The following is a 57,671-nucleotide window of genomic DNA, read 5'->3' on the forward strand; positions in this document are numbered from 1 at the left end:
CTGGTTTTATAAATCCAATAAAGCATAGAGTGAAGTATTATATGCAAGATATGAATAACACGCCAAAATTAACTATTTAAAAGCCCAAAAACATCATTAAGGGTGTATAAATAAAAGAGTTTTAAATCTATTATTTCTTCTTTAATCACAAATGGTTTACTTATTTAATACGGGGATTATAATCATTATCCTTATTTTCAAGGAGCAGAAATATGCTAGGAATGCTTAATATGTCTGTTATAAAACCAAGTCAAAATATTCATAAAAAGCTATCAAATAACAAAAAAAATAATCCATTACACTCTAATTTTCATTCTTTATATAAGAAGGGCTTCTATGAAATACAGTGATTACTTTAAAGCTGAATATGGATATTATTCATTAATATTTATGGCTGCCTGTCTTTTTCTTTTTGGCTTTAATATTTGGCTTGATAGCAAACGATCAGGAAAAATCCTGACCAAAAGAAGTCAAGAAATGGAACTAAAAAGCATTACGTTAGATGAACAGATTCAGCTTGAAGTCGAAAGATATAAAAGCCATTCAATACGGAATTGGTTTGCTAGTCTTTATGATTTGGTACTAGGGCTATGCTCTTTTTTTATTCCGGGAATTGTAGCTATCTACTGTGTATTAATCTTATTTACGATAGATTATTATGTACTCCATTTTATAGGCTATTCCGTAATATTTTACGTAATCATACATATTGCAACACTTCGAGCAAATGAAGGCGTTTTAGCTTATTCCCCTATATTTTTTTTAGTATTTTTATCATTTATTATTGGTTTTTTCACCATTTTATTCCGGCTAGCCATAGAGCTATATTTCACCTATACATGAATACAATCACTGGTAAAACCTAAACGACAAAAAATGAGGCAGGTTCTGCCCCACTTTTGTAACCACAATTAAATGGTCTTAACTTTGACATGAATTTCCATCTCAACATAACCGTCAACTCTGGCGTCATTCAAATAATGTTCTAACATCGGAAAATTATCAGGTTCAAATCCGCTATTTGGCAGCCAATCAGAGTACAGACTCAGTTGAGCCTTGATCGTGTCTTCAGGCATGCCCTTAAAATAAAGTACCGCATACTTACCTTTGGGGATTTCTGATGTGGTAAACGGAGGATTAACCTTTATGTTGCTACCAATGACTATCGCAGCATCATAACGGCATTTATCCGCTGGTGTTATCGTTGGATTATCATAAGCAAATGCAAAGCGTTGTTGCGCATCTTGCGTTATGCCATTGCTTGAAGCCCAATCAATCAGTTTGTCCCATGCGGTATATATCGACTCAGGTTCATAACCGCGTTTTGAAGCCAAAATACACACACGTCGGCTATCAAAATCTCTCACTTCCACTTTCATATTGGTATCCTCTAAATTAGGGCTCTTCGTCACCTCATTGGTGATACGACTAGGATACAAATCAGCAGGGCAAAACACTTTTCCATACTTGCTGTATATTTTTCCAATCTTGCTATCTTTTATTTTATCTGGGTTTCTTATTTCAGTCGGGCTAAAGCCAAAATAGAGTTTTACCGCTTTAGAAAAATTAGCACTGGATGAAAAACCACAGTCTAACGCCACCTGAGTGATAGGCAGTTGAGTTTTAAAAATCAGTATGTTGACCGCCTTCTCAAGCCTGCGGCGCACAATGTAATCATTAACTGTCTCCCCCATAATGGCAGAGAAAATACGATGAAAATGATAAGGCGAAAAATAGCTGACGTTTGCCACTTCTGTTAGTGAAATCTGGTTAGTGAGATTAGCCTCAATATATTGAAGCACCCGATCGATCCGTACTTGGTATTCTTTATTCATGGGTTCCTAATCATTAAGCAGGCAAGTAGTGAACTAAAACAGTCAGGTAAGAAACCATAACGCAGCGCTATCGTTAATACAAAGCCAGTACTTCGCTTAACGCCCTACCCGTTTTGATGTTTATTGAGGCATTTTACATAAAACCTGGAGACTTGAGTTAATGTTAAAAGTTTACTCTGGCCACGTATTCTAGACAAATGGTTAGGCCGTAAACATGTTTTAATTCAGCCATAGTGGCTTTGCATGATGACACTGATGAACTGAGCACCAAACTAGTATCAACGAGGGGATAAAACACCTAAAACCCAAATAGCACTGAGCCACAGATGATCACTTTGCTGACGGGTCTTTGGGCGCTAATGCTGGTAAATACATGGATATTTTTCTATAGTGGCCACAATAAACACATTCGATTAGCGAGCTGTAGTGCCGGGCATTTATCCTTTTGTATCCAAACAACCACATAAACGGGCGGCTTTTTTTGTCGCCTCATTATTACTGATCTCAGCGCTGATAATTAGCCCTTTTATTTCAATACCTTTGGTTGATATTGCCCCTTTTTTGCCGGTATACAGCACTTCAGTGGTATTGCTTGAAAGTATTACGGCCTATCTACTGCTGTCGCAGTTTGCCAGTAACCGGCAGGTTTTCTCAGGGTTTGTTGCTTTTGCTTATTTATTCCTTATCCCTTTAGTGACGGTGCAACTTTTAGTGTTTCCAGGTGTTTTTTCACCTAGTGGTTTACTGCATGCAGGGGAGCAAAGTGCGGTATGGATTTGGGTATTTTGGCATGCATCGTTTCCGATATTGCTCTTGCTGGCATTAATTGCCCCGAAAAAAATCATTAACCAGAACCCTGCTGATCTCAATATCAAATATTGGCTGATTGCCTTTGTATTTATTTCCCTACTGGTTAGTTTAGGTTTGGCCTTATTCGCCACTTGGGGTAGCCATTTATTACCCGTCTTAATCGATAAAGACAGCTATAAGCAGCTATTAAATAGCCCTTATGCCTTAATGGTGTGGGGATTAAATGTGCTGGCATTATTCTTTATGGTAAGACGGGCACGCAGTAACAATGTGCTTTACACATGGCTGAGTGTGGCGTTGCTGGCCAGCCTGATTGATGTCACGTTAACCCTATTGGCTGGCGCCCGCTTCAGTTTAGGTTGGTATGCTGCAAGAGTGAGCAGCTCGGTTTCTTCTATGGCGTTACTGTTCGCCTTGTTATGGGAGGTCAATCGTCTGTATGTCGCAGCCCACAGGGCCAATGAATCCTTATATCAGCAAAGTGTCAAAGATACATTAACAGGCTTATTTAATCGCCGTTATCTAGAAACACAACTGGCAATAGACATAGACCACGCCAAAAGATACCAAGAGCCGCTGTGTTTGTTGGTTGTCGATGTTGATCACTTTAAAGCGTTTAACGATAAGCACGGTCATTTGAGTGGCGATCGCTGCTTAGTGGCCGTCGCCAAACAATTGCAACTAAGCTTAAATCGACCCGCAGATTTTGTTGCCCGTTATGGTGGCGAAGAGTTTGTGGTGGTGTTGCCCCACACTGAGGCAGAAGGCGGCATGCTGATAGCTGAAAAGTTACGCCAGAAAGTCAGTGAGTTAAGGGTTGAAGATAAGGGCCAATTACTTAGCGTCACCATCAGCATAGGTTATGCAATATTACATCATAATGAAGACACCGCCCAAGGCTTGCTGATAGCTGCCGATACCGCCCTATATCAAGCCAAAGCCGCAGGACGCAATTGCGTTGTCGCTGCGATTCAATAACCCTTGTAGGGAATTAACTGATCAAGATAATACCGTTTCGCACAAGTCATTATTGTGTAATGACTTGTTCAATCTAAACATCTCAAAAACATTAAAAAGTGATTGATAAAGACTGTAAGCGGATTTAAAGCTATTGCTAATGTGATGGCTTTAAGTGAGGGGAAAATGTTCTCCCCCACTCATAGCAAACCCAAGCCGCTATTACTGAGCTATCAAGCTTAAAACCCAGTGTTGTAATCCCTGTGTATCCGTCATTGAACCATTAAACTGATACTGTGGAACAAAACTTTGGTTATGGCCTCTTTTTCGATCTCGATATACTTTTTGCGCCAGTGAAAAAGCGCCAAGTTTGCTAGGTAAATTAATCCCGCGAACATCCATATACACAGTATCGGCAGAGGTTTCTTGGCCAGCATGAATAAGCTGCGGTATTGATAAACTCAAATCGGCGAAATCTAAACACGCACTGCCGCAAGATTTATCGGTAAGTAAAATCGTACGACCTTGATATAGGCTTTTCTCAGTCTGATGGCGATTAACAGCAGTAGCCTGCAAAGCTTGGCTATTTTTAGGTAACGCTTCTTTCACCAATGATTGTTGATTATCTATCGCTTGCCGCATATCTAAAGTGGTTTGTAAAAACGAAGTAGTGATATCGCTGTCAGCGCCAAACTGACGAATTAACATAGGTTTCAAGCTGACAAGATAAGCATGATTATCTTCACTTGCACGCCACATAGCATAACTATTATCTGAGTTATTTTGCATTACTTGCGCGATATAAGCTTTACCATAAAGGCTACTCATTAAATCTTGGCCCCACTGCGAACTGCCGCCACCATTGCCACGCACATCAAACACCACGAGTTCTGCATCACGCAAACCAGCAAGCGCCATTATCATGGCTTGTAATTTGGTTTCATCAGCACCCGATGGATAAAAACTGGGCAACCGGACCCAATAATGCTTAGGTGTAAATTCATCAATACTAAATTCTTTGGGTAACGCCACAGGAGTGAGCGCTTGGTATAAATCATTGCGATCAATTTTTTGCCAATGCAATGAAAAGTCAGTTTGCTCACCCTTTGACTCAAACACACAACTATTTGGTCTAGTAAACTCACCAATTTTATCATCGATGAGTAACTTTTTAGCGTAAGAGACTTTGCGCGCATTCAATTGATTGTTATTGAATCGATATTTAAGAATATGCTCATTCATCATGGTATCGACCGCAATATTGTCACAAGAAATAAGCTTGGCACCAACCGCAGGAAGTCGCCCGCCCCAATCTTCGGCAGTGTAATAGACTTTATAACCCTGAAATTGTTTTTCAATACCTATGCCAGCCCAAGACTGCATATCAGGGTGTTGATTAAACGCAATGCCAAAATGACCATCAGCAAAACCAGCCACAAAATAGCTCAAGCTATTGGTTACATCCTGTAACGATGTCGCTTTTTTTGCCCGTGCTAACCCCTCACGATAACCTTGTTCTAACCACTGTGAAAAATATAAATTTTGATCATCTATGGCGCCGGGATGATTAGCCTTAACCGTTTGGTAGATATAGGTTAAGTCCGTTTGAGCAATCTGAGCCCATGGATTGGCTTCAGCCAACACAGGTTTAATGGGTTCTGCTTGAGCATAAACCGCAGTACTAAACACGCTGATGAGTAGAGTTAAAATAACTAAGCTTTTACCGTGCATCTAAATATAAATCCATTTGTTATCTAAAAGTTAAGGCAAAGTCTACCGTATCTGCACTGATTACACAGCATTTTTTGATATTTCAGCAGTAAGCACCAAAGCGTGACAATACATTATTGATGCTTTCGAATCATAAAATAAAGCAAACAATGGCAGCGCTTAATCTCAGCCATAACCACAAAATACCCGCATATGTTAGCTAGCATCAACTCGTGTAAACGCGTCATCTTCAGTGACAATTAGAGCTGAAGCACAAAAATCACATTTGGGCTACTTTTTATTACATTTTTGTAAAACTGGAGTATATTAATCAAGCCATATAATGGATTTATATTAGCAACCGATTGTATAACCACACTAAATTTCAAGGATGACAATGGCAAACCTGTTCACTAATGTACTCGCCACCATCATCTTGCTTTCGGGTATGTTTTTGATGGTGTTGATTATGCACCTAATGCTTAAATACCGTGACCACACGGTAAAACTGCCTGTCGATCGCGAACAACTTCAGCGAATCCCCGCATATGGCTTACAGCAACAAATTCAAGACTTACAGTTTGATCTCGTCGCTGGCCTAACGATGGCGGTTATGGTAGTGACGTTTCCGTTTGCCTACGAAAGTATCGTCAAGCATATTAGCGACAGCTCATTCCCAATCGCTTTCGCACCCATTGTCATCCTTGGTCTAGGATATTGCGGCCACAAAACGCGGAAAAACTTTTCCAAACTCACCAAATTACGTTTAGGCCACACCGCAGAAATCGCAACTGCCAATGAGCTCATCGGCTTGCAAGCTTTGGGCTATCAAGTGTTTCACGACATCCAAGCCGACGGCTTTAACATCGATCACTTAGCCATAGGTAAAAATGGCGTATTCGCCATAGAAACCAAAGGCCGCCACAAGCGCAAACGCGACAGTAAAACGACTAGCGCGACCCAAGGTAAAGACTACCAACTATTTTATAAAGACGGCCGCTTATGCTTCCCCTCTTGGACTGAAACCAAACCAATCGAACAAGCTGAACGCCAAGCAAAGTGGGTCAGCCAATGGCTCACCAAAGCGACCGGCCAACCAGTGTTCGCCAGCCCAGTACTGGTCTTCCCCGGCTGGTTTGTCAGCAGCCAAACACGGCCACCGTTCCCCATTTTAAATCACAAACAACTGGTCAAAACCTTGCCCTCGATTAGGACTCAAACACTCAGTCAACAACAAGTCGATGCGATTGTGTATCAAGTCGCGCAGAGGTGTTTGAGTAAAGATAATCCCGGTAAGTGATTAATTTAAAATACGTATTTCATGGTCAAATGCATAAAGCAGAAGCAATATTTGAGTTGAATAGGATATATCAAACAGCGTAAGGGTTAAGTTTAATTCAGTGGGATTTATAATTAAAAATCAAAAAGTGTATATAAAAAATTAACGTTAAAACCACATAAATATAAAAGGTTACAAATATGGATAATACAAATTTAATTTCAAACCTATTGGGTGAGCGAAGTAATTTTATATTAATTGGCTTAACAGGAAGAACAGGTTCAGGTTGCACAACAACATCAAAATTATTAAGTAAAGAATTACAATTCCCTTATGAAAATGAAATAAACTATAAAAATAAAAATTATTTTAACGGCATGGATACCAAACGTTACGGAATTGTAAGGAATTATGCAGTAAAACATAATGACCCATTCACCGTAATAAAAGTGAGTGAACTAATCAGTGCCAAAATATTAAACCTTGATTTAAATGATTTTAAATTATTTGTGATGTCAGTAATCAAAGATGATCTACATCTAAATATTGATAGTGTTCTTGTTAAATCGAAATTTGAAATAAGCCAAAATGAATTTAAAGCACTTCCTAAAGAAATAGATTATTTTTTAAATGGTACAAGCACTTTAAATCATAATTTAAAAGAGCTAGATATTAATCGCTGGTTCGAAATTGTAAATGAATTTACTAGAAATCTAAAGGATGTTTTAAAAACTGATTTAGGAAATAGTTACGTTCAAATTTATCAAGGTGCTGGTGACTCGATTAGACGTACAACTAAAATAATCCCTAAATATAGAAGCGAGTTATTTGATCCTCAAGGCTTGTTTGTACTACCAAGGATGATAAATAGGATAATAAAATTTTATCGTTATAAAGATAAAGTTGATGGGAAGAAAACTTATATAGCTATAGATACTATCCGGAATCCTTATGAAGCTAAATATTTTAAAGACCGTTACGCAGCTTTCTATTTGGTATCCATTAATGCACCTACGCATGACAGGAAAAAATTCCTACAAGATAAATATAAATTTACTGTAGACCAAATTATTGATATTGATCGAAGAGAGTCCGGTAAACTTTTAAAGTCTGAAGATAAATGTGGCAATTGCAATCAAAAAATTAATACTAATTCATCACATGATAAATATGATGAATTGATAATATCAAATGTAAAAAGATGTATTGAAATATCGGACATACATATTTTTAACCCGAGAAATGAATCACAAAACCATAATGTTTTAAAGGCTCAGTTGGGCTGGTACTTAAGCTTAATTAAGCATCCTGGACTAGTAACTCCAACATCATTAGAACGTGTTATGCAAATAGCATTTACTGCTAAAATGAACTCTGGTTGCATATCTAGGCAAGTGGGTGCCGTAGTAACTGATAGCAATTATTCAATTAAATCTGTTGGCTGGAATGATGTTGCTAAAGGGCAAGTACCATGTAATTTACGCTCATTGGAGGATTTAAAAAATTTCTCCAGCGATACGACCTACAGTGAATATGAGCGTAACAATGAAAAATTCAGAGAGCAAGCCGTACTGGAGCTAAATAAAATCAATCACTTAGGTGTAGGTGGGCGCAATTTATCCTATTGCTTTAAGTCAATTCAAAACACTATTGACGGTGAAAAAAATCAAGTGCATACAAGGTCATTACATGCCGAAGAAAATGCTTTTCTACAACTTGCTAAATATGGTGGTGTGGGTATAGAAGGTGGGAAGTTATTTACCACAGCTAGCCCGTGTGAGCTATGTGCGAAAAAAGCTTATCAACTAGGAATCAAGGAAATTGTATTTATAGACCCTTATCCTGGTTTGGCTATTCAACATATTATTTCAATTGGTACCAATCCACCTAAACTAATCCAATTCCGTGGCGCTGTAGGTAAGGCATATCACCAATTATATGAACCATTGATGCCTTATAAAGATGAATTAAATTATTTAGCTAAGTAAATATTAATTCCAGATTAGATATTTACTTTTAGGCCTTTTACGAAAACTAACCTGACAGGACTTCAGGCTAGTATTCGTTGGCCTCCTATGTGTCTTCAGAAGTATTTGTAGTGTTTAATGAAATAAATGGGGTCAGAGCCTGAAGGATCCCCCACGAATTTAATAGCATGCTTGTGGATCCTTGATTTACGATAAATAAGTGGGGTCAGACTCTGACCCCAATTATACGGCCCGGCTGGTCGGCTTAAGGCAGCGATAAATCCCCACTAGGCACACTATAGTTAACAGTATCGAGGTAACAATACTGTCTTCGGGCCCACCTATGCCACCGGTCAGCCAGTCACTGGCCTGAGTATCTAGCCCAAAATCCACCAGCAGTGGGCGGATATCTAAGGCTATGCCCGTGGTGGGTAAACCAAAGCCACAGATGAATAGCCAGTTCCAGCCTGCATGCCAGGCGCATGAAAACCAGATGCTACCAGTCTCGATAACTTTCAGGCTTAAATACACTGAAAAGACCAGTGTCATAAAGGCAAAGAGTATTAAGGTGAGCAGGCTGCGGCTGTCAAAATCAAACCCAGGTAAATGTATCAATGTAAAGAGGATGGCGTTAACGGCAACGCCGGTCCACAGGCCATAACGCTCTGTAAAACGGCTGAACAAATAGCCTCTGAAGATAATTTCCTCTGCGAAAGATTGCACGCTGAACGTCAACAACAGCAGCAAAACAGGCAGCAGACTCATGGCCCGGGTCAGCGCCTGGTCTTCCAGCTGATAACCACCTGCAAGATAAATACAACCCACAATAAGCGTTGCCATGCCTATCCCCGTCAGGTAGCCAAGCAACAGGTTTTTAGGCGTATTTTTACTGCAGCTTAAGCCGATACTCGCCAATGAACGCCGCTCGAAAAATTTAACCCACTGTATGACTAAGCAGAGGACGGCGGTAAAAGAAGCCGCTAGGGTATAAAGGATATTGGGGTAGGCTTCGAAGGCGTCGCGGTCAATTAACCCAAGCTCCACCACTGGCACAACCGCGATCATTTGCCCTAGGATGAAACAGGCAAACACCACCAATGGCAACGCCAAGGGCCAGGTGACCCTGTGTTTCTGCGGATATGACTCAAACAGAGGGGCAGATAAACTGGGTCCGCTTAATACTTGCTGCATAATTTGACTTCCTTACGGATAAATTGACTATAGGCCCAAAAGGTATTTTCGGGTTTGTATTAGTAACATTTGCGTTAGGAGCATTGTTCATCAGCGGTTACAAAGTCGATATCAAGATCTTGCGGTTATAATGCTATATTCATTTCTAAGCTTCGATAGGCAGCCTCAAACGTAGATGCTAGAAACGCTAATCAATTGGTGAAAACATGTGCACAAACCTTAGCAGCTCTGGAGCAGCAGATAAGTGATAAAGAGTAAGCAGATTCCAGATGACTGTCATAGCAGCGCCTTCCATCAAGCTGTCACGCCTGTGCTACAGGTTGACGATATTGCCCGAACAGGGATTACTGCTGGACAGTGGCGAGTCAATAAACAAGCTGTTAACTATGAACGCAGTAGCGGGCACACCCTTAGCCTCTACCTAGCAGGGGGCGAAGGCAGTTATCGGCTGGACAGCCGACTGCATAAGGGAGGGCCTGGTTGTGTGTCTATTATGCCCCAAGCGCACAATAGCCAATGGCATATTGAGCAACCAACCGAGTTCATCCATTGTTATATCAGCGATACTGAGTTGAAACAGTTTGCCGCCAGCACGCTCAATGTGGATGTCCGTTGCGTCGAACTGCGGGATTTACTGTACGCCGACGAGCCGCAGCTGCAGCTATTAATGAAAAGTTTTCTGCACCTAAGCCGCGACAGGAGTGCCTATTCCTTGCTGGCACAGGAGCAATGCGGTAACGAAATTTTCAATCGACTCTTGTTACAACACAATGTTTTTCATCTTAAAAAACAGCAGATCAGTGGCGGTCTATCTGTGACTCATATGCGAATTATCAACGAAATGATCCATTGCCGTCTCAGCGGAAAACTAACCCTAGATGAACTAGCCCAGCATATCAATCTCAGCCCCTTTCATTTCGCACGTATGTTTAAAATCAGCTTCGGCATCACTCCAGCGCAGTACATCACCCTAAGTCGCTTGCAACAAGCTAAAATGCTGTTCAATGGCAAAGATAGCCTCGCCGATATCAGTCTTCAGACTGGTTTCAGTCACCAGAGCCATATGACAAGCCAATTCAAACAAGTCTTCGGCATCACCCCAGCCTGCTATCGCAACCAACGCTAAAATAAGTTGGAATAAATGGGGACAGAGTAAACTTAACATGGTTAGCTACACTCTTTTAATTAAGTCTCTTTGCACATGAAACTTGCCCATGCAAAGCAAACCAAGAGTTAGCCCTATCGGAATTTCACAACATATATTCGGCGAGATAATAATTTTACCAAGCCAACTTCACGGCTGAACAAGATTTCAAAACTTATGATGGTTGGCTAAAAAAATTATCCATTTAACTTGCCATGTAGAACCACTCATTCTTTCACTGCCTTGAATCATCATATACCTTGAGGCCGTTGAAGACGCTTTATAAAAGAATGTGTTAGCTAGCCATGGATGCCTTTCGCTGCGGTTTAAGTCATTAAGAACAATTTTGATGTGGCGGTTGGGCCAATTCTTTTATAAAGAATAAACTGGGAACAGCCGTTGGTTTCCTCTTGGTCGGGTATGGGAGAAGCGCCACGACATTAGTGGCCGCAGGCCATAAAAACAATAAGCTAAGAATAAAAGAATAGAGCTGGATTCCGGCTAAAAAGCATTACCGGAATGACGTAAACAAAAAAGCGAACCAACCGGTTCGCTTTTTAATGCTTTAGATATTATATCTCCAGGCCACATGTTCCTTGAGGCCGTTGAAGAAAATAGCGTGAGCCTGACAGGACGTCAGGCTAGCTTTCGCGGTACAGGATGTACCATCGGAAGCGTTAGCATTTTCGAAGAAGGCCGAAGCAGACTGCAAGCGAAATTAAAAGCTGGATCAATCCCCATGGCGACCTTTTCGCAGCTGTTATTTAAATCATAAAGGAAAATGTTGCGGGGCGGCTGGGCTAATTATTTTAAAAAGAGTCAAGAGGGAACAGCCGTTAGTTTCCTCTTGGTCAGGTGTGGGCGAAGCACCACGACGTTAGTGGCCGCAGGCCATAGCTAAGATGAAGACAAAAGAAACAAGCTGGATTCCGGCTAAAAAGCATTACCGGAATGACGTAAAAATGGGAACGACAGGCATAAAAAAAGCGACCTTTCAGTCGCTTTCAAATTGAGGTTCCTATTCAGGAACCACTATCAATAATGATTATTCATAATCACTTAAAGGAACACATGCACACATCAAATTGCGATCCCCATACACATCATCAATACGATTCACCGTTGGCCAAAACTTATTCGCCTTAACCGCAGCGCTTGGGAACACGGCCACTTCACGGCTGTACGGACGTGAATCAAACTCGGTGTCCATAATGTCAGCCAGCGTATGCGGTGCATTGTGCAGTGGGTTATTGTCCACTGGCCACTCGCCTGCTTCTACCTTGGTGATTTCACCGCGAATAGAAATCATCGCTTCGATGAAACGATCCAGCTCAACCTTAGACTCAGATTCAGTAGGCTCAATCATCAAGGTTCCCGCTACTGGGAAGCTCATGGTTGGTGAATGGAAACCGTAGTCGTTTAGACGCTTAGCGATGTCCATTTCGGTTACGCCAGAAGTTTCTTTTAATGGGCGTAAGTCGATAATACATTCATGGGCAACGCGCTCATTACGGCCAGTAAATAATACTGGGTAATGTGGGGCAAGTTTCTTCATGATGTAGTTAGCGTTTAATAGCGCAGTTTGGGTAGATTGCTTAACCCCTTTAGTGCCTAACAACTTAATGTACATCCAGCTGATTGGCAGTATGCTGGCACTACCATACGGTGCAGCAGATACGGCGCCGTTATGGTCGCTTTCGCGCCCTGGCTTAACCACTACGTGACCGGCTACAAATGGCGCAAGGTGTGCTTTAACACCAATTGGGCCCATACCTGGACCGCCGCCGCCGTGCGGGATAGCAAAGGTTTTGTGTAGGTTTAAATGCGATACGTCAGCACCGATAAAGCCTGGTGATGTTAAACCAACCTGTGCGTTCATGTTCGCGCCGTCTAAGTAAACTTGACCGCCATATTGATGGACGATTTCGCATACTTCGCGGATAGATTCTTCATACACACCGTGAGTCGATGGGTAAGTGATCATGATGCACGATAGGTTACCAGCAAGCTCAGATGCCTTAGCACGTAAGTCTTCTAAATCGATGTTGCCTTGCTTGTCACAAGCAGTCACCACCACTTGCATACCAGCCAGTTGCGCTGATGCAGGGTTAGTACCGTGGGCAGATTGCGGGATTAAGCAGATGTTACGATGCGCGTCGCCGCGAGATTCGTGGTATTTCTTAATCGCTAACAGACCAGCATATTCGCCTTGTGCACCTGAGTTTGGTTGAATACACACAGCGTCATAACCGGTGATTTTCACTAAAAACTCAGACAACTCGTTAATTAACTGGGTGTAACCTTGTGCTTGGTCTAGTGGGCAGAATGGGTGCATGTTAGCAAATTCTGGCCAGCTTACTGGTAGCATTTCCACTGCCGCGTTGAGCTTCATGGTGCACGAGCCTAACGAAATCATGGAGTGGTTTAGGGCTAAATCTTTGTTTTCGAGACGCTTGATATAACGCATCATCTCGGTTTCGCTTTGGTAGCGATTAAACGTTGGGTGAGTTAATACGGCATCTTGACGTACTAAGGCTTCAGGGATTGACTGACTGCCATTAGCAATGATGTCTGCATCGAGTGCTGCTACGTCTAAACCATGGCCTGCGCCTAAGATTACGTCAAACAAGACTGCGATGTCGGCACGGATAGTGGTTTCGTCTACGCTGATACCAAATACGCCATCAGCATCGATACGCAAGTTAACTTGTGCCGCTAACGCGCGGGCATTAATGGCAGCAAGGTCGGCACCTTTAACACTGATGGTGTCAAACCAGGTAGTGTTAACCAGTGATACGCCTTTAGCGGTTAAGCCTGCTGCTAAAATGTCGGCAAAACGGTTAATGCGTGAAGCAATTGTTTTTAAGCCTTGTGGGCCGTGGAATACCGCGTAAAACGACGCCATATTGGCTAATAAAATTTGCGCAGTACAAATGTTTGAGTTGGCTTTTTCGCGGCGAATATGTTGCTCGCGCGTTTGCATGGCCATACGTAATGCGCTGTTACCGCGGCTGTCTTTTGACACACCAATAATACGACCAGGCATTGAACGTTTGTGCTCGTCACGGGCAACAAAGAAGGCTGCGTGTGGTCCGCCGTATCCCATTGGTACGCCAAAACGTTGCGCGCTACCAAATACCACGTCTGCACCCATGGCGCCTGGAGATTTAAGTAGCATTAATGACATGATGTCGGCAGCCACAGTCACGATGGCTTTGTTGTCACGTAGCTTGGCAAATAACTCAGTGTAATCGGTAATTTGCCCAATACGGTTGGTGTACTGGAACAAGGCACCAAATAATTCGTAATTAACAGACTCGCTTGCTGGACCAACAACCACTTCAAAACCAAAACATTCAGCGCGAGTTTTAACGACGTCTAATGTTTGTGGAAATACATCATCGGCCACAAAGAAGATGTTTGCTTTTTTAGCTTTAGATACCCGTTTGGCTAATGCCATAGCTTCTGCAGCTGCAGTGGCTTCGTCCAGTAATGAGGCTGACGCAAGGTCAAGACCGGTAAGGTCCATTGACACTTGTTGGAAGTTTAAAATCGCTTCTAAACGGCCTTGGGCGATTTCTGGCTGGTATGGCGTGTAAGCCGTGTACCAACCTGGGTTTTCAAATACATTACGCAAAATGACATTAGGGACTTGCACGCCGTAGTAACCCATACCGATATAGCTTTTAAATACGGTGTTTTTGTCAGCTATGTTACGGATATAGGCGATACCTTCGGCTTCGCCACATGAGTCACCTATGGTGAGATCTTGGGGTAAACGAATTTTGCCAGGAACGGTTTGGGCGGTGAGATCTTCTAGTGACTCTGCACCAATAAAGTTCAACATTTCTTGTTGTTGTGCTTCACTTGGGCCGATGTGGCGAGTCAGGAAAAGTTCGTGCTGTTCTAGTTGTGTCAGGGTTTGCTTGGTCATGTTAAACCTTGTTCCAAATCGACCAGTTATGGCTGTAGGGCACAGAACTGGATTAGGGTGAAAATGGGTAATACGTGAATAACCTGTTTAGGGTTTATTATGTTGCGCGCTCGTCATTGTTTTTAGCTGCACATAACAAAGAAGCTCCCTAGGGAGCTTCCTGTGTCATTGGCGATTATTCTTCGTCAATCACTTCTTGATAGCCTTCGGCATCAAGCAGTCCATCAACTTCTGATTCGTCAGAAGGCATAACGCGGAAGAACCAGCCTTCACCAAAAGCATCGCTGTTAACAAGCTCTGGTGAATCTTCTAGAGCTTCGTTTACCGCAATCACCTCACCAGAAACCGGTGCGTAAATGTCTGATGCTGCCTTAACTGATTCTGCTACGGCGCAATCTTCACCGGCAGTGACTGTGTCGCCGACTTCTGGCAATTCGACAAATACCATGTCGCCTAGTAACTCTTGAGCATGCTCAGTAATACCCACTGTGTAGCTTCCGTCTGTTTCTTTACGGATCCACTCATGTGAAGATGCATATTTCAAGTCTGCTGGAATAGTGCTCATTAATGTTGTTCCTTAATCAGATGTTCTAATACTTAATCAATAAATTCTTTTTGGGTAAACCGCAACTCATTTTATTGAATCTTTAGAAAGCTTGTTTACCGTTACGTACAAAACTTGGGGCGATGACTTTTACGTTAACACGCTTTTTACGCATTTCAACTTCAGCTATCGCACCAATACCATTAGGTACACGGGCCATGGCAATAGAATAGCCTAATGTTGGCGAAAACGACCCGCTGGTGATCACACCTTGATGTTCAACACCCTCAGCGTCGGTAAAAAACACAGCCATATCATGGCGTAATACGCCCTTTTCTTCCATGACTAAACCGACTAATTTGTCAGTGCCAGCCGCTTTAATTGCAGTAAGTGCGTCACGGCCAATAAAGTCACGATCGCTTGGCTCCCACGCTACGGTCCAGCCCATGTTAGCGGCTAATGGATTAATTGACTCGTCCATGTCTTGACCGTATAGGTTCATGCCCGCTTCTAAGCGTAAGGTATCACGCGCACCTAGACCACATGGCTTAACGCCTGTATCTAATAGCGCTTGCCATAAGGCTTCTGCTTCGGCTTCTGGCACTATGATTTCGTAGCCCGCTTCACCTGTGTAACCTGTGGTGGCAATAAATAAGCTGCCAGATTGCACACCAAAGAATGGCTTCATGCCTTCAACGGCAGCATTTTGCTCAGCAGAAAATACGCTAGCCGCTTTGGCTTTAGCATTAGGGCCTTGCACGGCAATCATCGCAAGCTCTGGACGTTCAGTCACCACCACATCAAATGCTGCAGCTTGCTTGTTGATCCAAGCCATGTCTTTGTCGCGGGTTGCGGAGTTAACCACGACACGGTAATGAGTGTCGGTTAAGTAGTAGGTGATAAGGTCGTCGATGATGCCAGCGGTTTCGTCTAGCATTCCGCCGTAAAGGGCTTTACCTGGTACGGTAAGCTTGGCGACATCGTTAGCAAGTAACTTACGTAAAAATGCACAAGCATCGCTGCCGGTAACGTCAACTACCGTCATGTGAGACACGTCGAACATGCCTGCATCTTGACGAACTGCGTGGTGTTCTTCGATTTGAGAGCCGTAATTAATCGGCATGTCCCAACCGTGGAAATCAACCATTTTGGCTTTAGATTCTAAATGCTTGTTAAAAAGTACGGTTTTGCTAGCCATTATTATCCCTTTTTTTGAGGCCTTTCTTATGTAGGTTTTTGATAAAATGCGGCCAAAATTATACTCCGCAGACCTACTTTGTATACAAAAAATTTTTCTAATCCGAGTCCCGTCGCATTAGTTTAGCTAATCTATTGTTGTAATTTATTTACATAATTTTTTACAATAAAAACGCCGACTTAGCTGTATAGACTGATATTAAACAAGTTTCTATATTCGCTACGATGAAATTGGCTCACGACAAAGTTTAGGTAATGTCATTTTGTTACCCATAGCCTGTTTGATGAACACTGTTTTCAGCCCAGCGACATTATCAACTAGGGTTAGACCTATGTCGCGCATGGCTTTTTTAAGCGGATTGCTGCCGGCGAACAATCTTTTAAAGCCTTCCATGGTAGCAATCATCTCCATGGTTTCAGCTTTACGCCAACGTTCAAGGGCGCGCAAATGACTGTATTCGCCTAAATCTTTGCCTTGTTCGTGCAATTGGCTAAAGGTGTCGATAATACTGGCGGCGTCTAAAAAGCCGAGGTTAACCCCTTGGCCAGCAAGCGGGTGAATGGTATGGGCAGCATCACCAGCCAGCACTAATCGATGGCGGGCAAAGTGGCGCGCATAACGCATACGTAATGGGAATGATTGTCGCTCGCTAATCACCTGACACAGGCCTAAACGACCATCGAGTGCAGCGGTTAACGTTTTGCCAAATTCGATATCGTCTAATGCTAATAATTGCTCAGCTTGATCGGGCGATACCGACCAGACGATGGAACATAAATTATCGTCATACAAGGGCAACATGGCTAGCGGACCACCGGGTAAAAAGGCTTGTCTGGCGGTCGCATCGTGGGCTAACTCAGTGCGTACAGTAGCAACTATGGCATGGTGGCCGTAGTCCCAGAATGTCAGCGGAATATTGCATTGTTCACGCACCCAAGAATTGGCTCCGTCGGCTGCTACAACCACTGCGGCGCTGATGTTGTCGCCGCCGGCTAGGGTTAGCCAGGCTTCACGTTCGCCAAAGGCAATGCGTTCAAGGCGTTGACCTTGTAAATGAGTTAAATTGCTGATTTCGCTGGCGCGCTTAGCCAGTGCATAGCTAATGGCATCATTTTCGATAATTGAACCTAAATAGGCTTCGCTAATACTGTGAGCGTCAAATTCAATTTTGCCTAGACCGTCTTTGTCCCATACCGACATTTTTTGGTAAGGGCTAACACGGCTGTCATCAAGGTATTGCCACGCTCCGAGATTTTCGAGCAATTGTTGGCTGGCTTTGTTAATGGCACTAACACGCAATTTGGGCTCGCCACTCACGGCTTGGGTTTCGCCAGCATCAATGACCACCACATTAAGGTCGGCATTCGCTAACCCAATTGCCGTTGCCAGCCCGACCATACCACCACCAACAATGGCAACATCATATGTTTGAGTAGAAAACATGCTCAATCCTTACCTTAAAATGAGTTAACGCCAGCCCATTGCGGTTTGTGCGATGGGACGTTTTAACGGTGGTAGCCAAGACAATAGGCGTAAACCGAGATTGCGACCCGCTACCATCGGCCAATATTGGTTGGAAAAGCCACGAACTAAAAATTCGATATTACTCAGCGTGCTGTCGCGATCCGCTTGGCGTGCGGCTAAATACTGATGCAAGATAGCATTACTGCCGACATCGACCTCAGTTGAGGGATTAGCTAATTGATACGAACTGAAAGCCTGTTTCAGTACATCCAGTAAGCCCACTACATCACGCAGGCCAAGATTAAAACCTTGTCCGGCAATCGGGTGTAGGGTTTGCGCCGCATTACCAATAAAGATGCAGCGATGGTAAATCGGTCTTGGCATGTACGATAACGTCAGTGGATAACTGCTGCGCTGACCAACATCAACGAAGCGACCAACGCGATGGCCAAAGGCTTGTTGTAATGCGGCTAAAAACTCGGCTTTGTCGGCATATTTTAGTTGCTCTGCTTGAGCGGGCGGTAATGCCCACACTACGGAAAAACGCGACTGAGCAGCGCTGGCTGACACGGCAGTATGCGCCGCAGCGGTCATGGGTACTGAACTCATAGGCAGCAGAGCTAATGGTCCTGTTTGGGTAAAGCGTTCGTAAGCCCAATGCTGGTGCGGCTGGTCAGTACTCACATTGGCGACAATGGCCGTTTGATCGAAATTGATTTGTTCTGTGGGTTGGCCAAGATGTTGACGCACCACGGAATTAGCACCATCGGCAGCAACTAATAACTGGCAATGCAATTGCGTACCGTTATCTAAAGTTAATAAGTGACCATTGGTTTGAGTCTGCAACTCAGTCACGGTAGCCGGACAAAACACCTCAACAGATGATTTAGCCAATTGCTCAAACAACACTTTGCCCACTTGGGCTAACTCAACCACCTGCCCTAATGCTCCTAAGCCAAGCGGTTTAGCGTTAAGTTCGGTCATACCAAAGTGGCCGCGATCAGAAACATGAATATTTTCGATCGCCGTGCCTAGATGCTGCAACTTGGGCCAAATACCTAAACGAGTCAGTTCGAAAATAGAACCGTGCGCAATGGCAATAGAGCGAGCATCAAAACCTGGGTGATTATTGCTCGCTAGGTGGGCTTCGATTAAGGCGATGCGCAGCGGACGCGACAAGGTGGCAGATAACTTAGCTAGCCCGAGGGCTAACGTGGCTCCGGCCATGGCGCCACCGACAATGGCAATATCAACATTAAGCTGTGCTGTGATGGTGTGTGCTGTGGTCATACGCTGCGTTGCTGCCTATACCAAAAATGTTAGTGGAAAGTTGAAGACTCATCGGTGTCATTCAATGGCATGTCTAAGCCAAACTCTGAGTAGCATAAAATAGCTGACATTCTGACAAACTCTTGTAGCTCAAAGTAAGCAACTTCTGACTCTTCGTCATCACCAACATCAAATTCTACTTGAGCAATATCGGCCAGATCTTTAATCACTTCACGTACATCTGGCGATGCTTTGGCTAGCTGTGGTTGAATAATGGCAATGCCGGTTAAAAAGCTTTGAGTCCACAGGGCTAACGCTTCGACGCGATCGCTTAATGACGCTTCTTCTTCTGGCAATAAAAGGGTAAAACCAAATTCGAAATCCACTAAACGATTAACCGTATCTTGATACAATTCGCTGATCAGCAGTTGTAAATTAGGCTCTAACGGTTGCCCATCGTTCATTAACTCAACTAACGGTGTTAACCAGGCTAAATTTTCTTGTTTAACGCCACCACAAATAAGCCCAACCAGTGCGCCATGCACTTCTACTGGATGCTGGCCAACTTCTGCGTAATCTAGGGCCTGTTTTAGTTTTTCAATACATAATGAAGGTGGGGTTGCCATGGTTAATTCCTAATAGCGCTATATCTGCATCAATGCTAGCAGAGTTAGGATGATGCTCCAAATGCTAGTGTGTAATGTGGTTAAATTTGTGAGCCATAAAGTGACTATAATAATTGACAATGAGTGTATTTGTTCAGACAACCAGCAAATAGCTAAAAAGGCGCGTTGTTGCCTTGCTCTTTTAAATTCAGCCCTATATAGTTCGCCACATGCTTGAGTTTAACTAAGGATCTGTGGCGACATTATGAGTAACAGTGCTGTTGATATCACCCTATTAGGGCGCACCTACTCTATCGCATGTCCAAAAGGACGCGAAGATGCCTTGCGCACGGTAGCCAGAGAAGTTGAAAACCAACTGACAACCTTAAAATCTCGTACTAACAATTTGAGCCGTGAAGAGCTGGCCATTATGGCAGCATTAAACATTGGTAATGAACTGTACGAAGAAAAGCAAAAGAATAAGCAGTACATGGCGCAAATGGATGAGCGTATTTCGTTATTGCAATCAACCTTGGAAACATCGTTGGTTGAACGAAGCCGCTAGGAAGGCTAGACTAAGATTTAAGAATGAAGCAAAGCTTGATTCAACCAGTTTTGCTCCCTGAGATATTCGCCAGTTGGCTAAGTCCCTGTGCCGATAATTACAAACCCAGGGTGAATGCTTTTGTTGACATTGTGCATGCTCGGCTCGTACCGAGAAGCCTTAGGAAATGAACATTTACCCGCCTTGAACCTACGGTTCAAGGGCTACGCCGGCAGCGGTATTTTGGGGAGCATTCTAATTTTATGACCATCACTCGTTTTATGACTAACACAGAAAATCGTCCGGTTACGTCAACATCTTCGGCACGTATTAGCTACTTTGCCACCCCTTCTGAGTTTCAAGAACCGCTGTTCGATAGCACAGACATGAGCCGCGACAATATTCGCCGCCATGTTCGCCAAGAGCGAAATAGCCTTAGTCCTGAAGAACAAAGCCAATTAGCCTTAATTGCTAGCCGCCACATGCTTGCTGAAATTCAAGCTCAGTCGGCTAAGCATGTGGCCCTGTATTTTACCCAAGACGGTGAATTAGCGACTCAAAAGCTGATTGAAGCATTATGGGATCTCGACATTAACCTGTATTTGCCCCGGCTTCATCCGTTCAGTAAAGGCAACCTACTGTTTATTCGTTATGATCGCGATTCTGTGATGCTTGAAAATCAATACGCTATTAAAGAACCACAATTGAATGTGCAGCATGTTATTACTGTCGATAAACTCGATATGATCATCACCCCTTTGGTGGCATTTGATGAGCACGGTAACCGTATGGGCATGGGCGGCGGATATTACGACCGCACTTTGGCACAAGTGGTCGATAACAAGCCGTTAGCAGTAGGCTTTGCCCACGATTGTCAGCAAGTGAGCCAAGTTCCTACCGAGTTTTGGGATATGCCTTTACCAGTGATTATTACCCCAACGAGACGATTAGCTATTTAAAATAGCTTAATACTATTAAGGTTGTGGCGCTTCGCCCACACCAGACCAAGGAGGGGAAAACTGCTTCCCCTCTTAGATCTCCCCGCCAGCTCCGGCAAAATGTTAGTCCTCATAGCATAATAAAAATCACCTAACGACTCAGATGGTACATCTGATGTGAATAGACTGACGAATGTCGTGATGACATGGATGTCAAAAAACGACCATGCCCCCGAGCCTGTTACATATCTGCAAAACAGAAGTTTACATGCCTTAAAACACAGGCATGTTTGATAAAGGCCATGATGTCACTACGGCATTTTCATCATGCTATTTCGGACACTTTGGACGCAGACACCTTGATACTGCAGGTTCCTCTTATATACCAACTAGACTTTGTAGAAGGTAGGAATTAAACATAACAGAATAGAAAAAGCCCCATCAATAAACGCTATTGATGGGGCTTTTTTCATTATATTGCTTAGGTAAAAATAGGCTTACACAATTGCTTTCTCTAATGCTTGGCTAACATCGGCGATGATGTCGTCTATGTGCTCAATACCCACAGATATCCGCACTAAGTCTTCTGATACACCAGCTTTAGCTAACTCTGCGCCGCTCAGTTGGCGATGAGTGGTACTGGCTGGGTGACAAGCCAGCGATTTAGCGTCACCGATATTGACCAAACGAAGCACCATTTGCAATGCATCAATAAACTTACCACCAGCCACTTTACCCGCTTCAGCATTGGCGGCTTTAATGCCAAAACTAATGATACCAGAGGCTTTACCGCCAGTGATTTTTTGGCAAGTTGCATGGTGTGGGCTGTCAGGTAATGCGGCATAGTTTACCCAACTAATGCTTGGGTGTTGCTGCAAGTATTCCGCTAGTGTGAGCGCATTACTGCAGTGACGTTCCATGCGTAAACTTAGGGTTTCTAAACCTTGTAGTAATAAAAATGAACTGTGTGGCGACAATGCTGCGCCAGTATTGCGCAGTGGCACAACTCGACAGCGACCAATAAATGCCGCGGGGCCAAAGGCGTCGGTATAAACTACGCCGTGATAAGACGGATCAGGCTGATTAAGTATCGCAAAGCGTTTTTTATTGGCGACCCAATCAAATTTACCCGAGTCGATAATTACCCCACCAATAGTGGTGCCGTGGCCGCCAATGTATTTAGTTAATGAGTGAATGACAATGTCGGCGCCATGATCAAATGCGCGGCACAACACTGGCGTGGCCACAGTATTATCGACAATTAACGGCACCCCATGTTTGTGAGCAATATCGGCCAAACGCTGTAAATCGACAATATTGCCGGCAGGGTTACCAATTGATTCACAAAATAATGCTTTAGTGTTGTCATCAATTAACGCATCGAGGCCATCGAAATCATCAAAGGCTGCCATACGCACTTCAACGCCTTGGCGCGGTAATGTATGCGCAAATAAGTTATAAGTACCGCCATACAATTGGCTAGTACTGACAATATTGTCGCCTACTTGAGTTAACGCTTGAATAGCATAAGTAATGGCCGCCATGCCAGAAGCTACAGCCAGTGCACCAATGCCGCCTTCTATCGCCGCTAAGCGCTGTTCCAGTACACTGGTTGTGGGGTTCATTATACGGGTGTAAATATTACCGGCGACTTTTAAGTCGAATAGATCCGCCCCGTGTTGGGTATCGTCAAAGGTGTACGAGGTGGTTTGGTAAATCGGCACTGCAGCAGCTTTAGTGGTTGCTTCTGACTCGTAACCATAATGTAATGCCAGTGATTCCAGTTTCATGTTTGCTGCAGTCATAGTAACTTCCTTCAGGTAATAGGCTGTGTGATATTGCACTGATATCCACACTAGCAATTAGCCATCTAGAAGTCTATATTAAATTATCGCTTCACACTTTTTAATGATGCTGTTGACTGGCTATTTTAATTGTCTGCCGCCATCAACCGCATAACTGCGACCCGTAACATAATGACTCGCATGCAAATAATCGATTAAGGCGATGATTTCATCATTACCCGCTTCTTTTGGCAAAATCGCTTTGGCTAACGCTTTTACTTTATAAGCATCATCGTCATGGTCGTTAAATAAGATCATCGCTGGGGCAATAGAGTTCACTTTAACGTGCGGTGCTAACAAGCTGGCAAATGACAGTGTCATATTATGCAGTGCAGCTTTACTGGCAGCATAAGCAATGTGCTTTTTACTGCCCTTTTCGGCAACATAATCGGTAATATGAATAATGTTACTGGCACCAATACTGTCGTGATTGATTTTAGCCGCGCTAATAAGCAATGGCGCTAAAGCAAGGTTGATTTGATAAGGCGCAGTGACGTGAATTTGCATCATTCTCGCCATGGTGTCACTCGGGCTTAAACCACTGTTGTCGGGCAACCAGTCGGATGCATTATGAATAATGGTATCGAGGCGATCGTGATGCTGATTGATGTGGCTAATTAAGCCATCAATGGCGCCTGCATCGGTTAAATCGCATGAATGTAAACTCGCGCCTAACTTACCCAACTGTTCAATACTGTCGTAGTGAGTGCGATAAGTGCCAATAACATGATGACCTTGAGCCAAATAATACTTAGCCAGTGCATAGCCAATACGCTTACCTACGCCAGTGATCAGTATTGTTCGTTCCATAATGTTGCCTTTATTGGTTGTCGCTCTGATAACGTGTGACTTTATCATAAGCAAAATTAGATGGTTATCTCAAAGTAATGGATAATGAAACATTTACCCTACCGACTAATAATGACAAAAGATAGTCGGTTAAATTATAAAAAAATGACTCCGCTAATGGGAGTCATTCAATCATGATGATACCGCGGTTTACTAAGCTAAAAATTCAGCGCGGCTAGCTGGGTTGGCTTTAAAGCAGCCACCAAGTGCAGTGGTTTGAGTGCTTGATGAGGTATCCATGATGCCACGAGATTTTACGCAATAATGGGTGGCATTAATGCTCACGGCGACATCTTCGGTGGCAAGCAAGGTTTGCAAAGCCACTAAAATTTGCTGAGTTAAGCGCTCTTGAACTTGAGGACGCTGCGCAAAAAAACGCACGATACGGTTAATTTTCGATAGACCGATAATGTTGTCTTTGGGGATATAGGCCACCTTGGCAAGCCCGTCGATAGTAATAAAGTGATGCTCACAGGTACTGACCACACTGATGTTACTGATCTTAACCATCTCTTCAACACCCATTTTATTATCAATTTGGGTGATTTTAGGGAAGTTAGCATAATCAAGACCTGAAAAAATCTCGTTGACGTACATTTTAGCAATGCGATGCGGCGTTTCCGCCAAACTGTCGTCGGTTAAATCGAGCCCTAAAGTAGACACAACCTCAGTCATTAAACCTTTAATACGCTGATACTTTTGCTCGCTAGTCATGTCACTCGGTACCAAAGGGGTTTCCAGTCCGTGAGCAACTAACGCTTGTTGTACTTTTAATGCTTCTGCAGACAACTCTGCACGGGTTATGTCATTAATGGTCGTCATAATAACATCCTTAATATTGGGTTATGCTTGATACTCTAAAGATAACGATACAGAATCTGCGAATCGCAATGCATGCGGCTTATCAATAGTGACCCGAGCTAAAGTAACAGTTGGGTGTTCACGGCAAATATCTAACACGTCAGCAACCAATTTTTCCAGTAACAAGAAACGCCCTTCTTCTACATGCTGAATCACTTTTTTGGTGATGATTTTGTAGTTTAGCGCATCGGCAACGTCGTCGGTTTGAAACGATCGATCGGCTGGGTAATGGATCTCAATGTTGATCACCACATCTTGCTGTTTTTCGCGCTCGTCTTGGTTAAAACCAATAAAAGTGCGTAAACGTAAATTGGTGACCTTAATAATGGCTTGGCTTAATGGCATTATTTAGCCCTTGTGAATTGTTTTGAATAGATACGCGAGGGTGCAATAAAAAGATCATAAATATTGATTTTGATCGGTTGAACCGCCTGTTGCATTAAGGTGAGAACATAAAGGTAAACTAGCTGGGCCTATTGTGCGTACAATGATTTATATACACTTTAGTTCAAACGAGGTTAATGATGGAACTGACGGTTTTTTACGATGGCACTTGCCCGCTTTGCCTCAATGAAATGAAGCAGTTGAAGCGTTACGATAGCTTAGATCGCATCAAGCTTGAAGATATTAATGCCGATGATATTAATGATCGTTTTCCTGATTTAGACGTGGCACATGCTAATACCGTATTACACGGATTGCAGGCTGATGGCAGCTGGCTTTATGGTTTAGATGTTACGGCCAAAGCATGGGGCCTAACCGGTAAACATGGTTGGATAAAACTGTTGCGCTTGCCATTGATAAAACCGCTTGCCGATATTGCTTATTTAGCTTTTGCCCGCAATCGCTACCGGATATCTTATTTACTCACCGGCCAAAAGCGCTGTGATAATGGCAATTGTAAGGTTAAATAAGCGCTTCATTTATGAAAAATAAGGTATGAGATTAGCTATGAGTGAGTCAACTTCAACACAGACCTTGGTAGTTATTGGGGCATCATCGGCTATCGCCCAAGCCTTTATCGACCATGCCATTGCTGCTGCTTTGAAGGGGCTTGCTGACAAGGCAGAACAAACTGATGATTTAGCCTTAAATGTTATTACTGTTAGCAGGCAATCCGAGCTGACATTAGCCAATCTAAGTAACAAGATTACCCACCAGCATTTTTATTGTAATTACCAGCAAGCATCGATTATTGATTGTGTTAACAGTATCGGCAAGGTCGCAGGCAAAATCAGTCGCATTGTGATGTGTAATGGTATTTTGCATTCACAAACAGCTGACGTGCAAATTCAGGCTCAACAACCTAGCTTGATGCCAGAAAAACGCATTGAAGATATTAATGCTAATGCCCTAGAGCAATTATTTTATGCCAACAGCATTGTGCCCATGCTGTGGCTGAGTGCATTGACGCCGCTATTATCGCAAGCCCGTCATAAGGTAGACGCTGACAATAAGTGTGTGATCAGTATATTGAGTGCTCGGGTCGGCAGTATTTCTGACAATCGTTTGGGTGGCTGGTATGGTTATCGCGCCTCAAAAGCGGCGTTAAACATGCTGATTAAAACCACAGCCGTAGAATATGCAAGACGACTTAAGCGAGTTAAGTTAATTGCGTTTCATCCAGGCACCACTGACACACCATTATCAAAACCTTTTCAAGCCAATGTACCTCAAGGTAAATTATTTACCCCAGAGTTTGTCGCCAGCCAGTTGTATCACATTATGGCCAATATTGAGCCAGACGGTGAAGCCAGTTACTTGGATTGGCAAGGGCAACAGATTAGTTGGTAAATGAGTTGCTAGCGGACTCATTAAGGAGTCGGTTAGCCTCTTGCTCATGGCCAGTGTTCAACAACTTCTGCTGTCAATAAGCAAACTGTCATCAACACGATTAACCCACCATCTGTAATAAATGACGTTTCCCTATGGTACTAAGGTGCCAAATAAATAGTGCTGTAATTGCTTTATTCTGAGAGTACTGACTCGGATTGTAGTGAAACCATGTCGTTGACATCACTTTGCTATGAAACATTACACTATGGGCGATCACATATGCTGTCATTGCCGCTATTGAATTGAGGAAACCGATATTATGTCGACGTTACAAACAGGACTACAAGGCAAAGTGGCGCTTATTACTGGCTCAACTAGCGGTATTGGTCTAGCGACTGCACATGTGCTGGCTGAGCAAGGTTGCCATATCGTATTGCATGGCCTGATGGATCATGATGAAGGGCAAACTTTAGCTGCTGAGTTTCGGGCACAATACCAAATCAACACCTTTTTTAGCAATGCTGACTTAAGAGAGGCTAACTGCATACATGAGTTTATCGACAATGCGGTTAATGCCCTAGGCAGTATTGATATTTTAGTGAACAACGCCGGCATTCAGCATACACAAGATGTGGCTCATTTTCCGATAGAAAAGTGGAATGACATCATTGCGATTAACTTGTCTGCTGCTTTTCATACTATTCAACAAGTTATCCCTGCTATGGCTGAAAAAGGCTGGGGCCGGATCATCAATATTGCCTCAGTGCATGGTTTAGTCGCCTCAGCAAATAAAGTGGCTTATTGCGCGGCAAAGCATGGGATTGTGGGCTTAACAAAAGTGGTCGCGATTGAATGTGCCGAACAAGGTATTACCGTTAATGCAATTTGCCCTGGTTGGGTTGATACCCCGCTTATCGGTAAACAAATTGACAGCATTGCAAACGATAAAAGCTTGAGTTATGACGAGGCTAAATACCAACTGGTAACCTCAAAACAGCCATTACCAGAAATGTTAGCTCCTAGACAAATTGGCGAGTTTGTTTTATTTCTTTGTGGTGGTGCAGCAAGAGGCATTACAGGATCTGCGCTGCCGATGGACGGTGCCTGGACGGCGCAATAAGCTTAACTAACCTTAGCTTTAACTATTAGCATTCGGTTTAGCCTTATATAATCACGTCAACCCGCATTCACTGTCTGTGAATGCGGGTTGTTTTTATTAGCAGAGAAGACTTGGCCAACTGAGCCACTAGCCAAGATAATGGTGCAGTTAACAGACTAATATGAGATCAATTAGGCCTTGGCCATAAACGCAGCTATGTGTTGATAGGTTGCCATACATTCCTCTTTGACTAAGTCGTGCAGCAACATATAGGCATGGATCATGCCGTCGAACGCATGGTGCCCAACCTCCACACCCGCAGTAGTTAACGCATTAGCATACGCTATGCCCTCATCCCTAAGCGGATCGCAACCTGCGGTAAAAATCAGTGTTTTCGGTAAGTAAGCGTTAATGGGACCAAGCAAAGGTGAAGCCTGTTTAACTTGCTCGATCTGTTGCTTTGACAATGATTCGGACAGTTGAAAATACTGCTCAAAATACCACTTTATACGAGGCGTTTCGAGTAAGAAGCCGGTGCCATTACTATCAAGTGATGGGCTGCTTAATGTGTAATCGACGCTGGGATAGATCAAAATTTGTTGGTCTATCTTAATCTGTTTATCTTTTAGACTTTTCATGCTTAAGCTAGTGCAAATAGCACCACCAGCACTGTCACCAATAATGGTGACTGAGTCTTGATGGTTAACATCATCGAGTAACTCGGCATAATGGATCAGTGCATATTCACAGTCATCAAGCCCTGCAGGGTATGGGAATTCAGGCGCGAGTCGGTATTCAACCGATATCACCACGCACTGCACAATACTGGCTAGATGACGGCAAATCGGATCGTACAGCGCCACACTGCCACACATATGACCGCCACCATGAAAGTGCACCAACACAGGCAAAGGCTGCTCTGGTGCAGGGCTATACACTCTGACTGGAATAGCTCGGTCGGTTAACGTAAACGCCTTGTCGGCAATATAGCTCACTGAGGGAGAGTCACTCATTAGTGCGCCAAGTTTATTGAGATTTTCGCGTAATATCGCTGGGGTAAATTGGACATTATTTTGTTTAGCCAAGGCAATATTGCTGTTAGCTAACGCTAGAAAATCAGTCAGCTTAGGGGAAACGGTTCCTCGCATTAGATTAACTCCTTTGGTTTGCCTGTTTCTGGTAGAAAATAACTGCCCACAAACACAGTGCCGCTGAGTATGGTAATCATCACAAATGAGCCAAAATAACTGCCATCGCTTAAATCAACCAGCTTACCAAATACCCACAACACGATAGTAGAAACCAGATAACTGATTGACCAAAATAGGCTAAACACCACGGTGATTTTTTGGCCGGTCATCATAGGCAGTTCGTGAGGGATGGACACTAAAGCTGTCACGGGGAAAAAGATAAAAAAGCCCAAGACTATGGCACATAAAACCTGTAACCAAGGCTGAGTACTAAAGGATAAACCCAAAACGGTGATAACAATAATCAAGCCACTCCAGCGAATAATCGGCAGGCGTAACGGATTTTTGCGACTATAAAGCATCCCCGCAATCGTGCCGACAATCCCAAAACCAATCACCCATTTGCTTTGACTTATTCCCGCTTGAGGATAGAAAGTAAATAAGCAGATGTAAAACGACAATAATCCTGAATAAGTAAACGCATAAGCCCAATTAAATTGATCTTTTAATCCCTCAAGGTAACCGTATATTGCGGGCTCTGCACCTGCTGCATGAACAGTGGCTGCTGGAGTATCAAACTTAACCAGTAACCAGAGTATGGCTAATATCAGGCTAGCGGCAGAAAATAACACTAAACTGCTTTGCCAACTGCCCGTAATAGCGTTAATACCTGTCATGCCCCATAAAATAATCGCTGTGCCGACGTTAAATGCCACCGCATTTAGACCATTAATGACTGGGCGATCTTCTGGTGCAAACCACAGCATCACAATGGGGTTAAAGTACACAATCATAAAGGCTCCGCCTAAGCCCATCAAAAAGCGGCTCACCAGCAGTAATTCATAATTGGTCGCAAAAGGAGTCACTATACCGACGACAATTAATAGCGCCGCGAGTAAAAAGGCATACTTTATACCAAACTTTACTGCCACATAAGCGGCGCTAAAGGTGCCGACTATTTTAGCCAAAGTGACGGCACCACTGATAAAACTTGCTGAAGCTAAACTATCTATGTGCATCGATGCCATGATGCTGCCCATACTCGCGGTGCCGCCAACCCATGCCATGGCAAAGAGAACATAACTCGTAAAAACCAGACCTTCGACCAAATATCTATGGGTTATTTTCATAGGCGTAATGTAAACCTTCAATGACACAAATGTAGGTTAATCATGTTATCTGATGGGTATGGATAAATAAGTACTACCTTAGTTCACCGCGATATTAAAAATCTTTATCAAACAGGACGTCTAGTGTAGTTTCGCTAACATATAAGAAAAAATGATTGGGGAATCACTTGCAGGCTTGGTTATCTATTGACACTTGGTTGATCAGTTCCATTTCGATTGCTTATCTTGCAATGCTTTTTGTGGTGGCGCAGTGGGGACAAAATCGCGCCATAAAAAAGTTAAGCCAGAAGCCATGGGTCTATAGCCTATCCTTAGGCGTGTGCTGCACCTCATGGGCATTTTATGGCACTGTGGGTCAAGCAGCAACGACAGGGGCTTGGCTTGCTCCCATTTACATTGGTTCGATCATTTGTTTAGTGCTTGCTTGGCCAATGTTAATGCGCACTTTGCAAATAATTAAAAGCCAAAACCTGACCTCAATTGCTGACTTTATTGCTTGCCGTTTTGACCGTTCACCTAAAATTGCTGCCAGCGTAGCCATAGTGTCACTGCTAGGAACGATTCCTTATATCGCCTTGCAGTTAAGGGCTATCAGTACCAGTTTCGACTTACTGACAGGCACATTCCAGTCGGGCATTAGTACCGCATTTGTGGTCACTATCGTATTAATTATTTTCAGTATTTTATTCGGCACACGTCAATTATCGGCCAGTAAACATAACCAAGGCTTAGTTCTGGCGATCGCGTTTAGCTCTATCGTGAAATTGTTTGCCCTTACCGCTGTCGGTATATTTGCCACGTTTTATGTTTTCGATGGCTTTAGCGACCTACTCAGCCAAAGCCAAAATATTACTGAAACCACCCATGCAGACTCTACTTACCTTGTTATTTCTCAGGTGATTTTAGGCGCGATTACTATCTATGCATTGCCGCAAGAATTCCACATGATGATGATAGAAAATAATCATCACCAGGAGCTTAAATCCGCTCGTTGGATGGTGCCGCTATATCTGTTACTGATCAATATTTTTGTATTACCTATCGCCTTGGCTGGGCAGCTTAGCTTCCCCGGTGGTAGCGTGGGCGCCGATACCTATGTACTCACACTGCCGCTATTTTATCAGCAAGCTTGGTTAGGCATATTGGTGTATATCGGTGGACTTGCCGCCGCAACGGCAATGGTTATTGTGGCCGCTATTGTGCTAAGCACCATGATTTCGACAGAAATCCTCACGCCATTATTATTACGTCTACCGAAGTTTAATTCCCAGCAAAAAACCCCACAACTGGCGGGAATGTTATTAAATTTAAGGCGCATATCTATCGCAGTCATCTTGCTATCAGCCTTTGCATTTGAACGTTTTATTAATCAGCAAAATCATTTAGCCAGTATCGGCTTACTATCGTTTGTATTGTTATCGCAGTTTGCACCAGCCGCAGTTGGCGCCTTGTATTGGCGCAATGCAACCACTCAAGGCGCATTTGTGGGGTTAATTATGGGCAGTATTGTTTGGCTCTATACCCTACTCTTGCCAGTTACGTTCCCTGATGCTCAATGGGTTAACCTTGGCTTATTTGGTATCACTTGGTTAACACCAACAGCATTGTTTGGCTTAACGGATTTAGACAACATCAGCCACGGGGTGTTTTACAGTTTAGCGGCTAACATCGGCTGCTTTGTGATCATTTCACTGGTTAAAGAGCAAAGCATTGGCGAGGTGCTGCAAGCCGATTTATTTGTTAATCGAAAACCCGTTCAGTCAGAGCGTCACTTGTCTGTAGATGATTTAGCCAGTTTGTTAAATCGGTTTATTAATAAAGATGAAGCTGATGCCCTGCTCGCCGAATCCAAAAAACTCGCTGGTAAAGATCAACAGCAACAGCTAGTTGATTACACGCGTTTGAAACTGTCTGGGGTGCTCGGTTCTGCCTCAACACGCATGGTAATGAGCGCCGCATCTCGCACCCAACATGTTCCCTTAGAAGATGTGGTGAGCATTGTCGATGAAGCCAGCCAAATATTTGAGTTTAACCGTGAACTACTGCAATCTGGCGTTGAAAATATTGAGCAAGGCATTAGCGTTGTCGATGCTGATATGCGCTTAGTTGCATGGAATCAACGCTATATTGAACTGCTTAATTACCCTAAACACTTTGTCAAAGCGGGGCTTCATGTTGAACAGCTGATTCGATTTAACATCGACAGAGGCATTATCGTGGGTAACGAAGCCCAGGAACTCATCGAAAAGCGCTTAGAGCATATGCGCGGGGGTAGCCCGCATCATTTCCAGCGAACTATGCTCGATGGAAAAGTATTAGAAATTCGCGGTCAAGCCATGCCTGGCGGTGGATTTGTGAGTACTTTCACGGATATTACCGCGCATATTGAAGCAGAAAAAGCCTTACAGCTGGCGAATGAAACATTAGAAAAACGGGTAGAAAGCCGCACCAAGGAACTGGAAAAAGCCAAAGCAGAAGCCGAAGCGGCCAATAGCAGTAAAACCCGCTTTTTAGCCGCAGCAAGCCACGATTTAATGCAACCTTTTAACGCATTAACCTTGTTTACTGAGATGTTAAAACAAAGAGTTAAGTCGACTGAACTGCATGATTTAGCAACTAATATTGAAGATTCTCTAAACGTAGTTGAAAGTTTGCTATCGGATCTAGTTGAGATTTCACGCTTAGACAGTAATTCGTTAAAAACCGAAAAAAGCCAATTTGCCATTGATGATTTACTGTCCACACTGGTTAATGAATTTAAAGCATTATCGGTGCAACAAGGTATAGATTTTAACTATCAAGTCTCTTCCTGCTTTGTACACAGCGATCAAAGGCTATTACGGCGTATTATTCAGAACTTTTTGTCGAATGCATTTCATTATTCACCTTCAGGTAAAACGCATCATCAAGTCATGCCAGATGATGCTAAACCACACCATAAAACAAAAAATATCCGTAAGCACAGCGAGTTTGTGCCTAAGGTGTTATTAGGTGTGCGGCGGACTGAGAACGCCTTGTTAATACAAGTTTGGGACAATGGTCCGGGGATCCCTGTTGATAAGCGCCAAGCCATTTTTTGTGAGTTTGAACGCTTAGAGCTGACTCGTGAAATGCCGGGATTAGGCCTAGGTTTGGCGATATGTGACCGTATCGCCAAATTACTCAATGTTAAAATATCACTGCATTCAGAAGTGGGAAAAGGGACTTGCTTTAGCGTTGAAATACCGCGAGTATCGCAGCAGAAAAAGCCGGTGCATTTATTAGACATTGCCGAAGAGGAGATCAGTCGCGACAACCTAAATATGACTGTACTGGTTATCGACAATGATGACCTTATGTTGAAAGCGATTTCTTCATTACTCAGTGGCTGGGGATGCCATGTGATTACCGCTAAAGATCAACCCAGTGCAATACAGCAGCTGGCCGATAATCCACAGCCAAAATTAATTATTGCAGATTATCACTTAGAAGATGATAAAAATGGCGTTGATTTGGTGCAGTACTTATTAGCTCAGCATACCGATAGCATTAACAAGCAAACCACCTGTGTTATTTGCTCTGCAGACCCTTCAGAAGCAGTTAGACAACATACTAGCAGCGCTCAATTTAGTTTTGTACGCAAACCGCTTAAGGCGATTGCCTTAAAACGGATTATTAAACAACTTATGCCTTAGATTGATGACATAGAATTGATGACATAGACTTGATGACATTGTATTGATGAAATTGTATCGACAGCATAATGCTCACGACATGTTTAAAGTCGGTTGATTAGATCCTGTCATTGTAGATGCCGCTTAGCTAAAAAACGCCTCAAATTGAGGCGTTTTTTTATGTTGGTATTTGACAATATCAGCATGATATTAAGCATTTAGCTGCTGGTTTTCGCTGGACGTTATCATGAGTTGTTGGAACACCAGTCCTGCCTGAGTGCGGTTGTACACCTCAAGCTTTAGCAAAATAGCCGAGACATGCTTTTTAACCGTGGTTTCTTTAATGTTTAAGTCATAGGCTATTTGCTTGTTTAAGCGACCATTAGCAATATTAGCAAGCACAGTGTATTGCTGAGGAGTTAACTGGGCGAGTTGTTTCGCTAAGCGTTGATGCTCAGCAGCTGTATGCTGATCGGCAGTGATATTAGTGTGTTCTGGTAACCAAATATCTCCTTCAAGCACTGTGGCTATGGCGGTCGATATTTGGGTTAAATTAGCAGACTTGGGAATAAAAGCACTGGCGCCAAAATTGATGGCTTTGCGAATGATTTCTGGTTGATCGTCAGACGACACCATAATAACGACAATATCGGGGAAATGATTTTGTAATAAGGTTAATCCTGTAAATCCATCGTTTCCGGGCATGTGCAAATCGATAAAGATAATTTCGATGTCGGAATGCTGTTCCACTATGCTGATTAGCTCTTGGAAGTTTTCCGCCTCTAACACTTCAGCATCATTGAAATTTTTAAGCACCGCTTGTGTTAAGGCTGCACGAAATAGCGGGTGATCATCTGCAATTGCCACTTTTATTTGAGACATACTCGGCTCCTAAAAAATTGCGCGGGTTTTGTTTATTATTTTTTAAATCGCGCAAACTTCATTCTCTATAAAAAAGAATAACCGGTTCTATAGGGAGCCGGCTATCCTTTAATAGACAATTGATTCATTAATGCTTAGAACTGGTAGCCAACCGTTAACGAAATCGTTTCTGGATCGCCATAATAGCCAATTAAAGTATTATCCCCACCAAGCCCTGGAGTAAAATCTCCGTTGCCTGTCGGCGTCACAAAAGCGTAGTTACCGACTAAATACTCCTCGTCAGTGACGTTTTTCCAATGCAATCCAGCATTCCAATGGCCGTCATTACTATACCAATTGACACCAAAGTTGAGTAACCCGTATCCATCTTGACTCAGTAAGTTATCCACTACCGCTAAGTCATAATCACCACGGTAATAGTAATTACCATTAATGATAAAGCTGCCAATATCAGCTTCAATATTATAGCTGAAACCAAGGTTTGCAGTGGTATCTGGCGTATTAGTAATAGTGTAAGTGTCACTGATATCAATTTTGTTGCCAAGTTCATCATAAGAAATTACTTCATCGAACGTAGCATCTATTAAGCCCAGATTGGCGAACAAGTTAAGTGAATCTGTTGCAGCATATTCAACTTCAAGCTCCAGTCCGCTGGCGGTAGACTTACCTATGTTACCTAAACGCTGATTTAGGTCTGAACTATCTTCACCAGGTAACACGGAGACGAATTGTCGGTCTTTGTGGTTGAGATAAAATAGCGTTGCATTGACGCGAAGATTATCATTCCACTCACTCTTGATACCCACTTCATATGAGTCGACGGTTTCAGGTTCAACAGCAGGTTCAGCGCCGGTCGCCCTAGGATTGAATGTGCCCGATTTGAATCCCTGTGAATAACTGGTAAAGAGCATCATGTCGTCGTTAACTTGATATTCTAAACCCACACGAGGATTGAATTTAGACCATGTTTCTTCATCATCAAGCACTTTAGGGACTTGCGCTTCAATTAACGCTTCATCACGCACAAACCCAGGATACCAACCGGTTTCAGGATAAATACTGTCAAATATAACGCCGTTATAAACCGTAGCGTCTTTCGTTTCTCGAGTATAACGACCGCCTAATGTCATCGATAATTTTTCAGTAAAGTCATAAGAACCTTGCACGTAAGCGGCATAACTTTCGCTATTATTACACCCACTAATCTCACGAGTAAGGCCGCCGAATGCTTTAAAGGCTTCTTCTAAAATAGCATCGAAAAGTCCACAGGAATCACCTTTAAAATAGTAAAGGCCAGAGACTAACGTAAGATTGTCACCAACATAGTTTGCTTGAAACTCTTGGCTAAATTGTTCATCTTCATAAATGGCGGGCACATCAAAAATACGTAAACTGGTGTTATCAAAGTCGATGTTTGTTGGTGAGTAACCTTCACGTTTAGCAGTGACAGACTTTACACTCCAATTTTCATTGAGGTTATACTCAATTGTTGCTCCCCACCCTTCTGTTTCGACCTTATTCCAAGTAGGCATACTGGTATAAGAATCATATTTACTGTCTGGCACTGGGGCATCGGTTAATAAACTAGGCAGTAGGCGGTAGCCCCCCTTTGAATTTGATTCATCTTGAGTTTTGTCATAAGTAAAACGCATAAACAGGTCATCGGTAGGCGTATATTCAACGCTTAAGCGACCGGCCATAACATCCTTATTATAGTTTTCAGTGTCTTGACCATCTAATGCAGAAGTTTTAAATTCACCAAAACCATCGCGATTTAAGCTAGCAAAGGCAAAACCAACATAGAGTTTGTCATCGATAAGCGGTAATTGTCCTGCAACTTTAACATCCTTTTGGCCATAGGTGCCGACAGTACCTTTAAGGCTCAACTCTCCGTCACCAGTCATTTTCTTCGTAACGTATTTAATCGCTCCACCGATAGTATTTTTGCCGTATAAGGTACCTTGTGGCCCGCGCAGCACTTCAATGCGTTGCACATCAAGAATGTCTAATACCGCGCCTTGTGGGCGTGCAATGTAGACATCATCTATGTATATCCCCACACCTGGCTCATAACCCCATAGCGGATCTTCTTGGCCCACGCCGCGAATAAACGCGGTTAGCGTAGAGTTAGTGCCTCGGCTAGATTGTAATGTCGTGTTGGGAGAGAATTGTTGCACTTCAGTCATCACACTGATGCCGTTTTCTGACAGCTCTTTTTCACTGACAGACGTCACTGCAACAGGCACATTTTGTAAACTTTCAACTGTTTTACGTGCGGTTACTTCAATGCGTTCTAAAACTGCGGGCTTATCAGCGCTGCTATTTTCTGCATCTGCGGCATTGGCAAACGAAGCGGTTAACGCAGACGAAATTGCTAGGGCAATACAACTCATTTTAATAGTATTCTGTTTCATACAGATCCCCGTTGTAATATTTATTATTAATGGTTTTTACTGCTTATTTTGGTTTACAACAAACTGTTCACATATTGACTTTATAGTATTTTCAAGTGCATTGAATCGGTACTATAGTAGTATGTGCTTTGGTCTATAGGTGTTGAAAATAAACCTGGTATTACATATTAAAAACAAAAAGTTATGTGAAGACCTTGATTAAAGCCCCCAAAGCTTAATTATCTCAGTGACACTACTTATTGGTGCTTTGAGTAGAAAGTCACTTTCTACTCCGCCATTTTTAATATCTGGATTAACGGCAATTCCATGGCCGAAATTTTTAAGAGTGACTAGCTCTATTACTGTGTTATTTTGAGGGTCTTTCCAGCGCGAAATACTGTAGCCAGACTGAGTATTGACTTCTGGTTTGGCGCCAGATTGAGTCAATATTTGCCATTGAGAAGCAAGCATCTGCGCATTATTCGCGTCGACGACAGTGTCACTGTCACCGGTCCAAATGGACAGTGAAGGCCAACTTTTTTGCTGTGGGTGTATGGCTTGAGCAAATTGAGCTAACTCTTCGGCAGACTGAGCCGGGCCACGCTTCATGCACGATATCGCTTTAATTAAATTATCAGCACATGGATATGGCAACCCAGCAATGACAGCACCGCGTTGAAATAGATCAGGGTAATTGACCAATGCTGCACTGGCCATAGCCCCACCCGCGGATAACCCAATCACGTAGACATGCTTTATCCCAAGCTTTGCTTGAGTGGCTAAGATCATGTTTTTTATTGACAGTATTTCACCGCTATCGAGTTGTGTATCTTGACTAGCAAACCAGTTAAAACACCGTTTTACGTTATTGTCATAACTTTGTTGTGGCACTAATACCGCAAAATGATGCTCTAATGCTAAAGCGGTTAATCCACTCTTGTTAGCCAGTTCGACACCATCTTGAATACAACCATGAAGTAACACAATTAACGACGAATTAGCGCTATCAGAGGTATCTAGGTCTTCCGTTAGCGGAAGATAAAAGCTGGTTAACGCACCAGGATTATCACCAAAATCGGTTAGTGGAAGATAAGGTGTTTCATTAGCTTGAATAGGTTGGATTAAAAAAATCCACCACAGTAAAAGCACGGATTTAATTAAGCTGTATGGTTTATTGCTCATTTCAGCGGTTTCCAAATTTAACATAACCATAACTTGCTCAATTTTACTGCAAACAGCAATGGCACTTTAGATCCACATAGGGCATTTGGGGCGAATATGTCGTCATGGATTGGGATGATAGCGCGGGAAATTCACATAGGTTGACACGGCGGGATGCTGGAAATAAAGGCTAAATTAATTGCGATACTAGTCATGTTAAATAAAAAAAACGCGAAGCCTTGGCTTCGCGTTTTTAGATCATTGAGAGTGTTAATTACTTAACAAATTCAACGCCTAATTTGATATCACCTTTAAGGGTATCTAACATTGCATCACGAGCGTTAGCTTCAAATGCACTGATTTCACCGTAAGGTAATACTTTTTCTACGCCATTCTTGCCAAGTAAAATTGGCTGGGCGAAGAATGTAGCGTGCTCACTGCCGCCGTCAACATAGGCACATTCAACAACGTTAGCTTCACCTTGAAGACCACGTACCAATGATAAACCAAAGCGACATGCCGCTTGGCCCATTGATAATGTTGCGCTACCGCCACCGGCTTTAGCTTCAACAACTTCAGTACCTGCGTTTTGAATGCGAGTCGTCATTGCTGCCACTTCTTCGTCAGTGAAAGTCACGCCTTCAACTTGAGAAAGTAATGGAAGAATGGTCACACCGCTGTGTCCGCCAATAACGTTAACTTTAACGTCAGCAACATTTAAGCCTTTAAGCTCAGCAATGAAGGTTTCGCTACGGATAACGTCAAGTGTTGTGATACCGAATAAACGGTTTTTATCATAAACACCGGCATTCTTTAATACTTCAGCAGCAATCGCAACGGTAGTGTTAACTGGGTTAGTAATAATACCCACTAATGCTTTAGGACAAGTTACTGCCACTTTTTCCATTAGGTTACGTACAATACCTGCGTTGATATTGAATAGATCAGAACGATCCATGCCTGGTTTACGCGCAACACCAGCAGACATTAATACGACATCAGCACCAACCAATGCATCTGTTGGGTCTTGACCAGCAAAACCTTTTACTTCTACGTCTGTTGGGATGTGACTTAAGTCTACCGCAACACCAGGAGTAACAGGTGCGATGTCATACAGAGACAACTTTGAGCCCGCAGGCAGTTGAGTTTTTAACAGTAAAGCTAGCGCCTGGCCGATACCACCAGCAGCACCTAATACAGCAACTTTCATAATTATCTCCATCAATTTATGCAGTTTGTGACATTCATCTAAATTGTCGTGGCGTCACATTACTGCATCGTCACAATAATTTCAATTATACGTTAGTGGACAATCTTAAATAAATCAGCCCTAATCCATGCATAGACTGGCGTGTCGCCGTACATTATGAGTATTAACACACGTAAAAATGGTCCCATGAACAGCTTAAGTGGATTATTTTTCAACATGCCAATGTCGCTATCTTTTTATATTATGGACAATCTCATGTTGCACAAAATTAATTCAGCTGTTTTATTACCGGCCTGTAAACATGCTATCAAGCGGATTGAACAATAGTTGAATGTTTATATTAAGGGTTGAAACCTAGGGCTAATGCAGAGAGATCTCGACGATACCACACTCAAGCATTGACGCTGTAAACATGCGCTAGATATTATGTCACCCGTTATTGGCGTACACATTTACTGACGCAACAGGCCAATACATTTATTAAGTGGAAAGGTATGATATCCACAGAACATCCTATAAAAACGAGAAATTCATGACAATAAGAATAGGCCAACATGCCGACCTACAAGCTCTAGTTCAGTTTAATCAAGCTATGGCAATGGAAACCGAAAACCTTTCATTAGACACAGAGCAATTAACCCGCGGGGTTGAAGGCTTGCTGAACCATCCAGAGCGCGGAGTATATTTAGTCGCTGAAGTTGATGGTGAAATAACTGGTTCTTTGATGGTCACTTACGAGTGGAGCGACTGGCGCGCAAGTAATTATTACTGGATCCAAAGCGTCTATATACGCCCGCAAAATCGTCGTCAGGGTATTTACGCCAAACTGTATCAAGCAGTAAAAGACTTAGCGGCAGAAAATGGCGGCACAGCGAGCTTCCGCCTATATGTTGAACATGACAATGAGATTGCTCAAAAAACCTATGAGTCACTGGGTATGCAGCAAAGCCATTACTTAATGTACGAAGAAAATACTAAGTAACGCTGAGAGATCATAAGATAAATGCAAAAAGCCGGAATTATCCGGCTTTTTTGTTTTTTTTGGTTTCAATAAACCGCTGTTATTGAGAGATTATCGCGACAATCGCTAACCAGTGCGTAACCCTAGAATCTTGCTGATATCCATTGGCGCAGGATATTGGCTAAAGCTTTTATGTTTTTGATCGATAGCATGGATCGACATTCTGTCTGCCAACTCATTCCCTTCAATGCCAATATGGGCAGCAACATGCTGTAATACCAAATCCGCTTTCATTGCATCATATAGCTCATGTGCTTGCTTGATAATCTCAAGGTTCGCTATTTCACCGGTTTTTCGCGTCCAGTTTTTAGCTTTCCAACCATATGCCCACTCACAAACACATTTAATTGAATACTGTGAGTCACTCATAATTTGCACAGTTTCACCCGCAGCTATCACCTTTTTAGCGACAATTAATGCTTGGTGTAACGCATTCAGTTCAGCGGTATTATTGGTACCGTTTGGATTATATAAACCAAACCATAACTCGGCTAACTCGCCTTTGCGATATATCGCCATTCCCGACCCGGCTTTACCTGGGTTAGGTTCACAACCGCCGTCGGTATAAATGACCACATCAAATTGGCTTAACACTGCTTGATTGGCACCTTGAGTTTTGGTTGATACAGATCCAGCAGATGTCACTGTTGCTGAGCCTGCCGCTTTTTTAGCGGGTGCACTCTTACCAATACTGTTTGCCGGTGATTGAGCAAACGCAGTTTTGGCTTCAGCTTCGGTGGCAAAGGATTTGTATTTGGCTTGTGGATATTTATCCACTGCACGCTTAGTGACATCCCAGCTGGTAAAAATGCCCGTTTCTCGGCCGGCCCATACTACATAAAACTTCTTTGCCATGATGAACTCTTACTTATCTAATGCTAATTGACTCATATCGAAGCGACATGATGCCATGATTAAACTTGGCGTTAAAACAAAAATGCACCTGAGCCGGTTTGATTAGCGTTAATGTGAATATCTTGAGCTAAAAACCTTATCTACGCTCATCTCAATTAAATATTAAGGGCGAATTAGTCGAGTATCAATGGGCCACCGATGTCATGATAATTAACACTGCCAGAACCGGCATTATGTATGGTTAAGCCTTTAGCGTTAGCAACATCAATGCTACCGGAACCATCTTTAATTTCAACCTGTCCCAATACTTGATTAACCTTGATTGAACCAGAGCCATCATTGATAGCAACATCGCCAACAACATCACTAATACGAATAGATCCCGAGCCATCTTGCAACCTAATAGCGCCTTTAGCATCGGTAATATCAATTGACCCAGAGCCATCAACTAATATCAATTTACCAATACGGTTGATGACAATACTCCCAGAACCATCGGTTAAATCAATATCGGCACTGATATCATCTATTTGAATGGCACCTGAGCCATCATTTATTTTAAGGGCTAGTGTGGGTGGCACTTTAACTAATAAATCGATAAAAGGTGATTCACCTATAACATGATCACTGTGGATTTCTGATAGCAAATAGGCTTGGTTACCTTTGCGGGTCAAACTGAGTTTAATTTCAACATCATCTTGATCTAATGACGGACTATAAATATCGGCATGCACCACGACTTCGTTTAAACCTTTTACGCCAACAACCGTTAACTTACCCGCTCCCGTGTTGGCTACTAGCTCAGTTAACGACCCAGCATCAAGATTCAATTGTTGCTGTACCAAATTAAGATCAGCATGAGTGACTAGCGACGGTTTTAATGATGAAAATACAGACTCAGCTTCACTTTGCGACGCACCAAAGATTGTTGCCCCTAAAATAAGTCCGGCCGTGACACTAATGGTTGCGATACGTATAGACATATGACTAATTCCTTTTATAAGAATAAAAATAAGCTTGGCCGCTACACAAATGTGATTAACAGAGTTAACAGTTACAGGCATGGCTAGCAGCAATTAGTCATTAATTAGCAGGTTTCATACCAACTAGACAAAACCATTATTTACAATGACTTACAATTATCTGTAATAAAATTCACTCATCCATCAAACCAAAAAGCACGAAAATCCAATACAATGTGGTTAATTTCACTAGCGTGAACATCACGATTAACTCAAAAAAAAGAACTCTCCCTATGCCGATATCACTTGCAGTACCGCAAACGTTAGAGATTATTGTTGGTTCAACCAACCCAGTTAAAATCAGTGCAGCACAACAGGCGATTAAATTATATTTTCCTGATGCTCAAATCCGTTGTCATGGCATGCATGCCCCATCATTAGTAGCAGAACAGCCCATGACCGAAGCAGAAACTAAATTGGGGGCGATTAATCGAGCTAAGTTTTGCCAAGACAACGCCCATATCACCAATCAAAATGCGGACTTTTATGTGGCGATGGAAGGTGGGGTTGATCAGTTTGATCACGGCCCCGCCACTTTTGCATATATGGCCATTATTCATAACGATAAATTATCTGTCGGTCGCAGCGCCAACTTACCGCTACCACAGAATATTTTTAACGCTTTACAAGCGGGTGAAGAACTGGGCAAAGTAATGGACCGAGTATTTAATACCCATAATATTAAGCAAAAAGGTGGCGCGATTGGCTTGTTAACTCGAGGTTTAGCCACCCGAGAAAGCATTTATACCCAAGCTTTAGTGCTGGCAATGGCTCCTTTTATCAATGCGGAATTATTTAATGACTAACAATGACCCAACAAATGCAATCAGTGCCGACGCGCAGCCTCCCATAATTCGCGCGCTACACGCTGACGACAATGCTGCCCTAGCCGCAGTGATCCGTGAAGTATCAGCAGAATATGGTTTAACACCTGATAAAGGCTTTAGCGTAGCAGACAAAACCCTCGACTGTTTAAGCGAGGTTTATGACGCACAAGGCTCACAATACTGGGTGATTGAGTACCAAGGCAAAGTGGTCGGCGGCGCTGGTGTAGCCCCGTTACCTGGCAATGATGGGGTATGTGAATTACAGAAAATGTATTTTGCCCGCACTATTCGCGGCCAAGGTATGGCGAAGGCAATAACAGGCCAATGTATTAAATTTGCTAAACAGCAAGGCTATCAATCAATGTATTTGGAAACCACGGCTGTATTAGTTGAAGCATTGGCCCTGTATGAAAAGCTTGGCTTTAGTCATTGTCAGCATTTAGGCGAAACTGGCCACGATGCCTGTGAAATCGCTATGACAAAACCAATTTAGTGATTTAAAACACTCATATTGCACATTTTTTACTCACTCTTTCTCTCTGCTAAATGATAGCGCTTTGCAAGGACACAAAAGCTTGTTAGCCTCAGATTAAGCACATTCCATAGGAGGATGAAATGGAATATCAACGTATCGCACATTCTAGCCTTGAGGTCAGTAAGATCTGTCTCGGCACCATGACTTGGGGTGAACAAAATACTCAAGCAGAAGCTTTTGCTCAACTCGATTATGCTATTGGACAAGGTATTAACTTTATTGATACCGCAGAAATGTACCCTGTACCGCCTAAAGCTGAAACTCAGGGCGACACTGAACGAATTTTAGGTAACTACCTCAAAGCCCAGGGCAACCGTGATAATTTAGTGATTGCGACTAAAATAGCCGCACCAGGTGGTAAAAGTGATTATATCCGCAGTGATATGGCACTCGATTGGCGCAATATTCATCAAGCTGTTGATGATTCATTATCACGCTTGCAAATCGACACTATCGATTTATATCAACTACATTGGCCGGATAGAAACACTAATTTTTTCGGCGAAATGATGTATGAGCATGACAAAGAAGAACATTACACTCCTATTTTAAACACCCTTGAAGCCTTAGCTGAAATAATTAAGCAAGGTAAAGTGCGTTATATCGGTATTTCAAATGAAACCCCTTGGGGATTTATGAAATACCTAAAATTAGCCGAAAAGCATGATTTACCCCGTATTATCAGCGTGCAAAACCCTTATAACTTGCTTAATCGTAGTTACGAAATCGCGATGTCTGAAATTAGTCATCGTGAAGATGTGCCGTTATTAGCCTATTCACCTTTAGCCTTTGGCGCATTAACCGGTAAATATGAAAATAATCAGTGGCCAGAAGGTGCACGCCTGACTTTATTTAAACGTTTTGCCCGCTATAACAGTACCCCTATGGCGCTAGAAGCCACACAGGCTTATATCGATTTAGCTCGTGAGTTTGGGTTAACACCTACCGAGATGGCCTTGGCATTTGTGAATAGCCGCAAATTTGTCGCCTCTAATATTATTGGCGCCACTGATTTACATCAGCTAAAGCAAAATATCGACAGCCACAAGGTGAGCTTATCGGCAGAGTTGATGGGCAGAATTAATGAACTATCGGCTTTATATCGCTTCCCTTGCCCTTAAGTTTATTAGCCTAAGCGCAAATGCGATATTGAGCTTATTGCCACAAAACCTTGCATTAGGCATCAAGATCACTGAAGATCTTGATGCCTTTTATTTTCAATATAGAAACCCCTATTTATGAAGCTTGCCTCGTCTGTTGTTTTATTTGATCATCAAGCGTTACGCGATCAATTCCCAGCGCTAAAACAGACCATTGGCGATCATCCTTTGTGCTACTTAGACACAGCGGCAACCAGTCAAAAACCCCAAGTGGTGATTGACGCGATGAACGAGTATTACCAATTCAATAATGCCAATGTGCACCGCGCGGCTCATCAATTGTCGGCAAGAGCGACTCAGCAATATGAAGCCGTACGTTTGCAAGTAACCGACTTCATTAATGCATCGCAATCTCAAGAAGTTATTTTCACCCACGGCACCACTGAATCGATCAATATGGTGGCCTTTGGGCTGACGTCACAGATAAAAGCGAATGATGTCATTTTAATTGATACTGCAGCTCACCACGCCAATATCGTGCCTTGGCAAGAACTGGCAAAGCGTACAGGTGCAGTAATTAAACCGATACCACTCACCGCAGATGCCCAACTTGATATAACAGCATTTGAGCAACTATTGCTGCTTAAGCCTAAAGTCGTCGCCATCTGCCATGTATCAAATGCACTAGGCACAGTAAACCCGATCAATGAGCTCGTCGCCAAAGCCAAAGCTGTTGGTGCCTTAACCTTAGTGGATGGTGCTCAGGCAGTTGCCCATTTATCGGTGGATGTACAACAGATTGATTGTGACTTTTATGTGTTTTCTGGCCATAAAATGTATGGTCCAACCGGTGTGGGGATTTTATATGGTCGCTATAAACAACTCGATCAACTAACTCCAATGCTCACTGGTGGCGAAATGATCAAAACAGTGAGCTTTAATCGTACTGTATTTGGTGCACTACCTAATCGCCTTGAAGCTGGCACTCCAGCCATTGCTGAAGTGATAGGTCTCGGGGCCGCCATCAGCTTTTTGCTCCAATTGCCGCGCGAACAACTGCTCGCACATGAACAACAATTGATGCAATACTTACAGCAACAATTACAAAAGCTGGGCGATATTGAATTGTATGGTATTGCCCCTATCAATGTGGGTGCTGTGGCTTTTAATTTACAAGGTGAACACCATCAAGATGTGGGGATTTTACTCGATCAACAAGCTGTTGCGGTCCGCTGTGGTCATCATTGTGCCATGCCGCTAATGGCGAGCCTTAATTTAAATGGATGTTGCCGAGCATCGATTGGCATCTATACTAATAAGCAGGATGTTGATCAATTTATTCATGCACTTAATACTGTAAAAGAGTTATTGTTATAGCCATAAGGCACAACATGCTGCTCCTAACGCATCTTTTATCTACAGCCGAGGTTAATTGAATTACCATGTTAAACCCAAGCACCACACCTTCAGCGCAGTTATTTTTACCATTATCAGATGAATTAGTTGATGCTGTTAACCTCATTGAGCAAGCGAATAACTGGCAAGATAAATATCGCCAAATTATGTTACTCGGTAAATTAATACCGCCATTAGCGGCAGAATTTAAGCACCAAGACGCACAAGTAAAAGGCTGTGAAAGCCAAGCCTGGTTGTACCATTACAGGTTAAACGAGCAGCATTTTTATATCGCCGATAGCGATGCTCGTATCGTAAAAGGCTTAATGGGATTATTACTGGTTGCTTGCCAAGGTAAAACCGCAGAGCAAATACAACAATTTGATGTAAACCAGTATTTTGCCCACCTTGGAATCAGTGGCCAATTAAGTCCATCTCGTACTAATGGTTTAACTGCATTAGCGCAGGCCATCGTGGCCTATACACACGATGTTGGCACCTGAAACACTCGCCAGCACTAAGGAATAATAATGCCTCAAAAAGTCTGTAACCAAGCTCGCCGTCATATCTTAAAAGGCCTTGGAGCAGCCACATTATTAAGCCCTTTAAGCTCCTTTCCAGCATGGGCAGCTAAACCACACCGTTTATACGTAGATGGGTTATCTTTTTTACCTACCGACATCAATGATGTAAAGGCCTCAAAACTCGATGCCTTTATTGCCGATATTTCAGCAGTAGAAACCATTGAACAAGCCGATGGCACTAAAAACTATAAACGCACTTATCAAGCCTGCATCAACAGCATTAAACAAGCGGCAGACTCAGTCATAGCGAATCCCGATGTGTATCTGCAAGGACTTACAGGGACAGATATAAGTAAAGCCAGAACGCAACAAAAAACAGCGGTGTTTTTTCAAATTCAAGGGGCTGATTGTGTTGAAGATGATGGTTTAAGCAATGAATGGCGGCAATTAGACAATTTACATCAACAGGGTTTACGGGTACTGCAACTGACACACCATTATGGTAATCGTTATGCTGGTGGTGCCTTAGATAATAACGGCTTAAATAGTTTAAATATGCCATTAACATCTGCAGGCAAAGAGCTGATAACAGAGCTGAATCGTAAAAATATTCTTATCGATGTCAGTCACTCTAGTGCTCAAACAGCCCTTGATACTGTTAAAGCCAGTCAATCTCCTATTATCCAAAGCCATGGTGCTGCGCGCGCGATTGTAAACAATGCCCGCTGCTCACCTGATGAAGTGATCCGCGCTATTGGCGATAGCGGTGGTGTTTTTGGGGTGTTTATGATGAGCTTTTGGCTGACGAACAAGCCTGTACCCACGATTGAAGACTATATCAATCAACTGGCTTATATTGCTAAAGTTGGCGGATTCGACAGTGTCGCCATTGCCAATGATTTTCCACTTCGCGGCCAAGAAAATTTATTAGCGTTAGACAACGATAACAGCGAAGGAATAAAAGAATACTTAGAATGGTGGCACAGCCTAGAAGACAAAAATGTATTAGGGTTTGATGTTGAGCCAAAGCATGTGGTTATCCCCGAGCTCAATAATATTGACCGCATGAGCCGTATCGACGATGCCTTGAAAAAAGCCCGTTTTAAAGCCACTGATCGCGATCGTTTTATGGGTGGAAACTGGCAAAGAGTATTAAAGCAAGTACTGGTTTAGAGCGGCAAAGCTTAAGGCGTGACTGTTGAGATTAACTGCAACTCAACAATAAAAAGGGCTGAATAATCAGCCCTTTTTTTGTCGATTGATTAGGTTATCAATTTAATTGTCGATTTAGTGCAGTTTAAATGCCAGCACCCGCGATTTGTCTTGCTGGGTTGAGCACTTCAATGGCTTTTAAATAAGCCAACAAACCATTCACTTGTGTGCTTAAATCGCCTTTACTGGTATCTATGGTTAGCTCCGCAGATACTGGTACTTCGTAAGGTGATGAAATACCAGTAAAGTTACTAATTTCCCCCTTACGAGCTTTAGCATATAACCCTTTAGGGTCTCGTGACTCATACACGCTCAACGGAGTAGATACCTATTAAGACAAGTATTAACTATCAATAGAGAAATAATTTGTAGCTTTGTTATAACTTAGATTATTCATTACGTATTGAATATCATCTTTAAGCTGATGTCCCATTACTTATAATCGTATATTCCAGTATACAGAACCCCAAATAACTCATATAAAAATTTAATAGACTCACAATGTAGAGAATAATATATATACAATATCAGAGTAGATCATTCTGATATTTATAAAAAACACTATTTTCAACAATATTTTTTATCTCTGCATTTAATTCTTTATCTGTTGGTTTACGATTTAATGCATCTTGCTGGTCAAAATAGTTAAACAATTCCAACCGAGTGTTGGATGCCCTTTTCTGACAAAAACGCTCCGATTCTACCCAAATAGTTGGGCTGCCTCGGGCAGGAGAATCGTACCAATAACAATGAGTATAACCATTTATTCTAAGATGCGAATCAAGCCAAAAACCATAAACACTGCAAGTTATAACCCAAGAAACTAATCCGATCCCGCCAGCTTTAACCAGCCAAATTTGCGCTTTAATGGTCAATTTATTAACTAACCTTAAGTACATTAAATAAGAAAAAATAATAAAAAAGGGTACCAACCAAAATGCGCCGATAGCAAAACTTCTATGCCCCACATAAATAGCATTTTTGCTAATCTGTTCTAAAATACTATATTCTTCTATGAATCCTAAAAAAGTACCATAAATACCTAAAAAGCATAAAAACATTAAGAATATAGCTAAAACTTTATGTCTTTTTTTATCACTATACTCATCGTGAATAATATCTGGGTTTTGACTCATCTTAAGCTCCCATGGAAATAAGGGACCCCAAATAACTTATATAAAAAACGAATAGGGTCATGGTTATAATCATCGATTAAACGATTAGTCTCAACATCGAACTTATTCCCACTTTCAACAAGGTTTTTCTCAGCTAAAAGCAATGATTGACTGATTTTATCTGACCAATAATTAGTATCAATAAATATACTCGTTACGAAAGCAAGAACGACACCTACGACTACAATTACCAGCATTGAACCAATAGTTAATGTAGCTGCTGTACCCGTAATACCTATAGCTGCCCAGGTAATCAATGAACTGCCAGAGACAATTGCAATATCAACGGCCATCCCACCAACAAAATGATGCCAGGTTTTCGTATCATTCATCATTTGCTCTAAAGAATAAAATGCACCAGAAATCAGTATGGTAAGAATACTGCCTTTGGTTATTGATTTTAAAGCACCCAATTTACCAATACCTAATGAGACTACTTTAGGATTATTAGCTAAATAACGAGTACCTGTTAAATCTCTTCTTAGACGGGCATACCCTTGAAAAACAATGTAAGGCTGACCTGAATATGTTACCGCTTTAAAAGTACTGAAGGCACTCCCACCTCTTTTCATCTCAATAGCTAGAGCACTCAAGGCTACGGCATCAGTCATCAAAGGGATAAATCCACTGCCAGTTTTTTATTTTTGCATTATTTTTATCCCAAAATTGCTTCCCAAGTAGCGATGACTGAGAGATAACTATACCAATATCTTCAACAGCATCAGCTATAGTCATACCTTGTTTTTGTTTATGACTAATATAAAGCTCGATAAATTCAGCCGAGTTCATTTGTACCAGTTAGTATTCATTTTCGGAAAGTACTTTAGTAAGTTTTTTCTTTCTTTGATAATCATTGATAGCACGATTGGCATAAGCAGACATGTAACATCCATATTTTTATCTAATTCCTTTAGAACGATATTATATCGTAGATTAGGTAAAGTTTAATCTACCTCAAATAGCTAGTTAAACTAACCTATACACCTTATGTAATGTGCTGAGAACTATTCCTGAATGAGAATCTATCAATATGACTCTTCATAATGGTTATAGTTGTGATGACATAAATATCAAAAAGGGCTGATATTAAAAATAATCAGCCCTTTTTATTATTGTCGATTGATTAGGTTATCAATTTAATTGTCGATTTAGTGCAGTTTAAATGCCAGCACCCGCAATTTGTCTTGCTGGGTTGAGCACTTCAATGGCTTTTAAATAAGCCAACAAACCATTCACTTGTGTGCTTAAATCGCCTTTACTGGTATCTATGGTTAGCTCCGCAGATACTGGCACTTCGTAGGGTGATGAAATACCAGTAAAGTTACTAATTTCCCCCTTACGAGCTTTAGCATATAACCCTTTAGGGTCTCGTGACTCACACACGCTCAATGGAGTAGATACATGCACTTCAACAAATTGGCCTTGGGGAAATAACGCCCGGACACGATCACGCTCTTCACGGGTAGGCGAGATAAATGCCGATAGCACTACTAGGCCTGAATCCACCATCAATTTAGCGACTTCGCCGACACGACGTAAATTCTCATCGCGATCATCAAGGCTAAAACCTAAGTCTTTACAAAGACCATGACGAACATTATCACCATCGAGCAAATAGGTATGAAAACCGTGTTCAAATAACGCTCGCTCTAATGCGCCTGCAAGGGTTGATTTTCCTGAGCCAGATAATCCAGTAAACCATAATAGCACTGGATTTTGGCCCTTTTGGGCTCCACGGGCAGCTTGGTCAATGGCATGTTGATGCCAAACAATATTGCTCATCACTACTCCTATCGAGTGGTTGTGACACCACACTAAATACTTTTTAAAACGGAAAGAAATATGGGATCGAAAAGATAACCACTAGGGAATATACAATTGATAACGGTAAACCTAAGCGAACAAAATCACTGAATTTATAATTACCAGCATTAAAGACCATAAGATTGGTTTGATAACCATAAGGCGAAATAAAGCTCGCGCTTGCGCCAAATACTACTGCCATAATAAAGGGTCGGGTATCGACACCAAAACTGGTTGCAACAGCAAAGGCGACCGGGAACACGAGTGCTGCGGCGGCATTATTAGTAATTAACTCTGTAACAATTAAGGTGATAAGATAAATGCCCACAAAAGCGGCAAACACACCATAACCATTAAACACACTTAACATCGCTTGCGCCATGACATCTGCTAAGCCTGTGGTAATCATCAAGTTAGCTAAGCCCAAGGCACTGCCTACAATCACCACGAGTTCTAATGGGAAACGACGTTTAAGCTCAGTTAAGGTTATTGCGCCAATCGCCACGTAGCTAAGTAACAATAAGACTAAACCTTTGGCTAAGGGCAATACTTCTAAAATACTCGCCGTAATGGTGAGTGCAAACCCGATCAAGACCCAATTACCGCGCTTACTATCTAAACGGACGCTTAACTCTAAGCCACTGATAGCAGCAAAGTCGGTGGTCAAATTAGGACATTTAGAAAAACGGTCACCAGGGGTTAATAGTAATACATCACCCGGTTGTAACACTATGTCGCCAAGCCCACCTTTTAACGGCAAATGTCCACGACGAATAGCCATTACGGCTGCATCAAACACTTCACGAAAACGCGAATCTTTTAAGGTTGTGCCAACTAGGCTCGATGATGGCGCTAATACGGCTTCAACCAGATTTTGGCCTTTTGCATGCTGCTTACCGAACCATTCTAAACCATCAAACTGATGCAATAACTCAACCGACTCAACCGCACCACTAAAACGTAAAACGTCATCAGCTTGCAGCACCATTTGTGGTGGCACAGGGCAAATACGTATACCGCTACGTTCTAATTCAACTAAATAGAGCTTTTTCAGCGCCCGTAGACGATTTTCGAGTACGCTCTTACCCACTAAACTCGACGTTTTAGCCACATGCGCTTCCAACAGATAAGGCAGAGACTCATCTTCGTTTTCTTCACGTCTGTCAGGTAAAAAGTTGGCCATAATGGTCAGCACTATTAAGCCACTAATGACCACTAATGAGCCGACTTGTGAAAACTCAAAAAAACCTAGAGGCTCAAGGCCAGCATTTTCAACAAAGGAGTTAACAATCAAATTGGTGGAAGTACCAATGAGCGTAAGCGTACCGCCCAAAATGGCTGCGTAGTTTAACGGCAGTAACAACTTAGATGGCGCATGCGCTTGATTACGGCGCACCACACCAATTAACGAGGCGACTACTGCAGTGTTGTTAGTAAACGATGACAACAGGGCTGTCGATACACCTAACTTAGCTAGAGTAGAAAATAACGAACCTTTACCTATCACATGGCTTAATTTACCTAATAATGAGGTTTTTTCCAGTGCTGTAGCGGCAAGCACCAACAGCACTAAAGTGATCAGTCCGTTATTGGTAAAGCTACCCAATGCGACCGTTAAATCAACTAACCCGAGCAGATAACAAAGTAATGAAGCGAAGAAAAACATGGCAGCCGGTTTTGCAAGCCCAGCAAGAAGCCCACCGACCAGTGCTAACAAGATAATCGCTAACAACCACATTTCGCTCATTATTTATTTTCCAAGTACGCTAATATCGCGCGCGTTCCAATGTGGATAATGCTTACGTACTAACGCATTAAATTCGACTTCAAATGCACTAAACTCAGTATGACTTTGCTTGTCACCTTGATGACCACTCACAACCATAGCGGCGGCTACAGTGGCATTAGATAGGCGATCAATTAAAATCATGCCACCTGTATCACGCACTAGGCTATAAGCATCTAACACTATTGATTCAGTTAGATCTAACTTAACTCGTGCAATGGTGTTTAAGCTTAATGTCGATGCTGCACTGCGTTCAAGGGTATTCACATCGGTGATGTATTCAATCTCACTCACCACAGCTTGAGTTTTCTTACCAGCGACTTTGACATCATATAACTGACCGATTTGTAATGGTTTTTCATCCATCCAGACTAAGTCTGCCACAATATGGTTAGCAATGTCTGGCGCAGTTGCTGGATGAGCCAGTAAATCACCACGAGAGATATCAATCTCATCTTCAAGGGTAATGGTAATGGCTTGGCCTGCTACCGCTTCTGGTAAATCACCGTCAAACGTCACAATACGCGCAATTTTACTGCGCTTGCCCGATGGCAGAGCGACCAGCTCGTCACCCACTTTGATAATGCCTGACGCTAAGGTGCCCGAGAAACCACGAAAATCGAGATTAGGACGCAACACGTATTGTACTGGGAAACGAACCGGTAATTCGCTCAGTTCACGCTGGGTATCAATAGTTTCAAGTAACTCAAGTAATGTGCCACCTTGATACCAATCACACTGAGTGCTGCGATTAACCACGTTGTCACCATTCAAGGCTGATAACGGCACGAAGTGAATATCTAAATCACCAAAATCTTTTACAAAGTCAGTAAAGTCAGCTTGAATTTTTTCAAACACAGTTTGATCAAAACCAACCAAGTCCATCTTATTTACCGCAACGACAAAGTGACGTAATCCTAATAAAGAGGCAATAAAGGCATGGCGTTTAGTTTGGGTTTGCACCCCATAACGTGCATCAACCAAAATAACCGCTAGGTCACAGGTAGATGCACCCGTTGCCATGTTACGCGTGTACTGTTCATGACCTGGAGTATCAGCAATAATGAACTTACGTTTTTCACTGGAAAAATAGCGATAAGCGACGTCGATAGTAATGCCTTGCTCACGCTCAGCCTGTAATCCGTCTACCAATAACGCAAGATCAATAGCTTCACCAGTAGTGCCCATTTTAGCGCTATCACTTTTCAGGCTTGCAAGTTGATCTTCATAAATCTGGGCGCTGTCATGCAGTAAACGGCCAATTAAGGTACTTTTACCATCATCGACACTGCCACAAGTTAAAAAACGCAGTAAGCCTTTATTCTGCTGTAATGCTAAATATTCTTTTACACCGTGTAGTTGGATCTCTGCCGCCATGCGGTCAGTATTAGTTTTTGCTTGGTCCATAATCTTTCTCACTCAAATTCGTTCGCATGCTGGATAGGTAAAATAACCCTGTTCAATGACTTAGAAATAGCCTTGACGCTTTTTCTGCTCCATTGATGCACTTTGGTCTGAATCAATTAAGCGCCCTTGACGTTCACTTGAGCGAGTTAACAGCATCTCTTCAATAATTTTCTCTAAGGTATCAGCTTCTGATGGCATCGCCGCGGTTAACGGATAACAACCTAAGGTTCTAAAACGAACTCGTTCAACCGATTCAACATCACCCTCTTCAATAGGCATACGATCGTCATCTTTATAAATGAGCTGACCGCCTTTGTTCACTACGGTACGAGGCGCAGCAAAATATAACGGCACAATTTCGATGTTCTCTTGATAGATGTATTGCCAAATATCCAGCTCGGTCCAGTTTGATAATGGGAACACACGAATACTTTCGCCCTTATTTACCGCGCCGTTATAAGTGCGCCATAACTCTGGACGTTGGTTTTTTGGATCCCAGCGGTGGTGTTTGTCACGGAACGAATACACCCGCTCTTTCGCGCGAGACTTTTCTTCATCACGACGAGCACCGCCAAAAGCAGCATCAAATCCATACTGATTTAACGCTTGCTTTAAACTTTGAGTTTTCATGATATCTGTATGTTTAGCACTACCATGGGTAAATGGGCCCACGCCTTGTTCAACGCCTTCTTGATTGGTGTGAGTCAACAACTCAAAACCAAATGCTTTAGCTTGCGCGTCACGAAACGCGATCATCTCTTTAAATTTCCAACCGGTATCAACATGCAGTAATGGAAATGGAATTTTACCTGGGTAAAATGCCTTACGCGCAAGATGCAACATAACCGATGAATCTTTACCAATAGAATAAAGCATCACAGGGTTACCAAACTCAGCTGCAACTTCACGAATAATCTGGATGCTTTCAGCTTCCAGTTGTTGTAAATGGCTTAACGAACGGCCTGCCATGATGATTCTCCATTACCTAAATATGCTGCAAAAAAGCAGCGGGTTAAATTATTTGACTACAACGCCTTGGCGACTGAGTCTAAATCTGTTTTTTGTTGCGCTGTAAGTGGGTCAAACCAATTCAAGCTGTCAGCTAATTCAACGACTTCACCGATAATCATCAGCGCAGGCATCTGCAAGGCAGGATCGGCGGCTAGTCGTGCCAGCTCACCTAATTTACCAATAAACCGCTGTTGTGATGAGGTGGTGGCGTTAGACACTATCGCTACTGGCGTATCAGCATTGCGGCCAGCATTAATCAAACCATCACTGATAATATTAGCGTTTAATATCCCCATATAGACCACTAAGGTGTTGTTAGAGTTAGCATAACCTTGCCAATCCATCGGGCGGCTCGCTAACTGGCAGTGACCCGTAATAAAGGTAACGCCTTGAGCATAGTCACGATGTGTTAGGGGAATACCGGCGTAAGCTGCTGTGCCGCTGGCCGCAGTAATGCCAGGAACCACCTCAAAAGCAATACCCGCTGCCACTAAGGTTTGTAACTCTTCGCCACCGCGGCCAAAAATAAACGGATCGCCGCCTTTCAAGCGCACAACATTTTTACGGGTAAACGCTTTCGTCACTAATAGCTGATTAATGTCCCCTTGAGCAGCACTGTGTTTACCTGCGCGCTTACCCACAGCGATTTTTTCAGCATCACAAGGGATTAAATCTAAAATATCTTGGCTCACTAATGCGTCATACAGCACAGCATCAGCATTCTTTAGGATGCGATAGGCTTTTAGCGTTAGCAGTTCAACGTCACCAGGACCTGCACCAACTAACCACACTTTGCCTTTGGCTTTTTGCCCCAGCATAGATACTAATTCCATCACATTTACCTCAAGATATTTGACCATGATCGAATATAGCGTTTTCTATATTCCATATACAATAGTTAATAGTTAGTTTTTATAACTAAATAGAATATGAGATTTTTTGTTTGCTGTTTAATCGATGTCATATGCAAAAATGTATAAAATGATCCACTAGAATCAAAACAATTGTTAACTTAATTCGACAAATCTCTAGCAATTGATGACAATGAACTTCGAAAGATACTCATACTAAGAATCACATTAAAATTACTATTAATTATGCTTATGGATGATGCAATGATAAAAAGCACACAATATCTTGGACTCTCGTTGTTGTTATGGGGTTATAGCTCGATAGCCCTTGCAGAAGATTCTTTAGTCGACGAACGTGTAAAAGGAGAGCTGGCAACATCTGAAAAGCCGTTTGTGATCACTCCGCACAAAGCTAATTATCTACTTCCTGTTACCTACCAAACCAGAACCAACTCATTGCCATTTGAAATTAAATACCCAGATGAAGATTTCAGCATTGATAACTTAGAAGCAAAGTTCCAAATCAGTTTTAAGTTTCCGATTATGTATAACGTTTTTGGTGATAATGGCCATTTGTTCTTTGCCTACACCAATCAATCATATTGGCAAGTTTACAATGAAGAAGCTTCATCGCCATTTCGTGAAACCAATCATGAACCTGAAGTATTTATGTTATTTAATAATGATTGGAAAATTGCTGGCTTTACCAACTCATTTTTAGGTGTGGGGGCTGTGCATCAGTCTAATGGTCAAACCAATCAATTATCGCGCAGCTGGAACCGAATATACGGCAGCGCAATATTCGACCGTGGTCCTTTCGCTCTCGGACTTAGAGTGTGGTGGCGTATCCCTGAAGATGCAAAAGAAGACATTAATTCAGCTAAAGGCGATGACAATCCAGACATCGGCAGTTACATGGGTAACTTCGAACTGACGGGAGTATACGGCTTAGATGAGCACCGCTTTACCATGCTACTGCGTAACAACTTACGCGATAATAATCGCGGTGCAGTTGAATTGACCTGGAGCTACCCGATTATTGGTACTTTGCGTGTTTATACTCAATATTTTAATGGTTACGGTGAAAGCTTAATTGATTATAACCATCATAATCAGCGAATTGGTATCGGTATTGCGTTAAACGATTTGTTGTAACACTGCCACTCAATATCAAAAAGGTGACCACATGGGTCACCTTTTTTATTACCAATTTGTTGAAATCACCAAGTGACCTTATTTTGTATTGGCTTTACTGTTGACCTTAGAACCAATGACTAAGCCTTTATCAGTAAAGTCTACCGACATCTGTAAACGCATGTTGTAGTCTTTTAACATAAGCATTTCTTCTGGCATTGGTTCGCCACTCATTTCGACCATATCAACTAACGGGGCAAACATTTTCTGATAATCAACCGCCATGTTAAAGAATCCGTTAGACTCAAGCGATTGCTTATACATTAAATCAGCAAGTTCTGTGCCTCTGTCGCCAGTATAAGCCACTAAATGATTGCCCTTGATGGCTAATTTAGCGCTCACACCAAGTTCAGGAGGTAACATCAGCATTGGGGTAATATCAACCGGATCGCCGTTATCTTTTAAGTCGATATTCGCAAGAGGCGGATAAAATGGCTTAAGCATGTCGACTAACATCATCGGTTTTTCAGCCGAGACACTGATTAATGCATCTAACGTTTCAAAGCTAGGTTGGCC

The 57,671-nt window shown here is 42.5% G+C and carries 49 protein-coding genes, 1 other RNA gene and 1 pseudogene (1 of these 51 running past the window's edge); 20 read left to right on the plus strand and 31 right to left on the minus strand.

The features are described from left to right. Window positions 1-336: 336 nt before the first annotated feature. The gene (locus ACED29_RS14620; RefSeq protein WP_371697957.1) at window positions 337-843 is read left to right on the plus strand and encodes a hypothetical protein; all 507 of its coding nucleotides are present in this window, start codon (window positions 337-339) and stop codon (window positions 841-843) included. 68 nt (window positions 844-911) lie between these two features. On the opposite strand, the gene ACED29_RS14625 is transcribed toward ACED29_RS14620, so the two are convergent. After that, window positions 912-1,835 carry a GyrI-like domain-containing protein gene (locus ACED29_RS14625; protein ID WP_371697958.1) on the minus strand — a complete coding sequence of 308 codons (924 nt, stop codon included), beginning with the start codon at window positions 1,833-1,835 and terminating at the stop codon, window positions 912-914. Between the two features lie 426 nt (window positions 1,836-2,261). Here ACED29_RS14625 and ACED29_RS14630 point away from each other — a divergent pair, with 426 nt between their 5' ends. Then, entirely contained in the window at window positions 2,262-3,623 is a 1,362-nt protein-coding gene (locus ACED29_RS14630) for a sensor domain-containing diguanylate cyclase (protein ID WP_347689611.1), read from the plus strand. A 201-nt stretch (window positions 3,624-3,824) separates the two neighbouring features. On the opposite strand, the gene ACED29_RS14635 is transcribed toward ACED29_RS14630, so the two are convergent. Continuing rightward, a complete protein-coding gene (locus tag ACED29_RS14635; RefSeq protein WP_371697959.1) occupies window positions 3,825-5,333 on the minus strand; it encodes a S41 family peptidase in 1,509 nt (502 codons plus the stop codon). A 376-nt stretch (window positions 5,334-5,709) separates the two neighbouring features. Here ACED29_RS14635 and ACED29_RS14640 point away from each other — a divergent pair, with 376 nt between their 5' ends. After that, window positions 5,710-6,612: a nuclease-related domain-containing protein gene (locus ACED29_RS14640; protein WP_371697960.1), complete on the plus strand. Its 903-nt coding sequence runs from the start codon at window positions 5,710-5,712 to the stop codon at window positions 6,610-6,612. 179 nt (window positions 6,613-6,791) lie between these two features. Continuing rightward, on the plus strand, window positions 6,792-8,579 hold the full coding sequence (locus ACED29_RS14645) for an anti-phage dCTP deaminase (protein WP_371697961.1): 1,788 nt from the start codon (window positions 6,792-6,794) through the stop codon (window positions 8,577-8,579). A gap of 222 nt (window positions 8,580-8,801) precedes the next feature. Here ACED29_RS14645 and ACED29_RS14650 read toward each other — a convergent pair whose 3' ends face one another. After that, entirely contained in the window at window positions 8,802-9,749 is a 948-nt protein-coding gene (locus ACED29_RS14650) for a lysostaphin resistance A-like protein (RefSeq protein WP_371697962.1), read from the minus strand. Between the two features lie 244 nt (window positions 9,750-9,993). Between ACED29_RS14650 and ACED29_RS14655 the strand changes: the two genes are divergently transcribed. Beyond that, window positions 9,994-10,875, plus strand: a complete 882-nt coding sequence (locus ACED29_RS14655) for a helix-turn-helix transcriptional regulator (protein WP_371697963.1) — start codon at window positions 9,994-9,996, stop codon at window positions 10,873-10,875. 1,063 nt (window positions 10,876-11,938) lie between these two features. On the opposite strand, the gene gcvP is transcribed toward ACED29_RS14655, so the two are convergent. From gcvP to ACED29_RS14685, 6 genes are all read right to left on the minus strand, one after another. Then, window positions 11,939-14,827, minus strand: a complete 2,889-nt coding sequence (gene gcvP, locus ACED29_RS14660; protein ID WP_371697964.1) for an aminomethyl-transferring glycine dehydrogenase — start codon at window positions 14,825-14,827, stop codon at window positions 11,939-11,941. A gap of 175 nt (window positions 14,828-15,002) precedes the next feature. Beyond that, the gene (gene gcvH / locus ACED29_RS14665) at window positions 15,003-15,392 is read right to left on the minus strand and encodes a glycine cleavage system protein GcvH (RefSeq protein ID WP_124015465.1); all 390 of its coding nucleotides are present in this window, start codon (window positions 15,390-15,392) and stop codon (window positions 15,003-15,005) included. 82 nt (window positions 15,393-15,474) lie between these two features. Then, entirely contained in the window at window positions 15,475-16,569 is a 1,095-nt protein-coding gene (gcvT, locus tag ACED29_RS14670) for a glycine cleavage system aminomethyltransferase GcvT (protein WP_124015464.1), read from the minus strand. Window positions 16,570-16,788: 219 nt separating this feature from the next. Then, complete coding sequence (locus ACED29_RS14675; RefSeq protein ID WP_371697965.1) at window positions 16,789-18,012, minus strand: FAD-dependent oxidoreductase; 1,224 nt, start codon at window positions 18,010-18,012, stop codon at window positions 16,789-16,791. Window positions 18,013-18,036: 24 nt separating this feature from the next. Next, complete coding sequence (gene ubiH, locus ACED29_RS14680; protein ID WP_371697966.1) at window positions 18,037-19,323, minus strand: 2-octaprenyl-6-methoxyphenyl hydroxylase; 1,287 nt, start codon at window positions 19,321-19,323, stop codon at window positions 18,037-18,039. 29 nt (window positions 19,324-19,352) lie between these two features. Continuing rightward, window positions 19,353-19,928, minus strand: a complete 576-nt coding sequence (locus tag ACED29_RS14685) for a UPF0149 family protein (protein WP_124015461.1) — start codon at window positions 19,926-19,928, stop codon at window positions 19,353-19,355. A gap of 244 nt (window positions 19,929-20,172) precedes the next feature. On the opposite strand from ACED29_RS14685, the gene ACED29_RS14690 reads away from it, so the two are divergent. The 3 genes from ACED29_RS14690 to ACED29_RS14700 all read left to right on the plus strand — a co-directional run bounded on the left by ACED29_RS14690 (window position 20,173) and on the right by ACED29_RS14700 (window position 21,410). Then, entirely contained in the window at window positions 20,173-20,472 is a 300-nt protein-coding gene (locus ACED29_RS14690) for a cell division protein ZapA (protein ID WP_101086040.1), read from the plus strand. Between the two features lie 51 nt (window positions 20,473-20,523). Beyond that, window positions 20,524-20,705, plus strand: a non-coding RNA gene (gene ssrS / locus ACED29_RS14695) — 6S RNA. A 9-nt stretch (window positions 20,706-20,714) separates the two neighbouring features. Beyond that, complete coding sequence (locus tag ACED29_RS14700; RefSeq protein WP_124015460.1) at window positions 20,715-21,410, plus strand: 5-formyltetrahydrofolate cyclo-ligase; 696 nt, start codon at window positions 20,715-20,717, stop codon at window positions 21,408-21,410. A 476-nt stretch (window positions 21,411-21,886) separates the two neighbouring features. Here ACED29_RS14700 and ACED29_RS14705 read toward each other — a convergent pair whose 3' ends face one another. The 4 genes from ACED29_RS14705 to folX form a co-directional block, all read right to left on the minus strand. Next, window positions 21,887-23,179 carry an O-acetylhomoserine aminocarboxypropyltransferase/cysteine synthase family protein gene (locus tag ACED29_RS14705; RefSeq protein WP_182722729.1) on the minus strand — a complete coding sequence of 431 codons (1,293 nt, stop codon included), beginning with the start codon at window positions 23,177-23,179 and terminating at the stop codon, window positions 21,887-21,889. Window positions 23,180-23,314: 135 nt separating this feature from the next. After that, window positions 23,315-24,043: a dihydromonapterin reductase gene (folM, locus tag ACED29_RS14710; RefSeq protein WP_124015459.1), complete on the minus strand. Its 729-nt coding sequence runs from the start codon at window positions 24,041-24,043 to the stop codon at window positions 23,315-23,317. Between the two features lie 192 nt (window positions 24,044-24,235). Beyond that, window positions 24,236-24,904 (minus strand): GTP cyclohydrolase I FolE, encoded by a 669-nt coding sequence (gene folE / locus ACED29_RS14715; RefSeq protein ID WP_124015458.1) that lies wholly within the window; start codon window positions 24,902-24,904, stop codon window positions 24,236-24,238. A 21-nt stretch (window positions 24,905-24,925) separates the two neighbouring features. After that, window positions 24,926-25,288 (minus strand): dihydroneopterin triphosphate 2'-epimerase, encoded by a 363-nt coding sequence (gene folX / locus ACED29_RS14720; RefSeq protein WP_124015457.1) that lies wholly within the window; start codon window positions 25,286-25,288, stop codon window positions 24,926-24,928. Between the two features lie 179 nt (window positions 25,289-25,467). On the opposite strand from folX, the gene ACED29_RS14725 reads away from it, so the two are divergent. From ACED29_RS14725 to ACED29_RS14735, 3 genes are all read left to right on the plus strand, one after another. Then, window positions 25,468-25,857 (plus strand): thiol-disulfide oxidoreductase DCC family protein, encoded by a 390-nt coding sequence (locus tag ACED29_RS14725; RefSeq protein WP_124015690.1) that lies wholly within the window; start codon window positions 25,468-25,470, stop codon window positions 25,855-25,857. A 37-nt stretch (window positions 25,858-25,894) separates the two neighbouring features. Further along, window positions 25,895-26,737 (plus strand): SDR family NAD(P)-dependent oxidoreductase, encoded by an 843-nt coding sequence (locus ACED29_RS14730; RefSeq protein ID WP_371697967.1) that lies wholly within the window; start codon window positions 25,895-25,897, stop codon window positions 26,735-26,737. A 301-nt stretch (window positions 26,738-27,038) separates the two neighbouring features. Then, on the plus strand, window positions 27,039-27,839 hold the full coding sequence (locus tag ACED29_RS14735; protein ID WP_371697968.1) for a 3-hydroxybutyrate dehydrogenase: 801 nt from the start codon (window positions 27,039-27,041) through the stop codon (window positions 27,837-27,839). A gap of 170 nt (window positions 27,840-28,009) precedes the next feature. Here ACED29_RS14735 and ACED29_RS14740 read toward each other — a convergent pair whose 3' ends face one another. Next, window positions 28,010-28,966 carry an alpha/beta hydrolase gene (locus ACED29_RS14740; protein WP_371697969.1) on the minus strand — a complete coding sequence of 319 codons (957 nt, stop codon included), beginning with the start codon at window positions 28,964-28,966 and terminating at the stop codon, window positions 28,010-28,012. Then, entirely contained in the window at window positions 28,966-30,138 is a 1,173-nt protein-coding gene (locus ACED29_RS14745; RefSeq protein ID WP_182755164.1) for an MFS transporter, read from the minus strand. Before ACED29_RS14745 ends, ACED29_RS14740 begins: the two co-directional genes overlap by 1 nt. Before the next feature lie 167 nt (window positions 30,139-30,305). Between ACED29_RS14745 and ACED29_RS14750 the strand changes: the two genes are divergently transcribed. Further along, window positions 30,306-33,812 carry a PAS-domain containing protein gene (locus ACED29_RS14750; protein WP_371697970.1) on the plus strand — a complete coding sequence of 1,169 codons (3,507 nt, stop codon included), beginning with the start codon at window positions 30,306-30,308 and terminating at the stop codon, window positions 33,810-33,812. Window positions 33,813-34,001: 189 nt separating this feature from the next. On the opposite strand, the gene ACED29_RS14755 is transcribed toward ACED29_RS14750, so the two are convergent. The 4 genes from ACED29_RS14755 to mdh form a co-directional block, all read right to left on the minus strand. Then, the gene (locus ACED29_RS14755; protein ID WP_182697574.1) at window positions 34,002-34,673 is read right to left on the minus strand and encodes a response regulator transcription factor; all 672 of its coding nucleotides are present in this window, start codon (window positions 34,671-34,673) and stop codon (window positions 34,002-34,004) included. A 134-nt stretch (window positions 34,674-34,807) separates the two neighbouring features. Further along, entirely contained in the window at window positions 34,808-37,087 is a 2,280-nt protein-coding gene (locus ACED29_RS14760; protein ID WP_124015450.1) for a TonB-dependent receptor, read from the minus strand. A gap of 198 nt (window positions 37,088-37,285) precedes the next feature. After that, window positions 37,286-38,248 carry a PHB depolymerase family esterase gene (locus tag ACED29_RS14765; protein WP_347689623.1) on the minus strand — a complete coding sequence of 321 codons (963 nt, stop codon included), beginning with the start codon at window positions 38,246-38,248 and terminating at the stop codon, window positions 37,286-37,288. A gap of 253 nt (window positions 38,249-38,501) precedes the next feature. Then, window positions 38,502-39,437 (minus strand): malate dehydrogenase, encoded by a 936-nt coding sequence (gene mdh / locus ACED29_RS14770; protein WP_011638612.1) that lies wholly within the window; start codon window positions 39,435-39,437, stop codon window positions 38,502-38,504. A gap of 532 nt (window positions 39,438-39,969) precedes the next feature. Between mdh and ACED29_RS14775 the strand changes: the two genes are divergently transcribed. After that, window positions 39,970-40,419, plus strand: a complete 450-nt coding sequence (locus ACED29_RS14775; RefSeq protein WP_182697576.1) for a GNAT family N-acetyltransferase — start codon at window positions 39,970-39,972, stop codon at window positions 40,417-40,419. 105 nt (window positions 40,420-40,524) lie between these two features. On the opposite strand, the gene ACED29_RS14780 is transcribed toward ACED29_RS14775, so the two are convergent. Continuing rightward, the gene (locus ACED29_RS14780; protein WP_273058205.1) at window positions 40,525-41,313 is read right to left on the minus strand and encodes a ribonuclease H family protein; all 789 of its coding nucleotides are present in this window, start codon (window positions 41,311-41,313) and stop codon (window positions 40,525-40,527) included. Between the two features lie 173 nt (window positions 41,314-41,486). Beyond that, the gene (locus tag ACED29_RS14785; protein WP_371697971.1) at window positions 41,487-42,296 is read right to left on the minus strand and encodes a hypothetical protein; all 810 of its coding nucleotides are present in this window, start codon (window positions 42,294-42,296) and stop codon (window positions 41,487-41,489) included. Window positions 42,297-42,568: 272 nt separating this feature from the next. On the opposite strand from ACED29_RS14785, the gene yjjX reads away from it, so the two are divergent. From yjjX to ACED29_RS14815, 6 genes are all read left to right on the plus strand, one after another. Beyond that, on the plus strand, window positions 42,569-43,141 hold the full coding sequence (yjjX, locus tag ACED29_RS14790) for an inosine/xanthosine triphosphatase (protein ID WP_124015444.1): 573 nt from the start codon (window positions 42,569-42,571) through the stop codon (window positions 43,139-43,141). Next, window positions 43,134-43,655 carry a GNAT family N-acetyltransferase gene (locus ACED29_RS14795; protein WP_371697972.1) on the plus strand — a complete coding sequence of 174 codons (522 nt, stop codon included), beginning with the start codon at window positions 43,134-43,136 and terminating at the stop codon, window positions 43,653-43,655. Before yjjX ends, ACED29_RS14795 begins: the two co-directional genes overlap by 8 nt. Before the next feature lie 122 nt (window positions 43,656-43,777). Beyond that, a complete protein-coding gene (locus ACED29_RS14800) occupies window positions 43,778-44,818 on the plus strand; it encodes an NADP(H)-dependent aldo-keto reductase (protein WP_182741098.1) in 1,041 nt (346 codons plus the stop codon). A 117-nt stretch (window positions 44,819-44,935) separates the two neighbouring features. Continuing rightward, complete coding sequence (locus tag ACED29_RS14805) at window positions 44,936-46,174, plus strand: aminotransferase class V-fold PLP-dependent enzyme (RefSeq protein ID WP_371697973.1); 1,239 nt, start codon at window positions 44,936-44,938, stop codon at window positions 46,172-46,174. 65 nt (window positions 46,175-46,239) lie between these two features. Further along, a complete protein-coding gene (locus tag ACED29_RS14810) occupies window positions 46,240-46,695 on the plus strand; it encodes a SufE family protein (RefSeq protein ID WP_371697974.1) in 456 nt (151 codons plus the stop codon). A 27-nt stretch (window positions 46,696-46,722) separates the two neighbouring features. Continuing rightward, a complete protein-coding gene (locus ACED29_RS14815) occupies window positions 46,723-47,889 on the plus strand; it encodes a membrane dipeptidase (RefSeq protein ID WP_182741100.1) in 1,167 nt (388 codons plus the stop codon). A 124-nt stretch (window positions 47,890-48,013) separates the two neighbouring features. Here ACED29_RS14815 and ACED29_RS14820 read toward each other — a convergent pair. The 9 genes and pseudogenes from ACED29_RS14820 to cobA all read right to left on the minus strand — a co-directional run. Then, window positions 48,014-48,256 (minus strand): annotated as a pseudogene (locus ACED29_RS14820) (adenylyl-sulfate kinase); the annotation flags it as partial. Window positions 48,257-48,455: 199 nt separating this feature from the next. Continuing rightward, the gene (locus ACED29_RS14825; RefSeq protein ID WP_371697975.1) at window positions 48,456-49,064 is read right to left on the minus strand and encodes a hypothetical protein; all 609 of its coding nucleotides are present in this window, start codon (window positions 49,062-49,064) and stop codon (window positions 48,456-48,458) included. Beyond that, window positions 49,061-49,714: a hypothetical protein gene (locus ACED29_RS14830; RefSeq protein ID WP_371697976.1), complete on the minus strand. Its 654-nt coding sequence runs from the start codon at window positions 49,712-49,714 to the stop codon at window positions 49,061-49,063. Before ACED29_RS14830 ends, ACED29_RS14825 begins: the two co-directional genes overlap by 4 nt. Next, window positions 49,707-49,892, minus strand: a complete 186-nt coding sequence (locus ACED29_RS14835; protein WP_371697977.1) for a hypothetical protein — start codon at window positions 49,890-49,892, stop codon at window positions 49,707-49,709. Before ACED29_RS14835 ends, ACED29_RS14830 begins: the two co-directional genes overlap by 8 nt. Window positions 49,893-50,261: 369 nt before the next feature. After that, window positions 50,262-50,885 carry an adenylyl-sulfate kinase gene (gene cysC / locus ACED29_RS14840; protein ID WP_124015435.1) on the minus strand — a complete coding sequence of 208 codons (624 nt, stop codon included), beginning with the start codon at window positions 50,883-50,885 and terminating at the stop codon, window positions 50,262-50,264. A gap of 43 nt (window positions 50,886-50,928) precedes the next feature. Then, on the minus strand, window positions 50,929-52,653 hold the full coding sequence (locus ACED29_RS14845; protein ID WP_182697584.1) for an SLC13 family permease: 1,725 nt from the start codon (window positions 52,651-52,653) through the stop codon (window positions 50,929-50,931). 3 nt (window positions 52,654-52,656) lie between these two features. Then, window positions 52,657-54,099, minus strand: a complete 1,443-nt coding sequence (gene cysN, locus ACED29_RS14850) for a sulfate adenylyltransferase subunit CysN (RefSeq protein WP_371697978.1) — start codon at window positions 54,097-54,099, stop codon at window positions 52,657-52,659. Window positions 54,100-54,159: 60 nt separating this feature from the next. Then, window positions 54,160-55,068 carry a sulfate adenylyltransferase subunit CysD gene (gene cysD, locus ACED29_RS14855; RefSeq protein WP_124015432.1) on the minus strand — a complete coding sequence of 303 codons (909 nt, stop codon included), beginning with the start codon at window positions 55,066-55,068 and terminating at the stop codon, window positions 54,160-54,162. A gap of 56 nt (window positions 55,069-55,124) precedes the next feature. Then, on the minus strand, window positions 55,125-55,943 hold the full coding sequence (cobA, locus tag ACED29_RS14860) for a uroporphyrinogen-III C-methyltransferase (RefSeq protein WP_371697979.1): 819 nt from the start codon (window positions 55,941-55,943) through the stop codon (window positions 55,125-55,127). Window positions 55,944-56,225: 282 nt separating this feature from the next. Here cobA and ACED29_RS14865 point away from each other — a divergent pair, with 282 nt between their 5' ends. Beyond that, window positions 56,226-57,116, plus strand: coding sequence for a phospholipase A (locus tag ACED29_RS14865; protein WP_235781606.1), 891 nt, complete (start codon window positions 56,226-56,228; stop codon window positions 57,114-57,116). A gap of 78 nt (window positions 57,117-57,194) precedes the next feature. Here ACED29_RS14865 and ACED29_RS14870 read toward each other — a convergent pair whose 3' ends face one another. Next, a protein-coding gene (locus tag ACED29_RS14870; RefSeq protein ID WP_124015429.1) for a hypothetical protein crosses the window boundary here: on the minus strand, window positions 57,195-57,671 show its end. The gene runs 1,248 nt beyond the window's last position; the window shows 477 of its 1,725 coding nt (coding positions 1,249-1,725); its start codon lies beyond the right edge, outside the window — the gene reads right to left on this strand; the stop codon is at window positions 57,195-57,197.

It is taken from the genome of Shewanella sp. 5S214, from assembly GCF_041439795.1.
GTDB lineage: Bacteria > Pseudomonadota > Gammaproteobacteria > Enterobacterales > Shewanellaceae > Shewanella > Shewanella vesiculosa.

Coding starts and splice junctions, on each gene's coding strand:
- ACED29_RS14700 (WP_124015460.1), top strand. CDS start 20,715: ATGACCATCACTCGTTTTATGACTAACACAGAAAATCGTCCGGTTACG.
- cobA (WP_371697979.1), bottom strand. CDS start 55,943: ATGGAATTAGTATCTATGCTGGGGCAAAAAGCCAAAGGCAAAGTGTGG.
- ACED29_RS14730 (WP_371697967.1), top strand. CDS start 25,895: ATGAGTGAGTCAACTTCAACACAGACCTTGGTAGTTATTGGGGCATCA.
- ACED29_RS14645 (WP_371697961.1), top strand. CDS start 6,792: ATGGATAATACAAATTTAATTTCAAACCTATTGGGTGAGCGAAGTAAT.
- cysN (WP_371697978.1), bottom strand. CDS start 54,099: ATGGACCAAGCAAAAACTAATACTGACCGCATGGCGGCAGAGATCCAA.
- ACED29_RS14765 (WP_347689623.1), bottom strand. CDS start 38,248: ATGAGCAATAAACCATACAGCTTAATTAAATCCGTGCTTTTACTGTGG.
- ACED29_RS14780 (WP_273058205.1), bottom strand. CDS start 41,313: ATGGCAAAGAAGTTTTATGTAGTATGGGCCGGCCGAGAAACGGGCATT.
- ACED29_RS14725 (WP_124015690.1), top strand. CDS start 25,468: ATGGAACTGACGGTTTTTTACGATGGCACTTGCCCGCTTTGCCTCAAT.
- folE (WP_124015458.1), bottom strand. CDS start 24,904: ATGACGACCATTAATGACATAACCCGTGCAGAGTTGTCTGCAGAAGCA.
- gcvP (WP_371697964.1), bottom strand. CDS start 14,827: ATGACCAAGCAAACCCTGACACAACTAGAACAGCACGAACTTTTCCTG.
- mdh (WP_011638612.1), bottom strand. CDS start 39,437: ATGAAAGTTGCTGTATTAGGTGCTGCTGGTGGTATCGGCCAGGCGCTA.
- ACED29_RS14830 (WP_371697976.1), bottom strand. CDS start 49,714: ATGACTGATGCCGTAGCCTTGAGTGCTCTAGCTATTGAGATGAAAAGA.
- ACED29_RS14815 (WP_182741100.1), top strand. CDS start 46,723: ATGCCTCAAAAAGTCTGTAACCAAGCTCGCCGTCATATCTTAAAAGGC.
- ACED29_RS14775 (WP_182697576.1), top strand. CDS start 39,970: ATGACAATAAGAATAGGCCAACATGCCGACCTACAAGCTCTAGTTCAG.
- ACED29_RS14865 (WP_235781606.1), top strand. CDS start 56,226: ATGATAAAAAGCACACAATATCTTGGACTCTCGTTGTTGTTATGGGGT.
- ACED29_RS14650 (WP_371697962.1), bottom strand. CDS start 9,749: ATGCAGCAAGTATTAAGCGGACCCAGTTTATCTGCCCCTCTGTTTGAG.
- ACED29_RS14635 (WP_371697959.1), bottom strand. CDS start 5,333: ATGCACGGTAAAAGCTTAGTTATTTTAACTCTACTCATCAGCGTGTTT.
- ACED29_RS14795 (WP_371697972.1), top strand. CDS start 43,134: ATGACTAACAATGACCCAACAAATGCAATCAGTGCCGACGCGCAGCCT.
- ACED29_RS14740 (WP_371697969.1), bottom strand. CDS start 28,966: ATGCGAGGAACCGTTTCCCCTAAGCTGACTGATTTTCTAGCGTTAGCT.
- ubiH (WP_371697966.1), bottom strand. CDS start 19,323: ATGACCACAGCACACACCATCACAGCACAGCTTAATGTTGATATTGCC.
- ACED29_RS14825 (WP_371697975.1), bottom strand. CDS start 49,064: ATGAGTCAAAACCCAGATATTATTCACGATGAGTATAGTGATAAAAAA.
- gcvT (WP_124015464.1), bottom strand. CDS start 16,569: ATGGCTAGCAAAACCGTACTTTTTAACAAGCATTTAGAATCTAAAGCC.
- cysD (WP_124015432.1), bottom strand. CDS start 55,068: ATGGCAGGCCGTTCGTTAAGCCATTTACAACAACTGGAAGCTGAAAGC.
- ACED29_RS14760 (WP_124015450.1), bottom strand. CDS start 37,087: ATGAAACAGAATACTATTAAAATGAGTTGTATTGCCCTAGCAATTTCG.
- ACED29_RS14755 (WP_182697574.1), bottom strand. CDS start 34,673: ATGTCTCAAATAAAAGTGGCAATTGCAGATGATCACCCGCTATTTCGT.
- ACED29_RS14620 (WP_371697957.1), top strand. CDS start 337: ATGAAATACAGTGATTACTTTAAAGCTGAATATGGATATTATTCATTA.
- ACED29_RS14705 (WP_182722729.1), bottom strand. CDS start 23,179: ATGAAACTGGAATCACTGGCATTACATTATGGTTACGAGTCAGAAGCA.
- ACED29_RS14810 (WP_371697974.1), top strand. CDS start 46,240: ATGTTAAACCCAAGCACCACACCTTCAGCGCAGTTATTTTTACCATTA.
- ACED29_RS14845 (WP_182697584.1), bottom strand. CDS start 52,653: ATGAGCGAAATGTGGTTGTTAGCGATTATCTTGTTAGCACTGGTCGGT.
- cysC (WP_124015435.1), bottom strand. CDS start 50,885: ATGAGCAATATTGTTTGGCATCAACATGCCATTGACCAAGCTGCCCGT.
- ACED29_RS14745 (WP_182755164.1), bottom strand. CDS start 30,138: ATGAAAATAACCCATAGATATTTGGTCGAAGGTCTGGTTTTTACGAGT.
- yjjX (WP_124015444.1), top strand. CDS start 42,569: ATGCCGATATCACTTGCAGTACCGCAAACGTTAGAGATTATTGTTGGT.
- ACED29_RS14640 (WP_371697960.1), top strand. CDS start 5,710: ATGGCAAACCTGTTCACTAATGTACTCGCCACCATCATCTTGCTTTCG.
- gcvH (WP_124015465.1), bottom strand. CDS start 15,392: ATGAGCACTATTCCAGCAGACTTGAAATATGCATCTTCACATGAGTGG.
- ACED29_RS14735 (WP_371697968.1), top strand. CDS start 27,039: ATGTCGACGTTACAAACAGGACTACAAGGCAAAGTGGCGCTTATTACT.
- ACED29_RS14625 (WP_371697958.1), bottom strand. CDS start 1,835: ATGAATAAAGAATACCAAGTACGGATCGATCGGGTGCTTCAATATATT.
- ACED29_RS14690 (WP_101086040.1), top strand. CDS start 20,173: ATGAGTAACAGTGCTGTTGATATCACCCTATTAGGGCGCACCTACTCT.
- folM (WP_124015459.1), bottom strand. CDS start 24,043: ATGGAACGAACAATACTGATCACTGGCGTAGGTAAGCGTATTGGCTAT.
- ACED29_RS14785 (WP_371697971.1), bottom strand. CDS start 42,296: ATGTCTATACGTATCGCAACCATTAGTGTCACGGCCGGACTTATTTTA.
- ACED29_RS14685 (WP_124015461.1), bottom strand. CDS start 19,928: ATGGCAACCCCACCTTCATTATGTATTGAAAAACTAAAACAGGCCCTA.
- ACED29_RS14835 (WP_371697977.1), bottom strand. CDS start 49,892: ATGAACTCGGCTGAATTTATCGAGCTTTATATTAGTCATAAACAAAAA.
- folX (WP_124015457.1), bottom strand. CDS start 25,288: ATGCCATTAAGCCAAGCCATTATTAAGGTCACCAATTTACGTTTACGC.
- ACED29_RS14675 (WP_371697965.1), bottom strand. CDS start 18,012: ATGTTTTCTACTCAAACATATGATGTTGCCATTGTTGGTGGTGGTATG.
- ACED29_RS14805 (WP_371697973.1), top strand. CDS start 44,936: ATGAAGCTTGCCTCGTCTGTTGTTTTATTTGATCATCAAGCGTTACGC.
- ACED29_RS14800 (WP_182741098.1), top strand. CDS start 43,778: ATGGAATATCAACGTATCGCACATTCTAGCCTTGAGGTCAGTAAGATC.